The 55903-nt window shown below is 65.5% G+C and carries 52 protein-coding genes and 1 pseudogene (1 of these 53 only partly in view); 23 read left to right on the top strand and 30 right to left on the bottom strand.

Annotated features, from left to right (window positions below):
* Nucleotides 1-35 carry the start of a DUF2277 domain-containing protein gene (locus QX124_RS06545; RefSeq protein ID WP_315796915.1) on the bottom strand. It extends 238 nt beyond the left edge of the window, so 35 of the gene's 273 nt are visible here — the first part of the coding sequence; it begins with the start codon at nt 33-35; its stop codon lies beyond the left edge, outside the window.
* Between the two features lie 96 nt (nt 36-131).
* On the opposite strand from QX124_RS06545, the gene QX124_RS06540 reads away from it, so the two are divergent.
* The 5 genes from QX124_RS06540 to QX124_RS06520 all read left to right on the top strand — a co-directional run bounded on the left by QX124_RS06540 (nt 132) and on the right by QX124_RS06520 (nt 6236).
* Nucleotides 132-1193 (top strand): alpha/beta fold hydrolase, encoded by a 1062-nt coding sequence (locus QX124_RS06540; protein WP_315796700.1) that lies wholly within the window; start codon nt 132-134, stop codon nt 1191-1193.
* A gap of 21 nt (nt 1194-1214) precedes the next feature.
* A complete protein-coding gene (locus tag QX124_RS06535; RefSeq protein ID WP_315796699.1) occupies nt 1215-1568 on the top strand; it encodes a hypothetical protein in 354 nt (117 codons plus the stop codon).
* Between the two features lie 163 nt (nt 1569-1731).
* The gene (locus tag QX124_RS06530; RefSeq protein WP_315796698.1) at nt 1732-2853 is read left to right on the top strand and encodes an efflux RND transporter periplasmic adaptor subunit; all 1122 of its coding nucleotides are present in this window, start codon (nt 1732-1734) and stop codon (nt 2851-2853) included.
* The gene (locus tag QX124_RS06525; protein WP_315796697.1) at nt 2854-5928 is read left to right on the top strand and encodes a CusA/CzcA family heavy metal efflux RND transporter; all 3075 of its coding nucleotides are present in this window, start codon (nt 2854-2856) and stop codon (nt 5926-5928) included. It begins immediately after the preceding gene.
* Nucleotides 5925-6236 carry a DUF3240 family protein gene (locus QX124_RS06520; RefSeq protein ID WP_315796696.1) on the top strand — a complete coding sequence of 104 codons (312 nt, stop codon included), beginning with the start codon at nt 5925-5927 and terminating at the stop codon, nt 6234-6236. Before QX124_RS06525 ends, QX124_RS06520 begins: the two co-directional genes overlap by 4 nt.
* 109 nt (nt 6237-6345) lie before the next feature.
* Here QX124_RS06520 and bfr read toward each other — a convergent pair whose 3' ends face one another.
* The 3 genes from bfr to QX124_RS06505 form a co-directional block, all read right to left on the bottom strand.
* A complete protein-coding gene (gene bfr / locus QX124_RS06515) occupies nt 6346-6831 on the bottom strand; it encodes a bacterioferritin (protein WP_315717837.1) in 486 nt (161 codons plus the stop codon).
* A gap of 120 nt (nt 6832-6951) precedes the next feature.
* Complete coding sequence (locus tag QX124_RS06510) at nt 6952-7236, bottom strand: bacterioferritin-associated ferredoxin (RefSeq protein WP_315738584.1); 285 nt, start codon at nt 7234-7236, stop codon at nt 6952-6954.
* A gap of 188 nt (nt 7237-7424) precedes the next feature.
* A complete protein-coding gene (locus QX124_RS06505) occupies nt 7425-7682 on the bottom strand; it encodes a hypothetical protein (protein WP_315796695.1) in 258 nt (85 codons plus the stop codon).
* Between the two features lie 181 nt (nt 7683-7863).
* Here QX124_RS06505 and QX124_RS06500 point away from each other — a divergent pair, with 181 nt between their 5' ends.
* Both QX124_RS06500 and QX124_RS06495 read left to right on the top strand, forming a co-directional pair.
* Nucleotides 7864-8202 carry a hypothetical protein gene (locus QX124_RS06500; protein WP_315738586.1) on the top strand — a complete coding sequence of 113 codons (339 nt, stop codon included), beginning with the start codon at nt 7864-7866 and terminating at the stop codon, nt 8200-8202.
* A 215-nt stretch (nt 8203-8417) separates the two neighbouring features.
* Entirely contained in the window at nt 8418-8699 is a 282-nt protein-coding gene (locus QX124_RS06495) for a hypothetical protein (RefSeq protein WP_008964967.1), read from the top strand.
* A gap of 82 nt (nt 8700-8781) precedes the next feature.
* On the opposite strand, the gene QX124_RS06490 is transcribed toward QX124_RS06495, so the two are convergent.
* From QX124_RS06490 to ettA, 3 genes are all read right to left on the bottom strand, one after another.
* A complete protein-coding gene (locus tag QX124_RS06490; RefSeq protein WP_315796694.1) occupies nt 8782-9969 on the bottom strand; it encodes a lytic murein transglycosylase in 1188 nt (395 codons plus the stop codon).
* A gap of 132 nt (nt 9970-10101) precedes the next feature.
* Complete coding sequence (locus QX124_RS06485) at nt 10102-10680, bottom strand: TIGR00645 family protein (RefSeq protein WP_315738588.1); 579 nt, start codon at nt 10678-10680, stop codon at nt 10102-10104.
* A gap of 145 nt (nt 10681-10825) precedes the next feature.
* Nucleotides 10826-12475: an energy-dependent translational throttle protein EttA gene (ettA, locus tag QX124_RS06480; RefSeq protein WP_315755321.1), complete on the bottom strand. Its 1650-nt coding sequence runs from the start codon at nt 12473-12475 to the stop codon at nt 10826-10828.
* Between the two features lie 305 nt (nt 12476-12780).
* Between ettA and QX124_RS06475 the strand changes: the two genes are divergently transcribed.
* Nucleotides 12781-12999, top strand: a complete 219-nt coding sequence (locus tag QX124_RS06475; protein ID WP_315738590.1) for a hypothetical protein — start codon at nt 12781-12783, stop codon at nt 12997-12999.
* A 123-nt stretch (nt 13000-13122) separates the two neighbouring features.
* Entirely contained in the window at nt 13123-14085 is a 963-nt protein-coding gene (locus QX124_RS06470) for a D-2-hydroxyacid dehydrogenase family protein (protein WP_315796693.1), read from the top strand.
* A gap of 81 nt (nt 14086-14166) precedes the next feature.
* On the opposite strand, the gene QX124_RS06465 is transcribed toward QX124_RS06470, so the two are convergent.
* Complete coding sequence (locus QX124_RS06465; RefSeq protein ID WP_315796692.1) at nt 14167-15402, bottom strand: L,D-transpeptidase; 1236 nt, start codon at nt 15400-15402, stop codon at nt 14167-14169.
* 363 nt (nt 15403-15765) lie between these two features.
* Between QX124_RS06465 and QX124_RS06460 the strand changes: the two genes are divergently transcribed.
* On the top strand, nt 15766-16788 hold the full coding sequence (locus QX124_RS06460; RefSeq protein ID WP_315796691.1) for a hypothetical protein: 1023 nt from the start codon (nt 15766-15768) through the stop codon (nt 16786-16788).
* A 14-nt stretch (nt 16789-16802) separates the two neighbouring features.
* Here the strand turns inward: QX124_RS06460 and sseA are convergent, their stop codons facing one another.
* From sseA to QX124_RS06445, 3 genes are all read right to left on the bottom strand, one after another.
* Nucleotides 16803-17660, bottom strand: a complete 858-nt coding sequence (gene sseA, locus QX124_RS06455) for a 3-mercaptopyruvate sulfurtransferase (RefSeq protein WP_315796690.1) — start codon at nt 17658-17660, stop codon at nt 16803-16805.
* Nucleotides 17661-17767: 107 nt separating this feature from the next.
* Nucleotides 17768-18181 (bottom strand): rhodanese-like domain-containing protein, encoded by a 414-nt coding sequence (locus tag QX124_RS06450; protein ID WP_315796689.1) that lies wholly within the window; start codon nt 18179-18181, stop codon nt 17768-17770.
* A 120-nt stretch (nt 18182-18301) separates the two neighbouring features.
* The gene (locus QX124_RS06445) at nt 18302-19477 is read right to left on the bottom strand and encodes a VWA domain-containing protein (protein ID WP_315755313.1); all 1176 of its coding nucleotides are present in this window, start codon (nt 19475-19477) and stop codon (nt 18302-18304) included.
* A 115-nt stretch (nt 19478-19592) separates the two neighbouring features.
* On the opposite strand from QX124_RS06445, the gene QX124_RS06440 reads away from it, so the two are divergent.
* Together QX124_RS06440 and QX124_RS06435 are read left to right on the top strand one after the other, a co-directional pair.
* Entirely contained in the window at nt 19593-19838 is a 246-nt protein-coding gene (locus QX124_RS06440; RefSeq protein WP_315738597.1) for a GlsB/YeaQ/YmgE family stress response membrane protein, read from the top strand.
* A gap of 97 nt (nt 19839-19935) precedes the next feature.
* Nucleotides 19936-20778 carry a MoxR family ATPase gene (locus QX124_RS06435; protein ID WP_315717852.1) on the top strand — a complete coding sequence of 281 codons (843 nt, stop codon included), beginning with the start codon at nt 19936-19938 and terminating at the stop codon, nt 20776-20778.
* Nucleotides 20779-20810: 32 nt separating this feature from the next.
* On the opposite strand, the gene QX124_RS06430 is transcribed toward QX124_RS06435, so the two are convergent.
* Nucleotides 20811-21194, bottom strand: coding sequence for a response regulator (locus tag QX124_RS06430; protein ID WP_315738598.1), 384 nt, complete (start codon nt 21192-21194; stop codon nt 20811-20813).
* Nucleotides 21187-24885, bottom strand: a complete 3699-nt coding sequence (locus QX124_RS06425) for a PAS domain-containing protein (protein ID WP_315796688.1) — start codon at nt 24883-24885, stop codon at nt 21187-21189. Before QX124_RS06425 ends, QX124_RS06430 begins: the two co-directional genes overlap by 8 nt.
* Before the next feature lie 238 nt (nt 24886-25123).
* Here QX124_RS06425 and QX124_RS06420 point away from each other — a divergent pair, with 238 nt between their 5' ends.
* Nucleotides 25124-26635 (top strand): ATP-binding protein, encoded by a 1512-nt coding sequence (locus QX124_RS06420; protein ID WP_315738600.1) that lies wholly within the window; start codon nt 25124-25126, stop codon nt 26633-26635.
* 45 nt (nt 26636-26680) lie between these two features.
* On the opposite strand, the gene QX124_RS06415 is transcribed toward QX124_RS06420, so the two are convergent.
* Complete coding sequence (locus QX124_RS06415) at nt 26681-28810, bottom strand: phosphocholine-specific phospholipase C (RefSeq protein WP_315796687.1); 2130 nt, start codon at nt 28808-28810, stop codon at nt 26681-26683.
* A 277-nt stretch (nt 28811-29087) separates the two neighbouring features.
* Here QX124_RS06415 and QX124_RS06410 point away from each other — a divergent pair, with 277 nt between their 5' ends.
* The gene (locus QX124_RS06410) at nt 29088-30680 is read left to right on the top strand and encodes an ATP-binding protein (RefSeq protein ID WP_315738603.1); all 1593 of its coding nucleotides are present in this window, start codon (nt 29088-29090) and stop codon (nt 30678-30680) included.
* 850 nt (nt 30681-31530) lie between these two features.
* On the opposite strand, the gene QX124_RS06405 is transcribed toward QX124_RS06410, so the two are convergent.
* On the bottom strand, nt 31531-31935 hold the full coding sequence (locus QX124_RS06405; protein WP_315738604.1) for a VOC family protein: 405 nt from the start codon (nt 31933-31935) through the stop codon (nt 31531-31533).
* A gap of 103 nt (nt 31936-32038) precedes the next feature.
* Between QX124_RS06405 and QX124_RS06400 the strand changes: the two genes are divergently transcribed.
* On the top strand, nt 32039-32521 hold the full coding sequence (locus tag QX124_RS06400; RefSeq protein WP_315738605.1) for a MarR family transcriptional regulator: 483 nt from the start codon (nt 32039-32041) through the stop codon (nt 32519-32521).
* A gap of 182 nt (nt 32522-32703) precedes the next feature.
* On the opposite strand, the gene QX124_RS06395 is transcribed toward QX124_RS06400, so the two are convergent.
* Together QX124_RS06395 and QX124_RS06390 are read right to left on the bottom strand one after the other, a co-directional pair.
* Entirely contained in the window at nt 32704-33882 is a 1179-nt protein-coding gene (locus tag QX124_RS06395) for a cytochrome P450 (RefSeq protein WP_315796686.1), read from the bottom strand.
* Nucleotides 33883-33972: 90 nt separating this feature from the next.
* Nucleotides 33973-34764 (bottom strand): helix-turn-helix transcriptional regulator, encoded by a 792-nt coding sequence (locus QX124_RS06390; protein ID WP_315796685.1) that lies wholly within the window; start codon nt 34762-34764, stop codon nt 33973-33975.
* A gap of 177 nt (nt 34765-34941) precedes the next feature.
* On the opposite strand from QX124_RS06390, the gene QX124_RS06385 reads away from it, so the two are divergent.
* Nucleotides 34942-36087, top strand: a complete 1146-nt coding sequence (locus tag QX124_RS06385; protein WP_315796684.1) for an ABC transporter substrate-binding protein — start codon at nt 34942-34944, stop codon at nt 36085-36087.
* Nucleotides 36088-36462: 375 nt separating this feature from the next.
* Here QX124_RS06385 and QX124_RS06380 read toward each other — a convergent pair whose 3' ends face one another.
* The 5 genes from QX124_RS06380 to QX124_RS06360 form a co-directional block, all read right to left on the bottom strand.
* Nucleotides 36463-38097 (bottom strand): GMC family oxidoreductase, encoded by a 1635-nt coding sequence (locus QX124_RS06380; protein ID WP_315796683.1) that lies wholly within the window; start codon nt 38095-38097, stop codon nt 36463-36465.
* 63 nt (nt 38098-38160) lie between these two features.
* A complete protein-coding gene (locus QX124_RS06375) occupies nt 38161-38754 on the bottom strand; it encodes a GNAT family protein (protein ID WP_315796682.1) in 594 nt (197 codons plus the stop codon).
* 183 nt (nt 38755-38937) lie between these two features.
* Nucleotides 38938-39864 carry an SMP-30/gluconolactonase/LRE family protein gene (locus QX124_RS06370; RefSeq protein ID WP_315796681.1) on the bottom strand — a complete coding sequence of 309 codons (927 nt, stop codon included), beginning with the start codon at nt 39862-39864 and terminating at the stop codon, nt 38938-38940.
* 159 nt (nt 39865-40023) lie between these two features.
* Nucleotides 40024-40863 (bottom strand): AraC family transcriptional regulator, encoded by an 840-nt coding sequence (locus tag QX124_RS06365; RefSeq protein ID WP_315796680.1) that lies wholly within the window; start codon nt 40861-40863, stop codon nt 40024-40026.
* A 78-nt stretch (nt 40864-40941) separates the two neighbouring features.
* Nucleotides 40942-41319 (bottom strand): hypothetical protein, encoded by a 378-nt coding sequence (locus tag QX124_RS06360; RefSeq protein WP_315738614.1) that lies wholly within the window; start codon nt 41317-41319, stop codon nt 40942-40944.
* Nucleotides 41320-41453: 134 nt separating this feature from the next.
* On the opposite strand from QX124_RS06360, the gene QX124_RS06355 reads away from it, so the two are divergent.
* Nucleotides 41454-41726, top strand: a complete 273-nt coding sequence (locus QX124_RS06355; protein ID WP_315718054.1) for a hypothetical protein — start codon at nt 41454-41456, stop codon at nt 41724-41726.
* Nucleotides 41727-41749: 23 nt separating this feature from the next.
* Here the strand turns inward: QX124_RS06355 and QX124_RS06350 are convergent, their stop codons facing one another.
* From QX124_RS06350 to QX124_RS06340, 3 genes and pseudogenes are all read right to left on the bottom strand, one after another.
* Nucleotides 41750-42226, bottom strand: a complete 477-nt coding sequence (locus tag QX124_RS06350; RefSeq protein WP_315738615.1) for an HXXEE domain-containing protein — start codon at nt 42224-42226, stop codon at nt 41750-41752.
* Between the two features lie 308 nt (nt 42227-42534).
* Nucleotides 42535-42970: pseudogene (locus tag QX124_RS06345) on the bottom strand (cupin domain-containing protein).
* 350 nt (nt 42971-43320) lie between these two features.
* The gene (locus QX124_RS06340) at nt 43321-43974 is read right to left on the bottom strand and encodes a glutathione S-transferase family protein (protein ID WP_315775945.1); all 654 of its coding nucleotides are present in this window, start codon (nt 43972-43974) and stop codon (nt 43321-43323) included.
* 191 nt (nt 43975-44165) lie between these two features.
* On the opposite strand from QX124_RS06340, the gene QX124_RS06335 reads away from it, so the two are divergent.
* Nucleotides 44166-45386 (top strand): polyhydroxyalkanoate depolymerase, encoded by a 1221-nt coding sequence (locus QX124_RS06335; RefSeq protein WP_315796679.1) that lies wholly within the window; start codon nt 44166-44168, stop codon nt 45384-45386.
* Here QX124_RS06335 and QX124_RS06330 read toward each other — a convergent pair.
* On the bottom strand, nt 45376-46419 hold the full coding sequence (locus QX124_RS06330; protein WP_315796678.1) for an AraC family transcriptional regulator: 1044 nt from the start codon (nt 46417-46419) through the stop codon (nt 45376-45378). The genes QX124_RS06335 and QX124_RS06330 overlap by 11 nt on opposite strands.
* A gap of 131 nt (nt 46420-46550) precedes the next feature.
* On the opposite strand from QX124_RS06330, the gene QX124_RS06325 reads away from it, so the two are divergent.
* The 3 genes from QX124_RS06325 to QX124_RS06315 all read left to right on the top strand — a co-directional run bounded on the left by QX124_RS06325 (nt 46551) and on the right by QX124_RS06315 (nt 49720).
* Nucleotides 46551-47000, top strand: coding sequence for a cupin domain-containing protein (locus tag QX124_RS06325; RefSeq protein ID WP_315718048.1), 450 nt, complete (start codon nt 46551-46553; stop codon nt 46998-47000).
* Between the two features lie 276 nt (nt 47001-47276).
* Entirely contained in the window at nt 47277-48764 is a 1488-nt protein-coding gene (locus QX124_RS06320) for a flavin-containing monooxygenase (protein WP_315796677.1), read from the top strand.
* 161 nt (nt 48765-48925) lie between these two features.
* Nucleotides 48926-49720: a substrate-binding domain-containing protein gene (locus QX124_RS06315; protein ID WP_315796676.1), complete on the top strand. Its 795-nt coding sequence runs from the start codon at nt 48926-48928 to the stop codon at nt 49718-49720.
* Nucleotides 49721-49798: 78 nt separating this feature from the next.
* Here QX124_RS06315 and QX124_RS06310 read toward each other — a convergent pair whose 3' ends face one another.
* From QX124_RS06310 to QX124_RS06295, 4 genes are all read right to left on the bottom strand, one after another.
* Nucleotides 49799-50596 carry a transporter substrate-binding domain-containing protein gene (locus QX124_RS06310; RefSeq protein ID WP_315738623.1) on the bottom strand — a complete coding sequence of 266 codons (798 nt, stop codon included), beginning with the start codon at nt 50594-50596 and terminating at the stop codon, nt 49799-49801.
* Between the two features lie 165 nt (nt 50597-50761).
* The gene (locus QX124_RS06305) at nt 50762-50995 is read right to left on the bottom strand and encodes a hypothetical protein (RefSeq protein WP_315718042.1); all 234 of its coding nucleotides are present in this window, start codon (nt 50993-50995) and stop codon (nt 50762-50764) included.
* A 164-nt stretch (nt 50996-51159) separates the two neighbouring features.
* On the bottom strand, nt 51160-52083 hold the full coding sequence (locus QX124_RS06300; protein WP_315796675.1) for a hypothetical protein: 924 nt from the start codon (nt 52081-52083) through the stop codon (nt 51160-51162).
* Between the two features lie 161 nt (nt 52084-52244).
* Entirely contained in the window at nt 52245-53438 is a 1194-nt protein-coding gene (locus QX124_RS06295) for an MFS transporter (RefSeq protein ID WP_315796674.1), read from the bottom strand.
* Nucleotides 53439-53500: 62 nt separating this feature from the next.
* On the opposite strand from QX124_RS06295, the gene QX124_RS06290 reads away from it, so the two are divergent.
* Together QX124_RS06290 and QX124_RS06285 are read left to right on the top strand one after the other, a co-directional pair.
* On the top strand, nt 53501-54307 hold the full coding sequence (locus QX124_RS06290; protein WP_315796673.1) for a helix-turn-helix transcriptional regulator: 807 nt from the start codon (nt 53501-53503) through the stop codon (nt 54305-54307).
* Between the two features lie 126 nt (nt 54308-54433).
* Complete coding sequence (locus QX124_RS06285; protein WP_315775937.1) at nt 54434-55783, top strand: malonyl-CoA decarboxylase; 1350 nt, start codon at nt 54434-54436, stop codon at nt 55781-55783.
* Nucleotides 55784-55903 lie beyond the last annotated feature (120 nt).

The raw sequence follows: 55903 nt of genomic DNA, 5'->3' as shown, positions 1-55903 counted from the left end.
TCGAAATTGAACAGCGTCTTGATGTTGCGGCACATGATGAGTCCCATCAATCCGGTACTGAACCAAGTCGCAGACCGTGCTATCATGTCCCCGACGCGGCCGGAAGAGTCGCGCATGATCAGGGGGAGTCCATGGTTCGACCGCTTGCCGCCGTTTTTGCCGCCGTCGTCGTTTTTTGCGCGCCGGCCCGCGCCGCCGACTATCCCGCCCCGAAGCAGGGCGACTTCGTCGTCAAGGATTTCAAGTTTCACACCGGCGAGACGCTGCCGGAGCTGAGGCTGCACTATACGACCGTCGGCGAGCCGACCGGGCAGCCGGTGCTGGTGCTGCATGGCACCGGCGGCTCAGGCGGAAGCATGTTGGTGCCGACCTTCGCCGGCGAATTGTTCGGCAAGGGCCAGCCGCTCGATGCGACCAGGTACTACATCATCATTCCCGACAGCATCGGCCACGGCAAATCGTCGAAGCCCTCCGACGGGCTGAAGACCAGGTTTCCCGCCTATGACTATGCCGACATGGTCGATGCGCAGCACCGCCTGCTGACCGAGGGCCTCGGCATCAAGCACGTCCGGCTCGTGATCGGCAATTCCATGGGCGGGATGCACAGCTGGGTGTGGGCCACGCGCTATCCGGACTTCATGGACGCCGCGGTGCCGATGGCCTCGCAGCCGACCGAAATGGCGGCCCGCAACTGGATGCTGCGCCGGCTGATGCTGGAGACGATCCGCAACGATCCCGACTACAATGGCGGCAACTACACCACACAGCCGCGCATGATGAAATATGCCGTCACGGCCTATGCCACCGCCACGGCCGGCGGCACCATCGCCTATCAGCTCGCGGCACCGACCGCGGCCAAGGCCGACAAGCTGGTCGAGGAGCGGCTCGCCACGCCCATTCCCACCGACGCCAACGACTTCATCTATCAGTGGGACTCGTCGCACGACTACAATCCGTCTGCCGATCTCGACAAGATCAAGGCGACCGTGATGCTGATCAACTCGGCCGACGACGAGCGCAATCCGCCGGAGACCGGCGTCACGGTCGACGCGATGAAGCGCGTCGCCAACGGCAAGCTCCTGCTCATCCCGACCTCGGCCGAAACGCGCGGCCACCTGACCACCGGAAATGCGAAGTTCTACGCCGAGCCGCTGCGCGAATTGCTGGCGACGGCGCCGCAGCGCGGCATGTAGGTCCGCAGAAGGGAGCGTTGAATGCGCAGGATGGTGCTGGCCGGTCTCACGATGGGCTCGCTCGCCTGCGCGACCGTCGCCGCCGCCTTCGACAACGGGCAGTTCGACAACGTCCCGCCCGATATCCGCGCGTGGTTCAAGAGCGTGGTCGCCCCGAACGGCGTGCCATGCTGCGATGTCTCCGACGGCCACCGCACCACCTATGACGTGCGCGACGGCACCTATTGGGTACCGATCGAAGGCCGGTGGATGGCGGTGCCGGAACGCGCCATCATCCGCGACCGCGGCAACCCGATCGGCGAGGCCGTGGTGTGGTACGTCCATCACCGCGGCGACATCATCATCAGCTGTTTCGTTCCCGCCGATGCCGTATGAGGCGCTGGCGCGTGCGGCTACCACTCATGCGACTCATTGGCGGCACGAGAAGTGACCTCCGGTTTCGTGACTAGCTCCGATTGACCTAAGTCAACAGTCGCGGAAACCGGCCGAAATAGTGTACAGAATGTGTCATGCATGAACCTGAAGATTCTTGATCGAGATGCCCAAGCGATTGTTTCACTGGTCCGCAGGCCGTCTGGCCCGGGCGTCTCTCGGGCTGGCTCTCGTTGTGGCGCCCTGCGCCGCGTCGGCCGATGATGAGCTGAAGCTCACGCCAAGCCAGGCGCAGAACCTCGGCGTGCGCGTGACGCATCCGATCTCCAGCCGGATGGACAAAACGCTGCCCTATCCCGCGCAGATCGTCATTCCCACGCCTCAACTGTGGGTCGTCAGCGCGCCGGTCGCGGGGATGATCACCAACCTCGCCGTTGCCCGCGGCGATCGCGTGACCGTCGGACAACCGCTGCTCACGCTGGAGAGTCCGAGCTTCGTCTCGCTCCAGCGCGATTACCTGCATGCGCTGGCCCAGGAGGTTCTCGCGGTTCAGCAGTTGAAGCGCAATGCCGACCTGTTCGAAGGCAAGGCCATCCCGCAACGCGTGCTGGAGTCGAGCCAGACCGAAGCGCGCCAGGCCAGCATCGTCGTCGCCGAACGTCGGCAGATGCTGCACATCAGCGGGCTGTCCGACGAAGCCATCGCCCGGCTCAGCAGCGAGGCGGCGATCAGCGCGACGCTCACCGTGACGGCCCCGCGCACGGCGTCCGTGGTCGAGCTCGCGGTATCGCCGGGCCAGCGCCTGGAACAGGCCGCGTCACTGGTGAAGCTCGCCCGGCTGTCGCCGCTATGGGCCGAGATCGCGATTCCCGCAACCAACATCGGCGCCATCAAGACCGGCGCCAAGGTCGACATCGAAGGCTATGCGACACCGGGCCAGGTCATCCTGGTGTCCGAGACGACCGATGCCGCCACGCAGACAATTCTCGTCCGCGCCGAGATTCCCAACAACGGCGAACTGCATTCCGGACAAATGGCGGCGGCCCGCATCGGCTTTGTCTCGGCAGGAGAAAGCGCGTGGGAAATTCCCTATAGCGGCCTCGTCCGGCGCGGTGAGCAGACCGCGGTGTTCGTCGCGACCGACGGCGGCTTCCGGCTCGTTGCGGTCACCCTGCTCGCGGAGGATCAGGATCACGTCGTCATCGCAGGTCCCCTCACGGACAAGAACGAGATCGCCATCGGCGGCATCTCGGCGTTGCGCGGCATCCTCTCGCGACTGGGGCAGTAGATGCTGCAACGGCTGGTCGCATTCGCGCTGTCACAGCGGCTCTTCGTCATCCTCAGCACGCTGCTGGTGATCGGCGCAGGCGCCGTTGTCTTGCCGAGCCTGCCGATCGATGCCTTTCCAGACGTCTCGCCGGTCCAGGTGAAGATCATCATGAAGGCTCCCGGCCTGACGCCGGAAGAGGTCGAGCAGCGCATCACGGTACCGATCGAGCTGGAGCTGCTCGGGTTGCCGAACAAGAAGATCCTTCGCTCGACCACGAAATACGCGCTGGCCGACATCACCGTCGATTTCGAGGACGGCACCGACATCTACTGGGCCCGCAATCAGGTGTCGGAGCGGCTGTCCAACATCTCGCGCGACTTTCCCGAGGGCGTGAACGGGGGCCTCGCCCCGATCACGAGCCCTCTGGGCGAGATGTTCATGTTCACGATCGACAGTCCCGAACTGTCGCTGGCCGAACGCCGGACCTTGCTCGACTGGGTCATCCGCCCAGCGCTGCGCACGGTGCCCGGAGTAGCCGACGTCAACGCGCTCGGCGGCTATGTCCGGGCCTTCGAAATCGTGCCGAGGAACGACGCGCTGGCGGCGCGCGGCATCTCGTCCGAGCTGTTTCGCAAGGCCATCGAGGCCAACAGCCGCAACGACGGTGCCGGGCGGGTCAACCAGGGCGAAGACAGCGCGCTGGTCCGCATCGAAGGCAGCATCCGCGGCATCGACGACATCCGGGCGATCATCGTCGACACCCGCGACGGAATCCCGATCCGGGTCAGCGACGTCGCAAGGATCAAGATCGGCGCACTCACCCGCTATGGCGCCGTCACGACGGACGGCAAGGGCGAGACGGTCGAGGGGCTCGTGCTCGGTCTGCGCGGCGCCAACGCCGGACAATTGGTGCGCGACGTTCGGGCCCGGTTGGACGAACTGAAGCCGTCGCTGCCGAGCAGCGTCTCCATCAACGTGTTCTACGACCGCAGTCGGCTGGTCAACCGCGCCGTCGGCACGGTGGTCCGGGCGCTGGGCGAAGCCACGGTGCTCGTTGTCGTGCTGCTGCTGCTGTTCCTCGGCAATTGGCGCGCCTCGCTGGTGATCGCGCTCAGCCTGCCGCTGGCGATCGTGATGGCGCTGATCGTGATGCGGGCTGTCGGCATGTCCGCTAACCTGATGAGTCTGGGCGGCCTTGCGATCGCGATCGGCATGCTGATCGACGCGCTGGTCGTGGTGGTCGAGAACATCGTCGGCAATCTCGCCAAGCACGATCACGGAAGCGCCACGCCGCTGATCCACGTCGTCTACCGCTCGGTTTGCGAAGTCCTGCAGCCGGTCGCCTCGGGCGTCCTGATCATCATCATCGTGTTCGTTCCGCTGCTCACCTTGCAGGGGCTGGAGGGAAAGCTCTTCATTCCGGTCGCGCTGGCGATCATTTTCGCTCTGGCCGCATCGCTGCTGCTTGCGCTGACGGTGCTTCCGGTCGCGACGTCCTTCGTGCTCACATCCGCATCGCATGACGATCCAATGCTGATCCGGGCAGCGCAGCGCGTCTACGCGCCCGCGCTCGACTGGGCGCTCGGGAACGAGCGCAAGGTGATCATCGCGGCGCTGGTCAGCCTCGTTGCCGCGGGATACGGCTACACCCAGCTGGGCAAGACCTTCATGCCGACGATGGACGAAGGCGACGTCATCGTTAGCGTGGAAACGCTGCCGTCCGTCAATCTCGACGAGTCCCTCGCCATCAATGCCCGGCTGCAGACGGCGTTGATGAAGGTACCAGACGTCGCCGGCATCATCGCGCGCACCGGCTCGGACGAGCTCGGGCTCGATCCGATGGGACCCAATCAGACCGACACGTTCCTGGTGCTCAAGCCGGCAGACCAGCGGCAGACCAGCGACCGCGATGTCCTGCTCGAGAAGCTTCGCGAGGTCCTGACCGGCTTCCCCGGCGTCTCGCTCAGCTTCACGCAACCCATCGACATGCGCGTGCAGGAAATGATCAGCGGCGTGCGCGGCGACGTCGCGGTCAAGATCTTCGGCCCGGACATCACCAAGCTCAACGAGATCGCAGCGAAGCTGTCGGCGATCATGTCCGACATCGATGGGGCCCAAGACGTCTACACGACGCTCAACGAGGGCGCGCAATACTACACGATCGCCGTCAACCGGATGGAGGCGGGCCGCCTTGGGCTCACCGTGGACTCGATCTCGGCCGCCTTGCGCACGCAGATCGAAGGCCGAACGATCGGCACCGCGCTCGAGGAGGGACGCCGGACGCCGATCCTGGTCCGCGGCGGCGAGACCACGCGGCAGGCTCCGACGATGCTGGCGGCGCTGCCGCTGACGCTTGCGTCAGGCCAGCATGTTGCGCTCTCGCAGGTCGCCCGCATCCAGAGGGTCGACGGCCCAGTGAAGATCGATCGTGAGGACGGCAACCGCATGAGCGTGGTTCGCAGCAACGTCCGCGGCCGTGACATGGTCGGCTTCGTGCAGGCGGCCCAGCAAAGGGTCGCAGCCGAGCTGCCGCTGCCGTCCGGCTATCGGCTGACATGGGGCGGGCAGTTCGAGAACCAGCAGCGTGCAGCCGCGCGTCTGTCCGTCGTTGTGCCGGTCGCGATCGGCCTGATCTTCGTGCTGCTCTTCACGACGTTCGGCTCGGTGCGCCAGGCCCTGCTCGTCCTCGTCAACATTCCCTTTGCGCTGATCGGCGGCGTGTTCGCGCTGGTCTCGACCGGCGAATACCTCTCCGTCCCGGCCTCCGTCGGCTTCATCGCACTGCTTGGAATCGCCGTGCTCAACGGCGTCGTGCTGGTGTCTCATTTCAACCAGTTGCGCGCTCACGGGCTCTCCGAGCAGCGCATCGTGGTCGAAGGCGCAAAGCGCAGGCTGCGGCCGGTGCTGATGACGGCGAGCATCACGGCGCTCGGATTGATCCCACTGCTGTTTGCATCCGGACCTGGATCGGAGGTCCAGCGTCCGCTTGCGATCGTCGTGATCGGCGGCCTGATGTCGTCTACGCTGCTGACGCTGATCCTGTTGCCGATCCTGTATCGCCGCTACGGCGCCGCTGCGAAGGACGCGACATGACCAGCCAAGCCGTCTGCGTGACACTGATCGTGCCGGATGCGCTTCGTGGCGAGGTGCTCGACCATCTGAGCGAGCAGACCGATCTGGTGAGCGGCTTTACAGCCTCTGATGCGTCCGGACATGGCGTCCGCGTCCGGCTGCGCAGCGCGTCGGAGCGGGTCAAGGGACATGCCGACGAGGTCGTCGTGCGGGTCGTGCTGCAGGGACAGGATCTCGAGCACCTGCTGGACCGGCTCAGGAACGCATTTGCAGGGACGAAGCTCGTCTATTGGGTCGTGCCCGTGACGGACTTCGGCATTATCGACTGAGCACGACTCTGGGCGCCCCTCACGTCACGGGGGCGGTCGATTCAAGGCATGAAACACCAGCCCTGAATCAACCCTGTACCGAAAGCGGACGACCGCCTCACCGTCGACGTCAGTGCTCGCTCTCGAGGCCGCCGACGTGCTTCTGCGTGTAAAGTTCGAGACCGATCCGGTTGATCAGGTCGAGCTGGGTCTCGAGGAAATCGATGTGATGCTCCTCGTCCTTCATCAGTTGCTCGAACAGGTCGCGCGACACGTAGTCCTTCACGCCGTGACAATAGGTTGCGGCTTCCTGATACAGCGTCCGCGCGCCGATCTCGGCGGCGAGATCGCACTCGATGATCTCCTTGACGTTCTGGCCGATGCGCAGCGGATCGAGCACCTGCATGTTGGGGAAGCCGTCGAGGAAGAGAATGCGGTCGGTGAACTTGTCGGCGTGCTCCATCTCCTCGATGGATTCCTTGCGCCAGACCTTCGCCATGTCGAGAAGGCCCCAATTGTTCAACAGGCGATAGTGCAGCCAATATTGGTTGATGGCAGTCAGCTCGCTGCGCAATCCCTTGTTGAGATATTCAATGACCTTGGGGTCGCCCTGCATGGATAAGCTCCGAAAAAGTTAGAGGCCGCAGGCGCTCAATAACAGGTTCGAAGTGCGGAGACGACCCCCGTTCATGTGCATTTTTAGGGCGGAAAGCACGCGACCGAGGGCAAACGCCTGTCAGCAGGCGGCGAGCGCGAACCGGCTCTGAAGGTCGTCATCGATCGCCTGCACCGGCGCCGCCCCATGATGGTGGCCGTGCTGACAGCCAACCTGGCAGGAGCGGGCGCAGGGACCCAGCGCCTCGTCGATGATCGTCTTGATCGTGCGCGCACAGCGGCCGCATTCCGCGCTGCACCCCAGGCAACCGTAGACCTGCTTGGGGTTCCGCGGCAGTTCGTCCGCAGACTTCACCGCGTTGCGGATGTCGTGATCGCTGATGACGTTGCAGGAACAAACAATCATGAGAAACCGGCCAATCGTCCTTGGTCAGGTATCGATAGTCATCCGCAGCTACCCGCGCAAAGGGAAAACGGCGCTTTTGAAGCGATTCCAATTTCCAGATCAATCTAGAACGACTCCAACTATGCGAGCTTGCCGCAGATCAAAGTCGTCGCCGGACGACCATCGAGTGGCGATCGAGCAGCCGGAACTCAGTCGCCACCACCCCCGTCGCCTCCACCACTGTCGCCACCGTCACCCCCGCCATCGATCGGGTTTCCCATGACGTCTGACGAGGTATTGGAAAACCAACTCGCAAGTCCGATCCCCTGGCCGTCGTGCGATGAGCTGCCGGAATCGCTGATGGTGGTGTCGGTGGAAGAGCGGCGGCGGTTGGGCCCGCGGTCGGCGCGAACCAGCAGCGCGTAGCAGATGGCCGAGGTCAGTCCGATCGCCACGACGATCGTCATCGTGGGAGTCATGCCTGCTCCGAACCGAGGTCGAATTTTGTGCACTGCAACATTGAACGCATCCTGGAGATGGGTCGTCCAATGGAACGCGCCCGTTCATTGATCATTCAAGCGGGATATGTGAACCTGCCGTATCGCTTGATGCGCGATCCGCCGACTTGGAGTGAGAGAGGTTAAGGTCATGAAGAAGACTCTTGCGGCCCTGGCCGCCGTCGCGACGCTGTCGACCGCAGCGCTGGCCCCTGCTCCTGCTGAAGCGCGCAATGGTCGTGTCGCCGCCGGTGTCGCTGCCGGCCTGCTCGGCGGCGCCCTCATCGGTGGCGCCATCGCTGCGGGCAGCAATCCCTATTATTACGGGCCGGGCTACTCCTACTCGCCAGGATATTCTTACGGGCCGGGCTACTCCTATTACGGCGGGCCTGCCTACGTCGCCGATCCCGGCTATGCCTGCTATTGGCAACGCCAGCGCTTCTGGGACGGCTACGGCTGGCGGCTTCGCCGCGTCCGCGTTTGCGAGTGATCGTTCACCTTCATTAATTCCATGACCTTGCACCGGAATTTCGAGAACGGCGGCCTCCACGGCCAGAAAAAACCGTTTTTCCGTCGCATCAGGTCGGACAGAGTTTACGAAGGGTTGACGGATTGTCGTGTTTTCTCACGATGCTGACGGCCCCTGATCGTGCGTGAATCACCAACCTGGTGCCCGCGAGGGCGCCTTCCAGGAGATCTCGGAACATGAAGAAGATCCTGACCGCAGTGCTTGCGGTTGCGACCATCGCCGGGTCGCTGAGCGTGACGGCACCAGCCGCCAAGGCTGGCGACGTGGGTGCCGGCGTGGCTGCCGGCCTGATCGGCGGCGCCCTGATCGGCGGCGCGATCGCGTCCAGCCGCCCGGCCTATGGTGGTCCGGTCTATGTCGAAGCCCCTCCGCCGGGCCCGCCGCCGTGCGTGTGGCGCCGTGAGCGCTATTGGGACGGCTACGGCTGGGTGTCGCGCCCGGTTCGCGTCTGCTACTGATCCTGACGACGCATAGCGTTGCAGCAAGCCCGGCCCTGCGGCCGGGCTTTTTGCTGCCGGCCAACCCGCTGAATTCGGTCGATCAGCGCGCGGCGTCGATCGCCTGCAGCACCGACTCGCTCGGCCAGCAGTCGACCTTCAGGCCCGCCTTCTTCTGAAATGCGCCGAGCGCGGCGCGGGTCTGCATGCCGGCCTTGCCGTCCAGCTTGTCGCCGTAGAGACCGAGCCGCGTCAGGCCCTTCTGCATCGCCTCGACGTCCTTGCTCCGAAGCTGCTTCGACGCCGCCCACGGCGTCGCGAACGGGGCCGGGCTCGTCATGCGGTCCGCGAGGTGGCCGACGAACAGCACGTAGAGATCGGAGAAATTGTACTCCTTGATGACGAAGTAGTTCGCCGTCGCCAGGAAAGCCGGACCATAGATGCCCTCAGGCTGCAGCAGCGACGCCGGCTGCCGCTGCTCGGCGGCGCTCAGCCGCTGGCCACGCACCGGGACGAAGCCGGCCCGCAGCCATTCGCCGATCGGCTTCTTCACCTCCGGCACACCCATCGCGCAATCGACATTGGCAGGCGGCTTGACCTCGTAGGCCCAGCGCACGCCGCGCTGCCAGCCCTTGTTCGCAAGCTGCAGCGCCGCCGAGCCCAGCGCGTCCGGCACCGAATGCCAGAGATCGACCTTGCCGTCGCCATCGAGATCGACGCCGTGCTTGTAGTACTCCGACGGCAGGAACTGGGTGAGCCCGACCGCCCCGCCCCATGAGGCCCTGAGATCGCCGCGCGACACGACACCGTCGCTCAGCATCTTCAGCGCCATGATGAACTCGGTGCGGTACTGGTCCTTGCGCCGGCCGACATAGGCCTGCGTCGCCAGCACGCGCAGCGCATCGTAGGGCAGCGCATAGCGGCCGAAATCGGTTTCGCGGCCCCAGATCGCGAGCACAACCGGCCCCGGCACGCCGAAGCGGCGTTCGATCTCGGCGAGCGCCGAACGATATTTCTGGATCAGCTTCTCACCATGCGCGGCCAGCCGCGCGATCGACGCTTCCTTGATGTAGTCGGCTGGCACCTGCACGAACTCGGCCTGCGCCGGCGCCCCCGTCGCGGGCCGGCCGGGCAGCAGCAGATCGGGAAGCTTGTAGTCAGGCTCCAACCCGCGCGTCTCGGCCTCGAACGTCGCGCGGGAGACGCCCTGCTCCTTGGCTTCGGGCCAGAGCGAGTTGACGAACTCCGTGAAGGCGGCGTCGGTCGCGCTCGCTTGGCCATCGCCAAACATGCAGAGCACCAGACCGACGAGAACGAGCCTGCGCAAACGGATTAGCAGCTGCCGAGCCATCCGATAGGGCTAGCACAGCCCGCGGCCGTTGTGAACGTCAGCAGACCGCGCGGCGGAACTCGAGGCTGCCGCTCAATGCCCCGCCTGCTTCGCCTCTTCGATCGCGGCATTCGACAATTTGTCGACCACGGCGATGCCGATCGCGGAGAGGATGAAGACCGTGTGGATGATCGTCTGCCACATCACGCCGGTCTCGGTGTAGTTCGACTTGCCCGACGAGAGCGCGCCGGCCTCGATGAAGGTACGGAGCAGATGAATGGAAGAGATGCCGATGATGGCCATCGCCAGCTTGATCTTCAGCACGCTGGCATTGACGTGGCTGAGCCATTCGGGTTCGTCGGGATGGCCCTGCAGATTCAGCCGCGACACGAAGGTCTCGTAGCCGCCGACGATCACCATCACGAGCAGGTTCGAGATCATGACCACGTCGATCAGGCCGAGCACCGCGAGCATGATCTGCTGCTCGGAGAAATCGAAGGCGTGAGCGAACAGGTGCCAGAGCTCCTTCAGGAACAGCACGACATAGACGCCCTGTGCGATGATCAGCCCGACATAGAGCGGTAGCTGCAGCCAGCGCGAGCCGAAGATCAGCATTGGAATGGGGCGCAGCGCTCCGCCCTTGGAGGACAGGGTCGCGTCGGGGGAAGACATGATGGGATTTTCTCGCGGCTGGATGGGATTGCGGAACGACTATCTACGCAATCACGTCGCACATGGAAGCGACAACTGGCCGCAGCCTGGGCGCGACGCTTTGTCCCGGAACGAAGACAGCGTCGCGCCTTGCGATGTCCTGAGATCAGCGCGTCAGCTTCTTGTACTTGACCCGGTGCGGAATCACGCTGTCCTGGCCGAGCCGGCGCATCTTGTCCTTCTCATAGTCCTGGAAGTTTCCTTCGAACCATTCGACATGGCTGTCGCCCTCGAAGGCCAGCATGTGGGTCGCGATACGGTCGAGGAACCAGCGATCGTGGCTGATGATGACGGCGCAGCCGGCGAAGTCTTCCAGGGCCTCTTCGAGCGCACGCAGGGTATCGACGTCGAGATCGTTGGTCGGCTCGTCGAGCAGCAGCACGTTGGACCCGGACTTCAGCATCTTGGCGAGATGCACGCGATTGCGCTCACCACCCGACAGCGCGCCGACCTTCTTCTGCTGGTCGGCGCCCTTGAAGTTGAACGACGAGCAATAACCGCGCGAGTTGACTTCCTTCTTGCCGAGCAGGATCAGCTCGTTGCCGCCGGAGATCTCTTCCCACACTGTCTTGTTGCCATCGAGCGCGTCGCGCGACTGGTCGACATAGCCGAGATGCACGGTCTCGCCGATGGTGATGGTGCCGGCGTCCGGCTTCTCTTGTCCCGTGATCATGCGGAACAGCGTGGTCTTGCCGGCGCCGTTCGGGCCGATGACGCCGACGATGCCGCCGGGCGGCAGCTTGAAGGTGAGATTGTCGATCAGCAGGCGATCGCCGAAGCTCTTGGTCAGCCCCTCGAAATCGATGACGTTGTTACCGAGCCGCTCGGCCACGGGAATGATGATCTGCGCGGTCTGGGTCTGCTTCTCGCTCGCCTTCTTGAGCAGCTCCTCGTAGCGCTGATAGCGCGCCTTGGATTTCGCCTGGCGGGCCTTCGGCGACGCCGCGATCCACTCCTGCTCGCGCGCCAAAGTGCGCTGGTGCGCCGCGTCCTCGCGGCCTTCCTGCTCCAGCCGCTTCTGCTTCTGCTGCAGCCAGGACGAGTAGTTGCCCTCGTAGGGGATGCCCTTGCCGCGATCGAGCTCGAGGATCCAGCTGGTGACGTTGTCGAGGAAGTAGCGGTCGTGGGTGACGATCAGGATCGCGCCCGGATAGTTGCGCAGATGGCCTTCGAGCCACGACACCGATTCGGCGTCGAGATGGTTGGTCGGCTCGTCGAGCAGCAGCAGCTCGGGCTGGTCGAGCAGAAGCCGGCACAGCGCGACGCGGCGACGCTCGCCGCCGGACAGCTTGGCGACGTCGGCATCGTCGGGCGGACAGCGCAGCGCATCCATCGCCTGGTCGACCTTGCTGTCGAGATCCCACAGGCCCTGCGCCTCGATCTCGTCCTGCAGCTTGGTCATCTCGTCAGCGGTCTCTTCGGAGTAGTTCATCGCCAGCTCGTTGTAGCGATCGAGAATCGCCTTCTGCTTGCCGACGCCGAGCATGACATTCTCGCGCACCGTGAGCTTTGGATCGAGCTGCGGCTCTTGCTCGAGATAGCCGACGCGGGCGCCCTCGGCGACCCACGCCTCGCCGGTATAGTCCTTGTCAATGCCGGCCATGATCTTGAGCAGGGTGGACTTACCGGAGCCGTTGACGCCGAGTACACCGATCTTGGCGTCCGGGTAGAACGACAGATGGATGTTATCGAGCACCTTGCGTGTCGGGTAGGTCTTGGACAGACCCTGCATGAAGTAGACGAACTGGCGCGCCATCGCGTGTCCCTTGAAGCCTGCCGGAATTTTCGGAAAATGGTTGCCGCTGATGTAACCGCGCGGTCCCCAAAGGGCAACCGGCGAGCCGGTCCTGACCGGAACAAATGCCGGGAGAATCACGGTCGTTCCTGCGCCGGGACGGGCCTCCCGCCCACGGACGAATACGGGTCCGTCACCTTGTGTGTGGCGGATCACGACAATTGCAACCATCTTTTAATTAATTCGGCGGGACACTCGGTCTCGGCCCGCAAGACCCCGCGCGCCCAAGCGGCAAAAGCCGCGACCGACAACAGCGAGAGCCCGTCATGGCAGCCTTCACCTCAGCCTCCCTGCCCGCTCCGGCGGCCCACCGCAACGACCGATCCGGGATCGTCGACGAGATCCGCGGCTTCTGGCGCGACTTCGTCACGCGAGCGTTCAACCCGTACCGACCGGAGCTGCATTACATGCGTGGCCCCGGCCCCGCGTGGCGCGCCAAATACGGCCATGACGCCGCGTTCCGGCTGAAGACCCGCCTCGACTGATATCGCCTGGTTCCGCGTCACAGCGGACGACGCCTTGCGCACCCAGCCCTTTGCGCGCAAGCATGGCTCCATTCCCGACGGCATTCATGATTGCCGCCGTTTCCCGATGAATGGACCTTGCCGATGACACGGCTGCGCTGTGCGATCCTCGACGACTATTACGATACGGCCCTCTCATTGGCCGACTGGCCCCGGCTGGCCGACAGAGTGGATGTGACGGCTTTCACACAGCCATTCGGCAACGAGGAAGCGGCCGCCGGCGCGCTCACCGACGCCGACATCATCTGTGCGATGCGCGAGCGGACGCCATTGCCGCGCTCCCTGATCGAGCGGTTGCCGAAGCTGAAGCTCCTGATCACCTCGGGCATGCGCAACGCCGCCATCGACATGGAGGCCGCCAAGGCGCGCGGCATCATGGTCTGCGGCACGCAATATGGTCGTGACCCCACCGCACCGCTCACCATGGGCCTGATCCTGGAGCTGACCCGCAGGATCGGCCAGGAGAACGCCCGCATGCATGCCGGCGAGCCTTGGCAGGCGCTGGGCGGCGTGGAGATCGAGGGCAAGACGCTGGGCGTGATCGGGCTGGGCAAGCTCGGCACCAAGGTGGCGGAGCTCGGCAAGGCGTTCGGCATGAACGTGATCGCCTGGAGCCCCAACCTGACGCCAGACCGCTGCAACGCGGCGGGCGTCGGCTACGCCACCAAGGAGGAGCTGTTCGCGACCGCCGATGTCATCACCATCCATGTCGTGCTCAGCGACCGCTCACGCGGGCTGGTCGGCTCCGCCGACCTCGCGCGGATGAAGCCGACCGCCTACCTCGTCAACACCTCGCGCGCACCGATCGTCGACGAGGCCGCGCTGCTGCAGGCGCTGCGCGACAAGCGCATCGCCGGCGCCGGCCTCGACGTGTTCTCGGTCGAGCCGCTGCCGGTCGCCCATCCGCTGCGCGGGCTCGGCAACGTCGTGATCTCGCCGCATCTCGGCTACGTCACCGAGGAGAGCTTTCGCGCTCACTACGGCCAGATGGTCGACTGCATCGCCGCCTGGCTCGCCGGGTCCGAGCCGCCGCGCCGGCTGGCTTAAGGCAGGCGAGAGCGGCTCACAAAGCAAAACACCCTCCGCAAGGAGGGGGTTTCCAACGGGCTCAGCTCGGGCAAACGCGCCTCAGCGGATCGTCACCGGCGGCGGCAGCGGCTGCATGTTGGCCGGCTGGCTAGCCGGCACGGCCGCCTGCGCCTGGACAGGCGCCTGAGCCGGTGAGGCCGCGGCGGCAGCCATGTTCTTGCCGGAACCCGGAGGCGCACCGCCCGGCATCACGACCACGCGGGTGCCGACCTTGACCCGGTCGAACAGGTCGGCGACGTCGTCGTTCAGCATGCCGATGCAACCGGACGACACGAACTTGCCGATGGTCGACGGCTGGTTGGTGCCGTGGATGCGGTACACGGTCGAGCCCAGATACATCGCGCGGGCGCCGAGCGGATTGCCGGGACCGCCGGCCATGAAGCGCGGCAGATAGGGCTGGCGCTCGATCATCTCGCTCGGCGGATACCAGTCCGGCCACTCGGTCTTCTTGGTGATCTTCTGCACGCCGGTCCAGGTGAAGCCTTCGCGGCCGACACGTACGCCGTAGCGCATGGCCCGGCCGTTGCCGAGCACCAAATAGAGGTAGGTGTTGGGCGTATCGACGACGATCGTTCCCGGCGGCTCCTTGGTGACGAAGTCGACCTCCTGGCGGCGCAGGTTCGCCGGCAGCGGCGCCGGCGCCGCATCGGGTTGTTCCTCAGGCGGCAGAGCTGCCACCGTCATCGGCCGATCTCCGGCGACCGGAGCCTGTGCGGCGCCCGCGACGGCGGGAGCGCCACCGACGGCGCCGGGCGGCCGCGGCGCGCCGGAGTCGCCACCAGGCGCGCTGTTGCCGTAGGCGCCACCATAAGCCTGTTGGCCGGAGGCGGGACGATCACCGTAGATCACCGGGGGCGGACCAGCCGGACGGCCGTAACGCGGATCATTCGGGGACATCACCGGGCCATTCGGAGCGGCGCCATAGACCGCCGCTCCGGCCGGACGCCCATATCGGGGATCGTCGGGAGAAAGGATGGGGCCGGTCGGAGCAGCAGCGCCATAGACCGGCGCATTGGCTGGACGACCGTAGCGCGGATCGTCCGGCGAGATCACCGGGCCGGGCGGCGGCAGGGCCGCGGAATTGCCAGGCGCATCCTCGTCGTCGAGCGCGTCGAAATCCTGCCCCTGCCCGCGCGCATCGGCCGGGTAAGGCGTCGGCGCCGGTGAATACGCTCCAGGCGCGGTCTGATAGACCTGCTGTGCCTCGGCAAACGAAGCTGCCGTCACGCCCGCTGCCGCGACCGCGCAAACCGTCAGGATTTGTCTGATCATCATCGCCCTTGCAGTATCCCCAAGCCGCCGATTGGGACCTTTGCTGTGCCAGATGGCCGAAGATAGCGGCGCATTCAAGACAATTCCGGCCAGAGCGGCCCGACTTCGGCAATTTGTGATCATGTCTCCGTCGTTGCACGGAAGTCTCACGCCGCCGAAAAAGTGCAGCGAAGCCCCGGCAAGCCCTATCGATGCCGTGATTTGCCGAGCGGGCCGGAACACTTCCGGTATTCTGACTTGAGCCTGATTCGCGATGCACGGCAGAAGCCGGCCTCGTCGCGGACGCGGCTATTCCCTGTGATCACCGCGTTCCCTACTGGCTCGAATGTCTCGGCAGTCCCGCTGCCGTGGCGAGAGTTACCGTCAATGCTTCCCGGCTTTCGTTTTCTGGTCGCCGCGATCGTCTGTTCCATTTCTCTCACCATCTTCGGCATGGGCGCTGCGGCTCTGTTGCGCGCCGCCCATGAGCAGTTCGCCAGCAACGCGTCCTGGCGCACGACTCAGGCGTCGGGCTTCACGACGTTCCTACCGCCGGCCGAACCCACGCCGGTGCTCGCGGTGCTGCGGGTGGATTCGATTCCGACACCGCCGGTGACGCCGCCGCCGGTCGTGGCCGATGCTGCCCCGGCAACGTCCGAACAGCCGAGCGCGCCGTCGACGGCGGCGCCGCTCACAGAAGCGCCCGAAGTGACCCCCGTTGCGGTGGCCACCGATCTGCCGACGCCCTCGCTGCCGGCGGAAACGGTCGACACGTCCCGCACCTCCGCCATTGTCGCGACCGCGTCCGCGACGAATGACCGGATCGAGAGCATCAAGCCGGAGCGCCCCATTCCGGACACGACCGCTTCGATCGTCGTTCCGGTCGAAAAAGCGTTCGACAAGCCGAGCATGGACAGCTCGCCCGAGATTGCAGCGACCGCCCCGCCGCGGGCGTCGCGTGAAGCTGCGGCCGCCGTGGTGGCACCGCCGCCGCCAGCTCGTCAGATCCTCGCCAGCGCCGATCCGATGATGACGACCGCAGCCGCCGCTTCAACCGCGCTCGCGCCCGTTCCGGCGGTGCCCGACCCGATCGCCGCCAAGCTCGCCGCACTGGCCGAACAGCCGGCTCATCAGGAGCGGCCCGCCGCCAGCGAGCATCGTGCCTCGGTGAAGGTCGCGAGCATTCAGTTGCGCCGAAGCATCCTCAAGAAGCGCCAGGCCCGCGAGAAGCAGATCGCGGCGCGCCGCGCCAACCAGCGGCGCATCGCACAGCGGCTCCGGTCGGCACGCCAAGCTGCTGCTGCTGCTGCTCAGCAACAACAGGCCGCATTCCCCGATCCGTTCGGGCAGCAGCCGTTCGGTCAACCACAGGCGGTCAGCCAGCAGGCGGCCGGGCCGCGCACACGGTAAAGAGGAGCCGCCGATCAGGCTGGCCCGGTCGCAACCGGCGGTCCGTTCTCGATGCCCCACTCCGACCACGAGCCGTCGTAGAGCGCGGTGTCGCGGATGCCGAGACGATAGAGCGCCAGCGTGAGCACCGCCGCCGACACGCCGGAGCCGCAGGAGGTCACGATCGGCTTGGCGAGATCGACTCCAGCGGCGCCGAATGCCTCGCGCAACTGGTCGAGCGGCCTCATCACGCCGGTCGTCGCGTCGAACAACTCCGCATAGGGCAGATTGCGGCTGCCGGGGATATGGCCGGATCGGAGGCCGGGCCGCGGCTCGGCGACCTCGCCCGCGAAGCGCGGCGCCTGCCGTGCATCGATCACCTGCTCGGCATTGCCAGCGAGATTGGCAACCATCTGCTCGATCCGGCGCACGCGCGCGGCATCGAATTTCGCGCTGTAGGTGCCGAGCGCCGCCGTGACCTGTCCGCTCTCGACCGGGCGTCCCTCCGCCATCCACTTCTTCAGCCCGCCGTCGAGCACGCGCACATCCGTGTGGCCGAATGACAGGAACATCCACCAGGCGCGCGGCGCGGCGACCCAGCCGCCGGAATCATAGACCACTACCGTATCGCCATTGCTGACGCCGAGCCGGCCTGCGTCGCGGCCGAACTGCTCGGCGCTCGGATACATGTGCGGCAGCGGATTGGAATGGTCGGAGATCTCGTCGACGTCGAAGAACACCGCGCCGGGGATGTGCGCCTTCAGATAATCGTCCTTCGGCAGCGGCAGCACACCCGGCATCTTGAAGGTCGCGTCGAGCACCTTCACCGAGGGATCGCCCAGATGCGCAGCGAGCCAGTCGGTGGAGACGAGAGGGTCGTTGGGGGTGGTCATGCGTGGCTCCGCGGTCACTTTCGGTCCTCATGGCCGGACTTGATCCGGTCATCCATCTTCTTCAAGCGATGGACACGCGGGTCAAGCCCGCGCGTGATGGGCAGCGATCAATCCTTCTTCTTGGGCGCCCAGGCCTCGACCGGTCCGCCGGCGTCCCGCCACGCCGCGAAGCCGCCGCCGATATGGGCGACCGGTTTCAGGCCCATGTCCTGCGCGGTCTTGGCAGCGAGCGCAGAGCGCAGCCCGCCAGCGCAGTGGAAGATGAACGTCTTGTCCTCTTGGAAGATCGCCTTGGCATAGGGGCTCTGCGGATCGATCCAGAACTCCAGCATGCCGCGCGTACAGGAGAACGCGCCGGGGATCCTGCCCTCGCGCTCGATCTCGCGCGGATCGCGGATATCGACGATGACGACGTCATCGCGCTTGGCAGCCTCGATTGCCTCAGCCGCAGAGAGCGTGGCGATCTCGGCATTGGCTTCGTCGAGCAGCGCCTTGATGCCGCGGGTGATGGTCTGGGGCATTCTCTCGTTTCCTCTTGGCGTCATTCCGGGCCGATGCGAAGCATCGAACCCGGAATCTCGAAGTGGCAACGCAATGTCGGGATTCCGGGTTCGCCCTTCGGGCGCCCCGGAATGACAGCATCACCGCACCAGCTCCTTCATCGCCGCTTCCAGACCCTCGATCGTGATCGGATACATGCGCTCGGAGAAGATGCGGCGGATGAGGGTGGTGGACTCCGAATAGTCCCAGTGCTTCTGCGCCACCGGATTGAGCCACACCGCGTGTGGATAGGTGCGGATGACGCGGTCGAGCCACACCGACCCCGGCTCTTCGTTGACGTGCTCGACCGAGCCGCCGGGCACCATGATCTCATAGGGCGACATCGAGGCGTCGCCGACGAACACGACCTTGTAGTCGTGCGGGTACTTATGCAGCACGTCCCAGGTCGGCGTGCGATCGGTGAAACGCCGCTTGTTCTGCTTCCATACGCCCTCATAGAGGCAGTTGTGGAAGTAGAAATATTCCATGTGCTTGAATTCGCTCTTGGCGGCCGAGAACAGCTCCTCGACCTGCGCGACGTGGGAATCCATCGAGCCGCCGATGTCGAAGAACACCAGCACCTTCACCGCATTGCGCCGCTCAGGGCGCATATGCACGTCGAGATAGCCGTGGTTGGCGGTCTCGCGGATCGTGGTGTCCAAGTCGAGCTCGTCGGGCGCACCGGTGCGGGCGAACTTGCGCAGCCGGCGCAGCGCCACCTTGATGTTGCGGATGCCGAGCTCGACATTGCCGTCGAGATCCTTGAACTCGCGCCGGTCCCACACCTTCACCGCACGGTTGTTGCGGTTCTTCTCCTGGCCGATGCGGACGCCTTCGGGATTGTAGCCATAGGCGCCGAATGGCGAGGTGCCGGCGGTGCCGATCCACTTGCTGCCGCCCTGGTGACGGCCCTTCTGCTCTTCCAGACGCTTCTTCAAGGTCTCCATGAGCTTGTCCCAGCCCATGGCCTCGATCTCCTTTTTCTCCTCCTCGGTAAGGTATTTCTCGGCCAGCTTCTTCAGCCATTCCTCGGGGATTTCGGCCTTCTCCATCGCATCGAGCAGGTTCTCCAGCCCCTTGAATACGGTGCCGAACACGCGATCGAACTTGTCGAGATTACGCTCGTCCTTCACCAGCGCGGTGCGCGAGAGATAGTAGAAGTTCTCGACCGAATGCTCGGCGAGGTCGGCGTCGACGGCCTCCATCAGCGTGAGATATTCACGCAAGGAGACCGGGACCTGCGCGTCGCGCAGCGCTGTGAAGAATTGCAGGAACATGCCCATTAGATCGCGCGGCCGGGAGGGCACGTCAAGGGCCGCTCCACGCCCCGCGCTGGACCCGCCGGCATTTTGCTCTACAATCCCTGGAACAACAGGCGAAATGGGGGCTTTCATGGGTATCATTGCAGCGCTGATCATCGGCGCCATCGCGGGCTGGCTGGCAGGGCTGATCGTGCGCGGCGCCGGTTTCGGCCTGATCGGCAACATGGTCATCGGCATCATCGGCGCGCTGGTCGCAAGCTACGTGCTGCCGGCACTGCACATTGCGCTCGCCAGCGGCACGCTGGGGACGATCCTGGACGCCACGATCGGCGCCGTCATCGTGCTCGTGATCCTCTCATTGATCAGGCGCGCTTGATTATTTCTGCTTCCGATGGCAGCCATCATCTCAAGGCCGCAGCGGCGTTGCCGCTGCGTAGCCACTCAACACAAGTTCGAACGATGAGCGAGACGCGATGAAATTTACCGGCACCCAGGACTACGTCGCCACCGACGACCTCAAAGTGGCCGTCAATGCGGCGATCGTGCTCGAGCGCCCGCTGCTGGTGAAGGGCGAGCCGGGGACGGGCAAGACCGTGCTGGCCGAGGAAGTCGCAAAGGCCGTCAACGCGCCGCTGCTCACCTGGCACATCAAGTCGACCACCAAGGCGCAGCAGGGCCTTTACGAATACGACGCGGTGTCGCGGCTGCGCGACAGCCAGCTCGGCGACAGCAGGGTGTCCGACATCAAGAACTACATCAAGCGCGGCAAGCTGTGGGAGGCCTTCACGGCCGAGCAGCGGCCGGTGCTCTTGATCGACGAGATCGACAAGGCCGACATCGAGTTCCCGAACGACCTGCTGCTCGAGCTCGACCGGATGGAATTCCACGTCTACGAGACCAACGAGACCATCAAGGCGAAACTGCGCCCGATCGTCATCATCACCTCCAACAACGAGAAGGAGCTGCCGGACGCGTTCCTACGCCGCTGCTTCTTCCACTACATCAAGTTCCCCGATCCGGATACGATGGGCCGCATCGTCGACGTGCACTTCCCTAACATCAAGAAGCGTCTGGTCGAGGAGGCCCTGCGCATCTTCTTCGAGGTCCGCGACGTGCCCGGCCTGAAGAAGAAGCCGTCGACCTCCGAGCTGCTCGACTGGCTCAAGCTGCTGCTCAACGAGGACATCGGACCCGAGCAGTTGCGCGAGCGCGATCCGCGCAAGCTGATCCCGCCGCTGCACGGTGCGCTGCTCAAGAACGAGCAGGACGTGCACCTGTTCGAGCGGCTCGCCTTCCTCAGCCGGCGCGAGGTGTGAGGCGCCCGGCTCAATCCGACGGGCCGAACGCGTCATTGCGGCGCCGTCCTCTCGATCAGGCGTCCGAGCGCGCGCATGATCCCATCGACGGCAATCGGCTTCTCGCAGCGGAGGATCTTCGAGAAGCGGTCCGGAATGACCGATTCGTCGTAACCGGTGGTGAAGACGAAGGGCACGCCGCGCTCGACAAGCAGATCGGCGACCGGAAACGCCATGTCGCCGCGCAGGTTCACGTCGAGAACGGCGCCTTCGATCCGCCCCTCGCGTTTGATCAACGCGAGCGCGTCAGGGACGGTTCCGACCGGGCCCAGGATCGTGCCACCGGCGCCGCCGAAGGCGCAGCGCAGCTCGTCGGCAAGCATGTATTCGTCCTCGACGATGAGGATATGACGGTCGCGAAGCGAGCGTTCAGGCATGCTCATCGAGCTCCAGTGTGGTGAGCGAAACGGGAATCGATATCGTGCAACGGACACCGTCGGATTCGAAAGTGTATGAGGTCCTCGCGCTGAGCTGATAGGGCAAGGCCTGTTCGATCAGCTCGCGCCCTTGTCCGGTGCCGCTGGGCATCGTGGCTGGCGGCGGCATGTCGACGCCACTCTCGCGCCACTCGATGTGCAGCCAGGGTCGTCCCTCCGCGCCTTCGCACTCGAGCGACCAGCCCACGCAGAGCCGGCCGGACGGCTGCGCCAGCGCACCATACTTGACCGCGTTGGTGGCGAGCTCGTGCAGCGCCATGGCAAGGGTCTGAACCGTCGACGACCGCAGCCGAACGCCGGACGGCCCCGAAAGCTCGATGCGCTCGGAACCGCCGGCGACAGCAGACAGCTCGCTGCGGATCAGATCGTCGAAGGTGACGCGATCATGCTCCTTGAGCCGCGACAGCAGGCCCTGGGCGCGCGACAGCGTATCCAGCCTATCACCGAAGCGGGCGCGAAAATCGCCGAGATCGGTGCTCGCGCGCGCCGTCTTGTCGGCCATCGAGCGGACCACGCCGAGCAGGTTGCGGGTGCGATGCTGCAGTTCGGCGACCAGCACCTTCTGCCGCTCCTCCCATTCGCGCCGCTCGGTCACGTCGACCATGGCGCCGGTCATGCGGATCGGTCGTCCTGCATCGTCATAGAAGAAGCGCCCACGGCCGTACAGGCAGCGAATTGCGCCGCCCGGATGCACAACACGAAACTCGCTGACATATTCCTGGTGCGCCTCCATCGCGCGGTGAAGCGCGGCTTCGGCTGCGGGACGATCATCGGGATGGATGCGCGCGGCCCAGACCTCGTAGCTCGGGGTCAGTTCGCCAACACCATAGCCTTCCATGCGAAAGTGCTCGTCCGACCAATACACCTCGCCGGTCGCGACGTTCCAGTCCCACAGGCCGAGCCGCCCCACCTCGACCGCGCTGCGCAGGCGCTCCTCGCTCTTGCGCAACTCCCGTTCGGCCTTGTTCTGCTCGGAGATGTCGCGCGCCGTTCCGAACCACTCGATGATCTCGCCGTTGCGCCCGAGAATGGGAATGGCGCGCGAATGGATCCAACCGAGGCTGCCATCGATCCGGATGACACGGTGCTCCAGCTCGAACATGCTCTTCGTCGCAACGACCCTGCTGATCGCCGCCATCACCTGCGGCTGATCGTCCTGATGAATGTATTTCGCGAGCCAGCCCTGGCTCGGCTTCATCGTATCGGCAATGAAGTCCTTGCCCTGCAACTGGCGCATCTCCCGCCAGTCAGGACTCATGCGATAGACGACGTCGGAGCTCGCCGTCACGAAAGCGCGATAGCGCTCCTCGCTGGCACGCAGCCGCTCCGTCGCCTCGGCACGCAGCCGGGCCATCTTGAGATGCGCCTCGACGCGCGCCAGCAGTTCACGCGCACTGAACGGCTTGATGAGATAATCATCCGCACCGGCCTCCATGCCTTCGACGCGGCTCTCTTCTGCGGCCCGGGCCGACAGCAGGATCACCGGGATGGTGCCGACCTGTTCATCGGCGCGCAGCCGGGCGAGCAACTGCATGCCATCGATGCGCGGCATCATCACGTCCGACAAAACGAGGTCGGGTTTGTCGCGGGCGATGGCCGCGAGCGCGGCTTCACCATCGGCGACGGTCTCGACATCGTAGCGCGCTGCGAGCAGGCGGCGGACATAGTCGCGCATGTCGGCATTGTCGTCGGCCAGGAGGATGCGGGGGCGCGGCCCGGCCCTGTTGGCGGAGGGGGCGGGGACGTCGATGTCCCGAACGGCATGCGCATCGAGCGGCGGCGTATCCGGCAGCCAGCGCAACGCCTCCTCGATGAAGGGGCGCTCACCGCGGAGCATCGGCTCCTGCGCTGGCGCCGCGTCGACCTGGTCGGACGGCAGATGGCTTCGTCCCCTGGGAATTCTGACCACGAACGTGCTGCCCTGCCCGGCTTCGCTGGTCGCTGCGACGGATCCACCGTGCAGCTCGGCGAGCTCATGCACAAGCGCGAGCCCGATGCCCGAGCCTTCATGGGTGCGGCCGCGCGCGCCGGCGACGCGATGGAAACGGTCGAAAAGTCGCGGCAGCTCGTGCTGCGGGATGCCGGTTCCGGTGTCCTTCACGCTTAGCTCGAAATGACGATCGCAGGTGACGAGCCGGACCTCGATGTCGCCCGTGAAGGTGAACTTGAACGCGTTGGACAGCAGGTTGAGGACGATCTTCTCCCACATTTCGCGATCGACATAGGCCGGCTCCGGCAGCGGCGGGCAATCCACGATCAGCCTGAGGCCGGCGGCCTCGATCGCCGAGCGGAAGGTGCTGGCGATCTCCGCGGTCAGGCTCGCGAGGTCGACCGGCGCGTAGACCGCCTGCATCCTGCCGGCCTCGATCCGCGAGAAATCCAGCAGCGTGTTGACCAGCTTGAGCAGCCGCAAGGCATTGCGCTGGGCGATTTCCAACCGGTCGCGATCCGCCGGCGGCAAGCTCTGCGACCGCAGCAGGACATCTTCGAGCGGACCGAGCATCAGCGTCAGCGGCGTGCGGAACTCGTGGCTGACATTGGCGAAGAACGCGGTCTTGGCCCGATCGATCTCGGCGAGCGTCTCGGCGCGGCGCCGCTCCTGCTCATAGGCCAGCGTCTCGGCGAAGGCGCTGCCGAGTTGAGCGGCCATCAGATCGAAAAAGCCCTGGTGCTCGGCATCGAGGGCGCGGCGCGGATTGACGCCACAGATCAGGATCGCCGTCGCCTGCTCCCGGCCCGTGGCAACCGGCAGCGCAAGCGCCAGCTGTGGCGGCTCGGGCCATGCGCCGGTCGGCACGCCGGCAAATTTCGCACGATCCAGCACGACGCGAATCGGTGCCGCCGCACGCGCCGCCTCCCGGATCGGCCACAGCGCGCCTCCGTTGCCGTCGAGGGCAATCTGCGCCGGCGCGATCGCGCTGTCCGGCTGCACCCCCGCAGCGCTCAACAGCCGTGCCGATCGCTGGTCCTCGCTCAGCTGGTAGATCACCGCAAACGGGACGTCATGCGGATTCTCGGCGAGGACATCGGTGGCTTCGCGACAAGCATGGGCCAGACTGTCGGCACGGCCGCGCGCGGCGAGATCGCGCAAGGTCCGCATGCGGCGCTCGCCCACGACCCGGGCCGTCGTCTCGATGACGGGGGTGAATACGCCGCCGACGCCGCCGGTCTCATCGCGAATCGGCGAATAGGAGAACGAAAAATAGGTCTCTTCCAGGTAGCCATGGCGGTCGATGAACAGCGGCATGTCGCGTGAGCGGGTCGCTTCGCCAAGCCCAACGACCTGCCGCAACATCGGGCTGATGACCTCCCAGATCTCGGACCATACCGTGCGCCCCGGTGCCCCCAGCGCGGCGGGATGCTTCTGCGAGCCGAGGATCGGACGATACTCGTCATTGTAGAGCATGACGAGCTCCTGGCCCCACCAGATCAGGATCGGGAACGCGCAGTCCAGGCAGGTGCTGACCGACGTGCGCAACGACTGAGGCCAGCTCTCGGGCGGCCCCAACGGCGTCCGTGACCAATCATGGATGCGCATGAGCGCTCCCATCTCGCCGCCACCCTGCAGGAAGTCGGCCCCGCGCGCGAACGCCTGAAACGTTGCGCGACCGGCATCCGAATGCTGGTTCACTCCTGGTCCCTTTTGGCCCCTTTTTCGCCGCACAGTATCGCGAAATGCGCGCGGGCGCCAAGCACGGGCCTGAACGGGCGACAAGCGCATCGACGGGGAACTCGGCGGCGAGGCGGGTTCCATCTGTCCATCCACAGCCGATCTCGCAATTTGGGACAGTCCACCGCAAACGCTCGACGTGCGCGCCTGCGCTTGTTAAGCGCCAGCCTCTGCGTGAGGCGGGGTTGAGTCGGGGCACATGACGGTTGCGATCGAGATGGGGCAGACGGCGGCGGGATCGCCTGCAGCTCTCGACCTCGAGGAACTCCTGGCGACACGGCTCCTGGTGCAGGGCAATTCCGGCTCCGGCAAGTCGCATCTCTTGCGCCGCCTGCTGGAGCAGAGCGCGCCCTGGGTGCAGCAGACGATCATCGATCCGGAGGGCGACTTCGTCACGCTCGCCGAGCGATTCGGCCATCTCGTGATCGCGGCCGAGGATCACACCGAGCGCGCGCTGCAGGTCGCCGGCGAACGGGCGCGGATGCATCGCGTCTCGACGGTCCTCAACCTCGAAGGCCTCGATGCCGAGAATCAGATGCGGCGCGCGGCCGCCTTTCTCAACGGCCTGTTCGAGATCTCCCGCGACCACTGGTACCCGATGCTCGTCGTGGTCGACGAGGCCCAGCTGTTCGCACCAGCCGTCGCGGGCGAAGTCTCCGACGAGGCCCGCAAGGCTTCGCTCGGCGCGATGACCAACCTGATGTGCCGCGGCCGCAAGCGCGGGCTGGCGGGGGTGATCGCGACGCAACGACTGGCGAAGCTCGCCAAGAATGTCGCGGCCGAGGCCTCGAACTTCCTCATGGGCCGCACCTTCCTCGACATCGACATGGCCCGCGCCGCCGACCTGCTCGGCATGGAGCGGCGCCAGGCCGAGGCGTTCCGCGACCTCGAGCGCGGCCAGTTCATGGCGCTGGGCCCTGCGCTGTCGCGCCGGCCGCTGGGCCTGCGGATCGGCCCGACTGACACCAAGCCGCGCAACGCGACGCCGCGGCTGATGCCGCTGCCGGAGGCCTCGCTCGAGGACGCCCGCGCGGTGATTCTCGCCGCACCGCCGCCCGAGACGAACGCGAGGCCGCAGCGCAAGCCGCAGCCCGAGCTGCTCGACCAGTTGATGGCGGCGAAGTCCGCCGCGCTCGAGCTGCGCCCCGAACCGCCGGCGCCCGCCGTCAGCGAGGAGGAGCTCGCCGAGCGCCGCGCCCGCGTCGAGCGCGTGCTGCGCGCCGTGCTGGCCGAGCCCGACGCCGGCTTTCGCGCCGTCGGCGTGCTCTATCAGGAGTTCGTCGTCCGCTGCCGCATCGAGGGGCTGGGCACGGCGGTGCCAGACCTCAACGAGTTCCGCCGCATGCTGACGCGCGCCCGCGCGGGGCTCGGCGGCGACGAGACGGCCGACGACGCCGGCTGGCGGGACGTCACGCTGCGCGCCTCGCTGCTCCCTGAGGACATGCAGGGCGTGTTCATGATGATCGCCCGCGCCGCCAAGGACGGGCGCCCCTGCCCGAGCGATGCCGCGATCGCCCGCGCCTATGGCTCGCACTCGTTGCGCCGGGCGCAGCGCCTGCTGACCTATATCGAGGACCAGGGCCTCATCGTCTGCCAGCTCGATGGCGCCGGCCGCCGCATCGTCACTTTGGTCGAACTCGCCTGGGCGACCGCGCCGGGTGATCCCAATGCCGACGACGCCGAGCAGAGTCTCGTCACCTCATCATCTTGAGGATGCGCCCGGATCGCTCCGGGCGCATCCCGATATCGTTCGCGATCAGGTCGCGGCGATCCTGCCCATCGCCGGGTCGCTGATGCTGGGCCGGCCGTTCTCGACATGACCCGCGAGCTGCCAGTTGAAGTTGGCATCGGTATCAGTCGTGACCGTCAGATCGTACCAGCCATGGGTCTGCTGCAGGCGAACCCGCGTCTCGAGCCGCTGTCCGCGCTGCAGGCGGTGCCGCTCGCTGCGTCCCGTATAGTTGTCGGCCAGCGTCACGACGCAGCTCGCCCCCTTGTTGGTGAGCGCGATCGCAAGGCTGCGCGAATCGTCGCCATCGTCCCAATCGCAGAGATGGACGGTGTCGACATCGACCAGCGCGGCGGTGGTGGCGACGCCGCCCTTGAAGTGGCGGAAGAAGCCGTTCGGCCCGTACACCGACAGATCGTACTGGCCGGCGCTGGCCGCAAGGTCCCATGCGCCCCGCAGCGACTTGCCGGCCTCGACGGTGTAGCTCCACGGTCCGGCCGCGGTGTTGCCGGAGCGGACGTGGAAGCAGACGCCCGCCTGCCCCGGATTGACGAAGCGGATCGCAAACGTCCTGTGCGCGGCGTCGGCATCGCCGTCGACGCGGAGATCGTAGGGCAGCGCGCGCGCCGGGCGAATGCCAGGCTCCTGCTGCGGCATCACCTGCTTGGCCGGCGGAACCGGGTGATAGTCGTCGAAACGCGCACCGGAGGTGATGTCCGCGACCGGCGGCTTGAAGCCGGCCGTGCTCGGCAGCGGCGCCATGCCTTCGTTGGGCGAGGTGAAGTTGAACGCCGAGGTGAGATCGCCGCACACCGCGCGCCGCCAGGCCGGGATGTTGCTCTCGAACAAATCAGGCGCCTTGTGATGGAAGCGGCGCTCGATGAAGCGGATCACCGAGGTGTGATCGAACACTTCCGAGCACACGAAGCCGCCGCGCGACCACGGCGACACCACCAGCATCGGCACGCGCACGCCAAGGCCGTAGGGACCAGCCACGTGGCTGCCGTCGCCGGCGAAGAGGTCCGTGCTGACATCGACGGTCGACTGGCCCCAGGCCTGCGACATCGCCGGATACGGGCCGACGGCATGGTCGAAGAATCCGCCGCCCTCGTCGTAGTTGATGATCAGCGCGGTCTTGCTCCACAGTTCCGGATTCGACGTCAGGATGTCGAGCACCTTGGAGATGTACCAGGCGCCCGGCCCCGGCAGCCAGTTCGGATGCTCGCTGAACGCTTCGGGAGCTGCGATCCACGACACCTGCGGCAGCGTGCCGTTGCGCACGTCGTTGCGCAGCCCGTCGAACAGGTTCTCGAACGTGCCGCCCTTGGCGATGTTGCTGCCGCGCAGCGCCTTCTCGTACAGCGGACTGCCCGGCTGCGAGTTCTGATACTGGTGGAAATACAGCAGCGAGTTGTCGCCGTAATTGCCGATCCACGGATTCTGGGTCCAGCCCCAGAAGCCTTCCGCCGTCAGGCCGAGACCGATGTCCTGGTAGACCTTCCAGGAGATGCCCGCCTTCTCCAGCCGCTCCGGGAACGTGGTCCAGTCGTAGCCGGCTTCCGCATTGGTGATGACCGGGCCGCCGCCCTTGCCGTCGTTGCCGTCCCAGCCGGTCCACAAGTAGTAGCGGTTCGGATCGGTCGGGCCCATCACCGAGCAGAAATACGAATCGCACACCGTGAAGGCGTCCGCGAGCGCATAGTGCCAGGGCAGATCCTGCCGGTTCATGCAGGTCATCGTCGTGGTGCCCTTGTTGGCGATCCACTTGTCGTAATTGCCGTTGTTCCAGGCCTTCTGGCCGTCGTTCCAGCCATGCGCCACGTCCTCGACATAGACCTGGCCGGCATTGTCGACGCGGAACGGCATCACCGATCCTGTGCCGCTGGGCTGCTGCCACACCGGGTTGCCGTTCGGCAGCTTCACGGCGCGCGGATCGTTGAAGCCGCGCACGCCGCGCATCGCGCCGAAGTAATGATCGAAGGCGCGGTTCTCCTGCATCAGCACAACGATGTGCTTGACGTCCTCGATGCTGCCGTGACGGTTGAACGCCGGAATGGCATGCGCGCGCTCGATGCTCTGGCCGAGGGCCGCGGTCGCAGCCGACGCTCCGAGCAGCCGCAGGAACTCGCGCCGGTTGTGCGCGATCGTGTTCGACATCTCGTTCATTCCCCATGGTGATGACGGTGTCGAGCGACTTAGGTCGGCGCGTTAACAGCCGCGTGACCGGCCGGTAAAGGATGTGTGGCAGGCTTTTGACGCCGCGCGGCGGTGCGGCATTCGCGGCGGCGCGAAGGCGCCCTGCCGCGATCCGCGTCGAAGCCGCCATTGCCCTTGCGCCAGAGGCGAAAAGCTGAATGATCCGTTCGGGTTGAGACGACGACAGGCCGGGCCGCCCCCGGGTTTGGCGCGTTGCGTTTTTGAGGATGATTTGCATATGCCGACGTTGACGGTGCAAGCGGCGGGTCTGCAGGGAGCGCCGGTATGGATATGGCTGCAGGTCGTGTCCAACGGACTGGTCGCCAGCGCCTTCTTCACCATCGCCTTCGTGGTCGGCACGTTTCTGCGGCGGCGTTGGCGCGACGTGATGTTCCGCGGCATCGTCGGAGCGCTTGCGACCTTCGTGGCCGTCGTCGGGGTCACCCGCCTGCTGGCGATCGTCGATCTCTGGGTGCCGACCTCGACCATCACGGGCCTCATCAACATCTTTCTTGGCGTCACCTCGATCGGAATCATCGTCGTCATGATCAAGATGCTGCCGCAGCTTCTGGTGCTGCCGACGCGCATCACTTTGCAGAAGGCCTATGCGCAGCTCGAGGAGGAGATCCGCCAGCGCCGCGCCGCGGAGGCGATGGTGCGACGATTCCAGGAGATCGAGGCCAACGAGGCCCAGGTCCGTCAGGCACAGAAGATGGAGGCGATCGGCCAGCTCACCGGCGGCGTCGCGCACGACTTCAACAACATCCTGACCGTCATCACCGGGACGATCGAGATCCTCGCCGATGCGGTCAAGGACAAGCCCCAGCTCGCCGGCATCGCCGGCATGATCAGCGCCGCCGCCGAGCGCGGCGCCGATCTGACCCGGCACCTGCTTGCCTTCTCGCGCCGCCAGCCGCTGCAGCCCCGCGCCACCGACATCAATGCGCTCGTCGTCGAAGCCGGCCGTCTGCTGCGGCCGACGCTCGGCGAGCAGATCGAGATCGAATCGATGCTGGCCCATGACAGCGCGCCGGCGCTGATCGATCCGAGCCAATTGTCGACGGCGATCCTCAACCTCGCGCTCAACGCGCGCGACGCGATGCCGGACGGCGGCAAGCTGACCTTGGAGACCAAGAACGTCACGCTCGACGAGCACTACGCGCAACTGAACCGCGACGCCAAGCCCGGAAGCTACGTCATGATCGCGGTCAGCGACACCGGCCAGGGCATTCCCGCCCCGCTGCTCGACAAGGTGTTCGAGCCGTTCTTCACCACCAAGGACGTCGGCAAGGGCTCGGGTCTCGGCCTCAGCATGGTCTATGGCTTCGTCAAGCAGTCGAACGGCCACGTCAAGATCTACAGCGAGGAAGGCCACGGCACGACGGTCAAGCTCTATCTGCCGCGGGCAGCGAGCGCGCCGGAGCCGCCGGCGGCCGAGCCCGGCCGGCCGGCTGTCGCACAGGGCGACGAGACCATCCTGATCGTCGAGGACGATGCGCTGGTGCGCGACTACGTCGTGGCTCAGGTGCGCCGTCTCGGCTATCGCACGCTCGCCGCGAGCAACGCCGCCGAGGGCCTGGCGCTGATCGACAATCCGGAACGCATCGACCTGCTGTTCACCGACGTCATCATTCCAGGCGGCATGAACGGCCGCCAGCTCGCGATCGAGGCCGAGAAGCGCCGTCCCGGGCTGAAGGTGCTCTACACATCGGGCTACACGGAGAACGCGATCGTGCATCATGGGCGGCTCGATGCCGACGTGCTGCTGCTCGCCAAGCCCTACGTCAGCGCCGATCTTGCGCGCATGATCCGCACTGCGCTGGAGGCGTGAGGCTGACATCGGTCGTTGCGGTCGCGCATCCGACATCTGATCGACGTTTCCAACAGCCCATCCTCGCCATGTCTGTCATCACCCGCGAAGCCGGGCGTGACGGCGGAGCTTGTAGAGCTCATGCTGATCTCACATCCGCCCATTCTGCTCATGAGTACACGCTCTCGCAGCTGATGGGGCCCGAGTGATGCGGCAGTCACGTCCCTCCCCAACAACGAGAGGGCGCAGGGAAGGCCGGGAGCTCGCCGCCCCCATGGCCCCCGTGCGGAAAGAATGCACGGGGCAGGAACCACAGGTTCGGCCGAGACATCCCGGCCTTCCCTGCGCGATGGCTCTACGAATTATACGTGATCTCCCTGGGGATCGGCTGTCTTGCCCCCATCGTCCGCGCGTGCCGTCAAGCAACGACCGCGAACTTGACCTCAGCGTCGAGAGGCCAGGACCACACGACTTCTCCGTACGCGCCGACTGCGCTCGTCTGGCGCAGCCATCACGTCCATCGCCCCCCACCTCCACGTATCGTGACGACGCGTACGTCCCTCTGCACGAGGCGGGTTGGCAGGAGATAAGCACACTTTCCGAAAAAGCGAAAGGAAAATTTTGTTGCGTGCGCGGGATGCCGGACTGCCTGGAAGCTCACGTCAGGATGAAAGCAGCGCCGCTCACCCAGCAAGGCGTCGCTGCGGCTCCTCGGCGCCATCAGGCCTGTATTCGAGCAGGTCGCCCGGCGGGAGGCATCCTCGGCTCAGGGCCTATTGAATTGCGTGCGGGACAAGGGCGGCTCGATTCACAGGCACCCCGAGGAGACGCCGGCATGAGTGATCTGTGCTTATGGGGTAATCCTCCACGTTTAGGTGTTTGCTGACGAGTTCATCCACACGATTTCCCAAACGTAGCCATCCGGGTCTTCAATGTGGCGGTTGTACATGAAGCCGAGATCCTGAGCTGGGTTGGGATCGGCGCGTCCGCCCGCAGCAACAGCGCGAGTTAGGGTTGCATCAACGGCATCGCGGTCGGCGACCGTAAGGGCGAACATAGCCTGACTCTCGCGTCGAGCGTCGCCGATCGGGCGTTTGGTGAATTCGCGATATTGATCGTGGGTCAGCAGCATCACACCGATCGTGTTCGTGAACATGAGGGACGTCGAGCTTTCGCCGGAAAACTGTGAGTTCACCGCCCCACCAAGGGCAACGTAGAATGCTGTCGACGCGGCGAGATCTCTCACGGGGAAGTTCACCAAAATCATGTTGGGCATCGCTTTCCTTCCAAGACCTCTGAGGCCAAGCTGTCGTCTCGCCTCATAGCGGTAGTCCAAATGTATCTTAATATCAAGATACTTTATCGAAAGACACTTGCCCATGGATCGTGCCGAGATCGCTTCAAAACAATGGGCTCGCGAGCGCCCTGATCTTCCAACGCTGCCTGTAGAGCTCGTGGGGCGTTTGCTTGACGCCGCCGCACGGGTGATCCGCGACCACATGAACCCATTGCTCGCAGAAGCAGGGCTACAGGTTGGCGAGTTTGACGTCCTCACGCCCCTCAGGCGCGCCGGTGAGCCCTATATGCTTTCACCGACCCAGCTCTATGAAGCGGCAATGATCTCTTCAGGCGGCATGACGAACCGCCTCGATCGGTTGGAGCGCGCCGGATTGGTCGAACGATACCCCGATCCCAATGACCGACGTGGCAGGCAAATTGCTTTAACCCCTGCCGGCAAGCGCGCGATCGACGATCTGATTGGTCCAATGGTGGCCCTGGAGGCACGATTGATTTCCGTCCTGACACCGGCGGAACAGAAGACGCTCAACGCTCTTCTCAAGAAATTGCTCACCGGCCTCTAGGTCGTTTTGGCACCTCAGCCTTCACCTATCACCTGGGACGACTGCTTCACGCTGGCCGCGAGCTATGTGATCTCGTCCAACTACGCGGTTGCGGGTGCCGACACAATCTCGAGATTCCGGGTTCAAGGCCTACGGCCTTGCCCCGGAATGTCGATGGTCGCGACGCAAGAGGATTGCGTCCGTCAATTCGGCCCCGCGTCCCAGGTCACCGGCAGATTCAGCAGGCCGCGGAAGGCCCAGCCGCCGATGCGCACGGGCTCGGTGTTTCGGAGCCTCAGGTTCGGCAGTCGCGCAAACAGCGTCGGCAATGCGACCTCGGCAATCATCGCGCGCGAGGCCCAGGCGCCCGCACAGAAATGCGGGCCGGCGCCGAAGGCGATGCTCTTGGAGACGTCGCGGCGGACGTCGAAGCGATCGGGGTCGGTGAAATGCGCCTCGTCGCGATTGGCCGAGCCGAACATCAGGAACACGCGCTCCTCCGGTTCGAAGGCGACGTCGCGAATCGTCCAGGGCTTGGCGATGCGCCGGGGCGACATGCCGATCGGTGAGATCCAGCGGGCATATTCCTCGAACACCTGGAGCCAGCGCACCTCGCCTTTGATGGCCAGCGCGAGCTGCTCGGGATGCGTCAGCAGCGCCCAGACCGTGCCGGCGATCGCATCGCGCGGTTCGTTCTGGCCACCCGAGATGGCGAGCTTGATGTTGGCGCGGATGCTCTCCATCGGCATTTGCGTGGCGAGCATCACGCCAAGCAGGCTCTGGTTCGGGGTCTTCTCCAGCACCGGCAGCATGTCGTCGATTGCGGCGTCGATGCCGGCAGTCGCGGCGCTGCAACGCGCCTCGACCGCGGGATCGGCGGTGTAGTTGGCGATGCCGTCGATCATCGCCTGCGACCACGCATTCATGTCCTGAAAGCGCATGTTGGTGAGGCCGGTGATCAGCTTCAGGCACTCGGCCGAGAACGGCAATGCGAAGTCGCGGACGAGGTCCACGTCGGCGGTGGGATCGAGCGCGTCGATCAGCCGGTCGGCATGGGCCTGGAACTGCGCCAGCCAGTGCACCCGCACGGCCCGCGGCGACACCGCCGGCGCGATCGCCTGGCGCTCGGCCATGTGCGCCGCGCCATCCTTGCGCATCATGTTGTGGCCCATCAGCCGGTTCATCAGGCCCTGCGGCTGATGCGAGCTGAAGACGTCGATCTGCTTCTCGGACACGAAGATGTCGTCGCGACGGCACAACAGCGTACTGCCGAGCTGCGGCACGAAGGCGATCGGCGCCTCCTGGCGCATGCGCGCCAGCGCCGGATAGGGATCGGCCCAGAAGGTGGCGGTATCGATATCGAAGCGCGGTGCTGTGCTCACTCTCGGTCTCCGGTCTGACGGCGCAGGCTAGCTGCACGCTCCGGCAACGTCTGTCCCGGCGATGGGTGACAGCAGGCGAGCCCTCCTCGCTCAGTTCAGCGGCCGCGGTGTCGCCATCAGGCGGAGGGCGATCGCAAACAGCTCGTTCTGCGAGGCAATGCCGAGCCTTTCATAGGCGCGCTTGCGATAGGTGAAGACGGAGTTGAGGGCGATGCCAAGATCCCCGGCGATCGCCTCGGAGGTGAAGCCTTCGAGGATGCGACGGCAGACGTCTTTCTCCCGCGCGGTCAGCACCGACAGCGGTCCGTCGGCGGCAAACAACGAAGCAAATTTGTCGGCCGGGTCCATCGTGGCGGCGCGATCCTGGCAATGACGCGCGACGATGGCCCCCACGATCGGGGCGACCGCGGCGATGCGCTGGCGCTCGTGGGGCTCAAAACCGCCTTGCACAGCGGTGCGATAGAAGTTCACGTAGGTGCAGTGCTCGCCGACCCAGATCGCGGTGGCGGCCTTGTCGACGATCTCGGAATCTTCGAAGAACAGCTTGCGGTAGCCCTTCGGGTACATGCGGCGCGCGAAATTCGGCAGCAGGATGTGGCGCGCGTCCGCGCGCCTGCGGAAGATCGTGTCCCGGTTCGGATCGGCAGTGTGGAAATGCTCCGAATAGGCCGCGCCGAGATCAGGCCCGATCGCGATGTTCCCCGTGCTGAGCAGGCAGCGCGCCGAGCGCTGGTTCTCGAAGGTGAACACCATGCAGTGGCCGACATCGGCAACGGTGCGCAGCGTCTCGATCAGGACTTGCGGAAACTCGGGCTGTCCGATCGCGAGCACCATCGCGCCGACGGCGCCGGCCGCGTCGATACCAGGCCCCTGAGCCTCCATGCGTTCCTCCCGGATCTCTTTGTTCGCCGAAACCTAGCAGCAACCCGCCTCGGCTGGAAGCGTCGCCCCGCGTCACCAACCACGGGGACAGACACGGGGCCGCCAGTCCGGCTACGCTCATCGGCCAAAGTCTCGGCCAGTCAACGCGCCGAGCACGCTCAACGGGGAGGAACCACGATGAGAGCCGCGCTCACGGCGATCGGAATTGCTGCAACGATGGCTTTCGGCTCGCCCGCGCGCGCCGACATCAAGGTCGGTATCGTGGTGTCCGCAACCGGGCCCGGCTCGGCGCTCGGGCAGCCGCAGATCAAGGCGGTAGCTGCGCTGCCGAAGGAGATCGGCGGCGAGAAGATCGTCTATATCGCGCTCGACGACGAATCCGACAGCGTGAAGGGATTGCAGAACGCGCGCCGGCTGGTGATCCAGGATGGTGTCGACGTCATCATCGGCTCGTCGCTGACGCCGGTCACCATGCCGATGCTCGACGTCGCGCTCGAAAGCAGGACGCCGCTGCTGTCACTGGCGGCCTCGACCGCGATCGTGCAACCGATGGACGACAAGCGCAAATGGGCGTTCAAGGTCGTGCCCAATGACGACATCATGGCCGCGGCGATGCTCAAATACATCGCCAGGAGCGGGGTGAAGACGCTCGGCTTCATCGGCGTGTCCGACGGCTATGGCGAAGGCTACTATCAGGAGGTGACGAAGCTGGCGCCGAAGCTCGGGCTCACGGTGACCACCCACGAGGTCTATGCCCGCGGCGACACCAGCGTCACCGGCCAGGCGCTCAAGGTGATCGCCACCAATCCGGACGCGGTGTTCATCGCCTCGGCCGGCACGCCGGCCGTGCTGCCGCAACAGGCGCTGCGCGAGCGCGGCTATGCGGGGAGGATCTTCCAGACCCACGGCGTGGCGACGCAGGAGTTCATCAAGCTCGGCAAGGAGAATGTCGAAGGAGCGATCTTCGCCGGCGAGGCCTTTTCGATCGCCGACGATCTCGCCGCTGAGGATCCGTTCCGCCGTGCCAATGACGAATTCGTGTCAGCCTATCAGGCCGCCAATGGCGACAAGCCGAACATCTTCGCCGCACATCTGTGGGACACCGCCACGCTGCTCAAGCGCGCCATCCCCGGCGCGTTGAAGGCGGCCAAGCCGGGCACCGCAGAGTTTCGCGCCGCGCTGCGCGACGAGCTGGAGCGCGGCAAGGACGTCTATCTCAACAACGGCCTCTCCAACATGAGCCCGACCGACCACAACGGCTACGACGAGCGCTCGGCGTTCCTGATCAAGGTCGAGGGAGGGAAGTTCAGGCTGGTGAAGTAGTTTGTGCACGTCGCGCGTGACCGCCGCCTGCCGCACGGGCGGTGAGCTCCCCTCCCCCTTGCGGGGAGGGGTCGGGGGTGGGGGGTCCGCGAGTCCTGCTCTAAATGATGAGCGATCGAGAGCTCCGAACCGTGTCCACATCGTTAGCTCGCCGGGCCACCCTCGGCTTGCTTTGACTCGTGCGATAGATCACGACTTGCAGATATCGTGGTTCGCTCTTGCGAAACAACAGCGCCCTGCCGACAGCGCGCCCACAGCGGAGTTCAGCGCCCGTGGACCCCCACCCCCGACCCCTCCCCGCAAGGGGGAGGGGAGCTCACCTCCGCTGGGGTGATTGCCCGACCTCCAAGCAAGTGCCGAGTGTGGGGCGCCCCACTACGCCGACAAACTCTCCCCCACCGGCGCCTTGCCCAAAATCAGATCCGCCGCCTTGTCGCCGATCATCAAGGTCGCAGCGTTGAGGTTGGCGGAGATCATGCGCGGCATGATCGAGGCATCGGCGACGCGCAGGCCCTGAAGGCCGTGGACGCGGAGCTGGTCGTCGACCGTGGCCCAGGTCGACTCCGCCGGGCCCATGCGGCAGGAGCAGCCGGGGTGGAAGGTGGTGGTGGCGCGCTGCGTCGCCGCGGCCAGGAGCTCATCGTCGCTCTGCACCTTCGGGCCGGGGAAATCCTCGTAAGCGTAGTATGGCGCGAGCGGCGCCGAGGCCAGCAGGCGACGCGCCAGCTTCATGCCGGCGACGACGACGCGGCGATCGAGCTCGGCGGTGAGATAGTTGGTCTGGATCAGCGGCTGATCGAACGGATCGGCCGAGCGCAGCCGCACGTAGCCGCGGCTCTCCGGGCGCTGCTGCCACGACGCGACCGTCATGCCGGGCTCGTCCTCGAGCTGGCCCTGCACACCCTCCTTGTAGCTCGCCGGCGTGAAGGTGAGCTGCAGATCGGAGCTTTCGGCGGTCTCGCCGGAATGCCAGAAGCAGTAGACCATGGTCGGCGACAGCGACAGGATGCCGCGCCGCGTCACCGCCCATTTCAGCGCCTCGCCCCACAAATTGAGGCCGCGCGCGAGCTCGTTGACGGTCTTGATGTTCTTGACGCGCGCGACGGTGCGCGGCGCGTAGTGGTCCTGCAGGCCCTCGCCGACGCTTCGGAGTGCATGACACACCTCGATGCCGTGCTCCTGCAGCAGCTCGGGCGCGCCGATGCCGGACAGCTGCAGCAGCTGCGGCGAGTTATAGGCGCCGCCGGACAGGATCACCTCCTTGCGCGCGCGCACCTCGACCGGCACGCCGCCGCGCCCGCCGCGGTGATAGCGCACGCCGACCGCGCGCTTGCCTTCCAGCACAACGCCGGTGGCGTGGGCGTGGGTGCGAACCTCGACGTTCGGCCGCTTGCTAGCCGGACGCAGGAACGCGGTTGCCGACGACACGCGGCGGCCGTTCTGGATGGTGCGCTGGACGTAGGACACGCCTTCCTGGATCGCGCCGTTGTAGTCGGGGTTGCGCGGGATGCCGAGCGAGACGGCGCTATCCATGAAGGCCTCGCACAGCGTATCCTTCCACTCCATGGTGGTCACGATGAGCTTGCCGTCGCGGCCGCGATATTGATCCTCGCCGGCGCCGATGCGCTTCTCCATGCGCTTGAAGTGCGGCAGCACGTCGGAATAGCTCCAGCCGCGATTGCCCATCTGCGCCCAGGTGTCGAAATCCTGGCGCTGGCCGCGATTGTAGACATGGCCATTGATCGAGGAGGAGCCGCCGAGCGTCTTGCCGCGCGGCGCGTAGATGCTTCGCCCAGCGGTGTAGGGTCCCGGCTCCTGCTGATAGCCCCAGTTGATGCTCTTCATGTAGAAGGTCTTGATGAAGCCGGCCGGCAGATGGATGTAGGGGTGCCAGTCGCGTGGCCCCGCCTCCAGCACGCACACCGTGACCTGGGGGTCCTCGCTGAGGCGGCTCGCCAGCACGCAGCCGGCGGAGCCGGCGCCCACGATCACATAGTCGAAGATATCCATCTGGTCGTTCGTCCCGGTCTCGTCATCGTCCGCCGCGCCAGGCGGCAAGCGGCCATAGCGCGATCAGCGCGGCTTGTCATTCAATTGGTAGTCGAGATGCGCCTTCACGGTCGGCCATTCGGCCGCGGTGATGCTGTAGACGACGGTATCCCGCAGCGTGCCGTTCGGCGCGATCTGGTGGCTGCGCAAAATGCCGTCCTGCTTGGCGCCGAGCCGCTCGATGGCGCGACGGCTCTGGTGGTTGAAGAAATGCGTTCGGAACTCGACCGCGATGCAGTTCATCGCCTCGAAGGCGTGCGCCAGCAGCAGCCGCTTGCACTGGGTGTTGAGCGCGCTGCGCTGCACCCGCTTCGCATACCACGTCGAGCCGATCTCGACGCGACGGTTGGCGGCATCGACGTTCATGTAGGTGGTCATGCCGGCGACGCGGCCGTCGGGGTCGAGCACCGTGAACGGCAGCATGCTGTCGGCCGCGAGCAGGCCGAGCCGGCGCTCGATCTCCTTGGCCATGGTCTCGGGTTTCGGAACTGCGGTGTACCACAGCTTCCACAATTCGCCGTCGCTGACGGCCTCGACCAGCGCGTCGTGATGGTCTGATGACAGCGGCACGAGGCTGGCGTGCGCGCCGCGGAGGGTGACTGGTTCGAGAAAGGGCATTTGACACTCCTTCCCCTCATCCTGAGGAGCAGCGCGCAGCGCTGCGTCTCGAAGGATGAGGCCGAGGTCGGGCCTCATGGTTCGAGACGCGCCTACGGCGCTCCTCACCATGAGGAGCAATTCCGAGAACGTTCTACGTTGCTCGTTATCATCCGCGCAGCGTCATGACGATGCCCAGCTGTCCTACTTGTTCAGAAAATTCAGCGGCAGGCCCGGCCGCGGCCAGTCCATCGCCACCAGCTCACCCCTGCCCGACAGCGTGATGTAGGCTGTCTTCAGCTCGGGACCGCCGAAGGCAATGTTGGTCGTGACGCGGTCACCGGTCGGCACCTGCTCGACCAGCGTGCCGTCGGGCGCGATCACGCTGATGCAGCCGGTCACCAGCGTGGCGACGCAGACATTGCCGTTCGCCTCGACCGCGAGCGAATCGAACATCTGGTAGCCGCCGAGGCCCGCGATCGGCCGGCCGCGCTCGCCGCGATAGATCACCTCGCGCGGCTTCACGGTGCCGGGCTCGGCGAGATCGTAGGCCCAGAGACGCGCGGTCGGCGTCTCCGCGATGTAGACGGTCTTCTCATCCGGCGACAGCCCGATGCCATTGGCCGGCAGGATGCCGTGGACGGCCTCGACGATCTCGCTCATGCCGGGCTTGAGATAATAGAACGCGCCGACATCCATGTCGCGGGCGCGGCGCTTGCCGAGATCGGAGAACCACAGGCCGCCATGGCGGTCGAATACGAGGTCATTCGGCCCGCGCAGCTCATGCTCGCCGCAGCGGCTGACCACGGTCTCGATCTTGCCGCTCTGCAGATCGACGCGCTGGATCGAGCCGCCGAGATAGTCCTCGGGCTGCGGGCCCGGCATGATCATCTTGCCGGTCGGAATCCAGGAGAAGCCGCCATTGTTGCAGATGTAGATCTTGCCGTCGGGCCCGAGGGCTGCGCCGTTCGGCCCGCCCGGAATCTGCGCCACGACCTCCTTGCGGCCGTCGGGAAACACCCGCGTCAGGCGCTTGCCGCGGATCTCGACCAGCACCACCGAGCCGTCGGGCATCACCACGGGCCCTTCCGGAAATTCCAGATCGGTGGCGAGCACGCGCATGTCGGACATCGGACGACCTCCCGCTTTCGTCGCCGCGCTGCGGCGCATTGTTGTTAGGCGTGAGGTTATCGCAAACGTGCCGCTGCTTGCCAAGCAATCGGCGGGGTCCGGCGCCGCAGGGCTGGCCTGCAGCGTCTCGACACAAATCCGGGACGCCTCCGGCGGGGGTCAGCGAATCACCGGAACCCAGATCTCGAACCCGCCATCACCGGTCCTCGGATCGAAGCGCTGATCGTAGCGTTCGAAGCTCGGTGCGTCGGCGACCGTGCAGCCCGATTGCGGCAGCCAGTGATTCCAGATCGTGTTGACGGTGCGGCGGATGGTCGAGACGTGGTCCGGATGGGCGAACACGGCAAAGGTCGCGGCGGGAATCCGAACCTTGGCGAAGCTGCGCGGCAGGTCGGAGAAGTCGGTCACCGCGACTCCTGCCACGTAGTCGAAATTTCCGGCATCGTCGCCGTTGCAGCAGACACCGTAGGCGACATCTCCGATGCGCGCCGGGATCTCGTGCACCGCCTGGTGGAAGCGCTGCCACAGCGCCGGGATACCGGCCCCATTGTCGTGGCTGAAGCGTTCGGAGACGCCCGCCACGAGCAGGGGCTTGGCCGTCACGAAGCGCGGGGCGGCGAGATCGTCGAGCGGGGTCTGGTCCATCATGATCGGCTCCTGAAGCGGCAGGCCATCGAGGCATGGGTTGGCGCGCACCGATTCCGGCGTGACGCCAAACTGGTCGCGGAACGCGCGCGTGAACGCTTCGTGGGAGCCGTAGTCAGCCTCAAGCGCGAGACTGAGAATGTCGGGTGCGCCAGAGGCCAGAGCCCGTGCCGCCTCGCTGAGACGGCGCAGCCTGACATAGCGCATCACCGAGACGCCGGTCGCCGCCGCGAACGCGCGCACGATGTGGAAGCGCGACACGCCGGCGATGGCCGCCACGTCATCCAACGTCAACGGCGCCGACAGATGACTCTCGATGAACCAGAGTGCCTTCTGGGCCGGGTTGGTGGACACGCTTCTCTCCTATCGAAGCGCCCGATCCTGCGCGCGGAGATCCACGTGCGCTTGATCGTTATTGCGCTGCGGACCGTGCTATTTGCTGGTCGGCTTCGCCGGCGCCGCGTCCTTGGCAGCCGGCGCATCGGCCTTCTTCCTCAGCTCGTCCGCGAGCTTCGCCTGGGACGCCTTCAGCTCGTCGATCAGGCCCTGCTGCGAGATCAGCGCGGCCTTCAGCGCCTGGATCTGGCGATTCGCCGCATCGAGCTTCTGCTGCTGATCGAGCGATTGCTTGGTCATCGTCTTCTGCAGGAAATCGATATTGCTCTGCAGACATGATGTCCGTCGATCCATCGCCTTTTCTGCAGTGCAGATTTCGATGCCCGGAATATCCTGCGCATGTCCGGCAGAACTCACACATATCGCGAGCACGCTCGCGGCAAAGATGATTCGCGCGGCAACGAATTTTCGCATCACAATTTTCTCATTGGCTTGCCCAACACATGATTTTGCGTGGAACTGACGGAGTTTCCTGATTGATACCATACTGAGACCTCAATCGCGCATTGAAGTTCCGGCCGGGACCCGTTTTTAGGGAGATGGACAGAATGGCTACGCGCGAAAAACGGCTGGCGCAATTCGACGGCAGCGGTGAGCCACCGCCGGGGCAGACGGTCGAGGTGCTGTGCGAGGATCACAGCGGCACCTATCAACTTCCTTTCCCCTGTTTCTACATTGATGGCAAATGGCACAACAAGGAATCCGGCGGCGCGCTCGAAGCCACTGTCATCGGCTGGCGCTTCCCGCGCGCGCGATTTGATGAGCGCAATGGACGCCGTCCGCAGCCGAGCTTCGTTGCCGATCGCGCTTCGTCTTATTGATCACACCGGGCCCTGAGTTCTGCTCAGGGCCGGTCTTGCCGAAAATACGGTTTCGAACGCAGATTGAGCATCACGACCGGATAGGCCATCAGCAGCGCGCCGGTGACGACCGCAAGGACAGCCGTTCCAACGTCGAGCACACCGTCACCCCACGCCCGCCGCCACATCGCAATTGCGATCGGAAAGAACAGAATCAGCGCCGTCGCCAGCCCCGGCGAGAATCTGCCTCCACTGCGCAGGAACGGCAGAATGTGGAAGAAGATGGCGTTGATGATCATCAGCGCTGCGTAGGCGAGCGCGGCCGGCGGCCATGTCTCGGCAAGTTCTGCCTGCACCGCGCCGAGCACGACCACCAGCGCGTTCGTCACGTAGAAGTCGCTCCACTCGACCGGCAGCTTCATCACCGCACGCGCCCAATTGCGCCAATCGAACGTGTATTCCTCAAGAATATGCGCGCCATAGGCCGCGAGCGCGAGCCAAGCCAATGTGGTCAAGGTCATGATCGATGCTCCCCTCGCGGGTGATGGACCGGCGCCAGATCGGTCGCAAGGGGCAATGTAGAGCACCAAGGCGCGAGACAGGCAGCGCGCGTGCCGTGTTTCAAAATGCGACGGCGCTGCCTTGCCGTCTTAATCCTTGGAACGCTGCTGGAACGAATCGCGTCCGAATCGGATGCCGCATCTGGTGCGCGACCTGTTCACGCTAGATATCGGACACGTCGGAGACGACCCACCACATCATGAGGAGAAGCATCGTGCCGCATGCCGCAACCGGATGCTAAAGATTAACGGAGAAGGAGCTCAGGCGCTCAGGTCCACGGCGTGACCGGCGGCACGTTGTCGGTCGCCGGCGGCATCTCGATCGTCTTGAAGTCGGCCGGGCTGACGATCTCCATATATTCCATGTCAGGGGAATAATCGTAGAGGTAGTGCACGATGCCGGGACGGCTGGTGCACAACGTCGCCGGCGTTCACCAGGGTCGGCTTGTCCTCGTACATGAAGCGGGCCCAGCCCTTCATCATGATGACGATCTGGAAATCGCAATCATGGCGATGCCAGCCGGTGCCATCCACCGGCGGACAATCCGGATTGGCCTTGACGAGGTGGCAGATCACCTGCCCGCCGGTGGCGTCGGCGATGCCCAGATCGCGATACAGGAAGAAGTCGCGCAACCCGCCGCCCGTGTAGGCGGTGTCGTCGGGCTTCACGTGCGAGAACTTGGTCACCACTGCATGCTGATTCATGACGGCCTCCACCGGTTGATCCCGACATCGGCGACCGTTGCGGCCCATCGATCGGCCACAGAGGCCACCACGTCCGAAAGCGGATTGTGCCATGCGAAAACCACGCCACGCCCCGTTTGCAACGCAAAGATCGGCAGGCCAGGCGCGCCATCGCGGGCCGAACCGATTGCCAACAACCGGGTTTTGGCCGACGCCACACGGCAATGGTGACGTGCTGACAGCTCACGCCACGCGCCGCGAAGACGCAGATCCGGCTTCAAATTGAGCAGCACCTGCCCGTGGCATGAGCCGTTCTCGCCGGAGCCGGCGGCTGCAAAGGGCCGCGGGCACGGGCCGCTGACGGCAGGACCCTAGTACTCGACCTCCAGCTCCTCGATCTCCTCTGGCTCGGCCTTGGCGGCCTCGATCCATTGCTGCATCTCCGGCAGCGCCATGATCAGGTCGGCATAGGCCCTGAGCTGCGGCTCGAGCTTCACGTCATAAGTCACGAAGCGCGTCACCACCGGCGCATACATCGCATCCGCCATGCCGCGCCCGCCGAACAGAAATGGGCCGCCGGATCTGTCCAGGCAGTCGCGCCAGATCGCCCAGATGCGGTCGATGTCGGCCTGCGCCCGCGTCCAGACCTTGAAGCCCGGGAAGTGGCCCTTGAGATTGACCGGCAGCGACGCCCGCAGGGTCGTGAAGCCGGAATGGATCTCGCCCGAAATCGAGCGACAATGCGCGCGCTGAATGCGGTCGGCAGGCAGTAGGCCCGCCTCCGGAAAGGTCTCGTTGAGATACTCGCCGATCGCCAGCGTATCCCAGATCGTCGCACCATCGTGGCGCAGGCACGGCACCAGGATCGAGGACGACAGCAGCAGGATCTCGGCGCGCGCCGATGCGTCGTCCGGACCGACCACGACCTCGTCGAAATCGAGCCCGGAAAATTTTGCGAGCAGCCAGCCGCGCAGCGACCACGACGAGTAATTCTTGCTGCTGATGGTCAACGTCGCTTTGGCCATGTCGCCCCTACCCTCTTGCCGCTTTGCCGCTTGTCGTTCGCCCACCGTGCCGCTCGTGCGAGCGGCATCATGCGCGGAGCCGGATACGTCAGAGATTTCAGCGAGCAAGCGACATGCCAGTTTTTCAGGCAAGCCTCGGCCACTCTGGCTCCGATATTGCATACAGCAATGCATGTAATGGATCGGACGCGATGGCGCTACTGTACCAAGCCTATCAGAACCACATGGACCTGACCGAGCCTTGGCGCCAGAGCGCGGCAGCCGCCATGCGCTATCTCAACCTGATCCCATCAGGGCTATCCAGCCGCGCCATGCGGCGTCTGTCCGCCGCGCTCGAGCTGATCTCCCGCGCGGCCTTGACCTACGCTCGCCCGGCGTATGGCATCGACAGCGTGACGGTCGGCAACCGCGAGCTCGCCGTCACCGAAGAGGTCACGTTCGAGACGCCGTTCGGCTCGCTCCTGCACTTCAAGAAGGACGCTGCGCCGGATCAGCCCAAGGTGCTGCTGGTCGCGCCGATGTCCGGCCATTTCGCCACCCTGCTGCGCGGCACCGTGAAGACGCTACTGCAGGATCACGACGTCTACATCACAGACTGGCACAATCCGCGCGACATCCCGCGCGATCATGGCCGCTTCGGTCTGGAAGATTACACCGATCATCTCATCAGTTTTCTCAGCCAGCTCGGTCCGCGGCCGCACATGGTGGCGATCTGCCAACCGTCGGTCTCCGCGCTCGCGGCCACCGCCGTGATGTGCGAGGACAACCATCCGTCGCGCCCCGCCACCTTGACCTTGATGGCCGGACCGATCGACACGCGGATCCAGCCGACCAAGGTCAACGAGTTCGCCAAGAGCAAGCCGATCGACTGGTTCGAGGACAACCTGATCCACTACGTGCCCTTCCAGTGCAGGGGCGCGTTCCGCAAGGTCTATCCCGGCTTCGTGCAGCTCACGGCCTTCGTATCGATGAATCTCGAGCGCCATGTGAAACAGCACATGGATCTCGCCAATCATCTCGCCAAGGGTGAGGTCGAGAAGGCGGAGACCATCAAGACGTTCTACGACGAGTATTTCGCGGTCATGGACCTTCCCGCCGAGTTCTACATCGAGACCGTGCGCGACGTGTTCCAGGAGCATCTGCTGCCGCAGGGCAAGCTGATGCATCGCGGCCGTCCCGTCGATCCGAAAGCGGTCCGGCGTATCGGCCTGATGACGGTGGAAGGCGAGCGCGACGACATCTGCTCGATCGGACAGACGCTCTCGGCGCAGGACATCTGCACCAATGTACGTGCCTATCGCCGCGTCCATCACATGCAGGCCGGCGTCGGCCATTACGGCGTGTTCAGTGGCAAGAAGTGGAATAACGAGATCTATCCGCTGCTGCGGGATTTCGTTCACGTCAATTCGTGAAGCGGCCGCGCTGCACGCGTTGCAGTGTCGCCGACGGCGCCTCCCCGAACTTGTCGCGATAGGCACCCGCCATCCGCCCGAGATGGGTGAAGCCGAGGTCGAAGGCGATGTCGATGATCCGCGCCCCCGGCGGAGCCGCCATCAATTGCGCATTGAGCCGCGCCAGCCGGATGTCGAGCAGCATGTCGGAGATCGACATGCCGAAATGGCGGCGGAAGCCGCCCTGCAGCGCCCGGATCCCCACGCCTGACGACGCCGCGAGTTGCGCCAGATCGAGCGGTTCGGCTGCGTGCGCCGCCAGGAGATCTCGCGCCCGGCGGACGGCCTGCGGCAGCGTCTCGACCCGGCCGGAATGCAGCCTGATCGCCTCCGCCAGGCCATTGCCCGGCTGCTCGAACAGAATATCCAGCAGCGTCTCGCGCCAATTGGCTGCCGCAACCGATGGCAGGCCGCCCCCACCGCCGAGACGCTCGGCGAGGTCGGCGAGCCCAAGCATGTGAGCCCGGAGCCGCGAGCCATGACATCCCGACAGCGCGATCGCGGGATCGAATTCGATCGGTTGCACCGCGCGCCCGGACAGCGCGGCGGCGCGCTGTTCCACGAGACGGCGGTCGAGCAACAGGATCAACTGAGCGCAAGCGTCCCAGACCATGCGCGTGGGCAATGTCGGCGACAGCAGTGATGCTGCATGGTCTGGCGCCGTGGCGACCTCGCCGGCCCCGGCAAAGACCCGCGCGGTCCCCGCCAGCGGAAGCTGCAGCAGGAAGAAGCGGTCGAGACAGCCGGGATCGATGGTTACCGCACCGCCATAGGCGACGTAGTTGATGGAAAAGCCATCGAATGCCGCACAATTATGCAGAGCGAGGAAATCGCGCGCAGTATCCGCCTCCGGTTGCAGCCCATGCGGACAGAAGATGCGGCCTATTTGTTCAGCGGCCTCATCGACATCGTGCGTTGCAACACGGCCATAGGCTGTAAGCCGCGGCACAGCCGGTGACTTCCAACTACGATCAGCGGCTGCATCTGCAGTCATGGCCCACGTCGTCCGTCGAGATCGTTTGAAACCTATAATAATTAGCAACTGACGTCGAGGGATTCGTTTTCTGGATAGACTTGGCGTCGCCCTGGCTTGATCCTCCCATGCGTGCAGCAAGGAGATCCGCCATGATCACACTGGAAAAAGGCATCACGCGCGCAGGTACCGGCTATGCCGGCAAGACCTGGAATATCCTGGGTCAGCTCTATTATCCCAAGGCCGTCACCGACTCCACGTTCGCCTTCGAGACCAACAGCGAGCCCGGGCAGTTCGTGCCGGTTCACGTTCATCCCACCCAGGACGAGTTCATCCTGGTGCAGGAAGGCGTCCTCGACCTCAAGCTCGACGGCGTCTGGGTCAAGGCGAATGCCGGCGACCTCGTGCGCATGCCGCGCGGCATTCCGCATGGCTACTTCAACAAATCCGACAAGCCGGCGCGCGCGCTGTTCTGGGTCTCCCCGATGCAGAAGCTGGAGGCGCTGTTCAACATGCTGGACAATCTCGCCGACCCGGCCGAAGTGGTGCGGATCTCGGCGGAGCACGAGGTCGACTTCCTGCCGCCGGAGGCCAACGACTAGGCGGCAGCGCCGGACCTGGCGAGCGCTCCTCAATTGTTGCGGTACGGACGGCGCGCGATCATCGCTATCGGCCCGGTGCGCCTGCAGCATGAGCAACGGCTGCGCCTGAACGACATGCGATCGGAGAGATCCTTCTCGCCCTGATTTCGAAGCTGGCTTGTCCGTCGGCATCGCACATCTCGGTCGCGCCGGGCGACCTTCGTCACCATCAAACTCTTGCGGGCTCTTGCGGCGCGGCGGGTGCGCGGCCGCGCCGCCCGACAACAAGGAGGTCCCATGATCAATCGAAAGAATGTCTGTGTGATCGGCGCCGGCGTCTCCGGCCTGGCTGCAGCCAAAGCATTCGCCGCCCGCGGGCACGACGTCACCATCGTCGAGCGGAGCGCCGATCTCGGCGGCGTCTGGGAGCCCGCGCGATCCTATCCCGACGTGCAGACGCAGAGCCCCAAGGAGCTCTATCGCTACACCGACAAGGCGATGCCGGATCACTACCCCGAATGGCCGAAGGGACCGCAGGTCTATGCCTATCTTGCCGACTACGCGAAGTCCCACGACCTCATCCGCCTGATGCGGTTGAACACGACCGTCCTTGCGATGCAGCGCCGCAGTGACGGCAAGCCTGGATGGAGCCTCGACCTCAAGACCGGAGACCGAACGAGCCGGGAGGATTTCGATTTCGTCGCCGTCTGCACCGGTCAGTTCAACGAGCCGCAGACGTTGTCGCTTGCCGGCGAAGATCAGTTCGCGGCCGCCGGCGGCTTGATCCTGCATTCCTCGAAATACAACGATGCCGCGCTCACGAGGGGGCGCGACGTGGTGGTCCTCGGCGGCTCGAAATCGGCAACCGACATCGCGGTCAACGCCGTGCGCTCCGGCGCGCGCTCGGTCACGATCGTGCTTCGTGAAGCGGTGTGGCGCATTCCCTACTTCATCGGCGGTCTGATCAACTTCAAGCGCATCCTCTATATCCGCGCCCAGGAGCAGATGTTCCCAAGCTGGGGCATCGGCCCGCTCTCGCGCCTTGCCCATCTGCTGGCCAAGCCGCTCGTCTGGGCCAATTGGCGCGGCCTGGAGAGCCTGCTCAAGACGCAGTTGAAGCTCGCCAAATGCAACATGGTGCCGAACGGCAGGATCGAGGACGGCGTGAACTGCTCCGTCCCGATCGCGACGCCCGACTTCTTCCCGATGGTCGCAGACGGCCGGATCAAGGCTGTCTACGGCACCTTCGGCCACTACGAGCCGAACACCATCGTGACCAGCGACGGTGAACGAATTCCGGCCGACGTCGCGATCCTCGCCATCGGCTACAAGCTCGGGGTCCCGTTCCTGTCGGCAGCCGACCGCGCCAGACTGGTCGATCCGGACGGGCAGTACCGGCTCTATCGGCTGATCGCCAATCCCGATCTTCCCGACATGGGGTTCGTCGGCTTCAATTCGAGCTTCTGCACCGTGCTCTGCGCGGACATGGCCGCCAACTGGCTGGTGCGGTATGCCGACAAACAGCTGGCGCATCAACCGAGCGAGCGCGAGATGCGCGACAACATCGAGATGATGCTGCATTTCAAGCGGATCGAGCGCCCTGCCGCGGGCGTCTATGGCGGACTTTGCGTCGCGCCCTATCACTTCAAGCATTTCGACGAACTGCTTGCAGACATCGGCGCCCAGCGCCGACGGCGCAACCCGTTGGCCGAGATGTTCACGCCGCCCGATGCGGACGCGTATAACGACTTTCTCGCATCCGCGCCGGCCTATCAGGCCGGCTGAGGTGGCGGCGAGCAGCCTCGCCACACTACTAACACAGTGACGCCGCAAGCGAGACGCATTGCAGGGACGGCCGTATGCGCCGACGCCGGCGCTGGCCTTCCTGGCAAGGCCGGGCTATCCAAAGCGCCCCCGGCCTCCAGCCGTTCGCCTCGGAGCCTGCCATGATACTCTCGCCCCATCTCCGCATCATCGGTCTCGCCGCTTCGGCCGCGTTCCTCCTGACCACCGCGGCCCAAGCTGCAGAAGTCCACGTCATGATCTCCGGCGGCATGACCGCTGCGTTCAAATCCCTGGTGCCGGAGTTCGAGCGGCGCTCGGGTCACAAGGTCACGATTGCCTACGGCCCGTCGATGGGAACGACCACGAATGCGATTCCCGTTCGCCTCGAGCGCGGCGAACCTGCCGATGTCCTCATCATGGTGGGCTACGCGCTCAGCGATCTCACCACCAAGGGCAAGGTGATGCCGGATAGCCGTGCGGACCTCGCCAATTCGCCGATCGGCGTCGCGGTCAAGTCGGGGATGCCGCATCCCGATATTTCGAACGCGGAAGCCGTGAAGCGCATGCTGATCGCCGCCAAGACCATCGCCTATTCGGACAGCGCCAGCGGCGTCTACGTCTCGACCGAGATGTTCGACAAGCTTGGCGTCAAGGACGAGATGAAAGGCAAGGCGCGGATGATTCCGGCCACTCCCGTCGGCGAGATCGTCGCCCAGGGCGAAGCGGAGATCGGCTTTCAGCAGATCAGCGAGCTCAAGCCGGTGAAGGGCATCGACATCGTCGGGCCGCTGCCGGCCGGACTGCAGAAGATCACCGTGTTCTCCGCCGGCATTGCCACGGACGCCAAGGAGCCGGAGGCCGGCAAGGCGCTCATCAAGTTCCTGGAATCACCGGACGCGCGTCATGTCATCACGGAAAGCGGCCTCGATCCGATCGTGAGGCGGGCGCCGAACTGACGCCGAAGGGTGCCGGCTGAGACGATGGTTCTCCCCCGCCTGTGGCGTGGGAGAGTTCGGCAGGCAGCGTCGGTGCGCCTACTGGGTGAGCAAAGTCGATTCGCTCAGATTGTTGGCGCCGTAGGCTTTCTTGAGCAGGCCGTTCGCCTTGGAATCCGTCATGAACTTGGTGACGAAGGCCAGCGACTGCGGATGCTTCAGCGGCACCGCAACCGCGGTATCCGTCTTCTTGAAGGTCTCGGCGAGCACCTTGGTGCCGGAAATCTGCTTGGTGATGAGATTCAGTTGATCGCGCGCCAGCGCGAGCGCGTCGATCTCGCCGGCGCTGAGCAACGCGTAGACTTCCTCGTAGGACTTGAAGCCGGTGACGGTCGCCTTCTTCAGGAAGGCCTTGGCACCGCGCAGCACGGTCGTGTCGTTGATGGCCGCAACCTCGGTGCCTGCCTGGTCCAGCGCCGCGATGTTGGCAACGTCGAGACCGGCGCGGATGATGAAGGTGGTCTCGACCGAATCGTAGACCGGACCGAAGGAGACCTTGGTTTCGCGCTCCGCGTCCTTCGGCATGAAGGCCACATCCCAGACGCCCCGAGCAGCTTCATCGGTGATCGCATTGGAATTCGGATGCTCGACGAACTCGACGGGCACACCGACCTGCGCGGCCATCGCCTTGCCCAGTTCGACCGGAACGCCTGAATAGCCGCTGTCCGACTTGACGCACCAGAACGCACCGCCGGCGGGGCCAACGGCAATGGCGACGCGAAGCTTGCCCGTCGGCGCGATTTCTTCCTTCAAGCCGGCTGCGCCCGCGGCGTGGCCGGCAAACGTGACTACCGCAGCTACCAGGGCTGCGTCACGCAGCCAGCGCCAAAACGCCATGGCCCTCTCCCATTGGATTGCAAGTTGGATACGAGCCGCACCTTGCCGGGAGCACCGTTAAATACAGCTTACCTCGCTTACGCAAAGCAGCATGCGACGCGCAAAACTTGCGCGTCGCAATTGCGGTTTCAAATAACTCGATACCGAAAACCGACTAAGCGTCGCTTAAACGCAGCGGCGAACCGCGACGCCATTGACGATCACCGTGCGGCACGCCGCGGCCGCCACCGGCGGCTTGCGAACCACCACGGCGCCCGCCGCACCGGCGCAGCCGGCCCGCACGACGCCGCGTGCGCAGACCACGGCATTGGCATCCGACATCGACACGAACGGCATCGCCGCCAGGATGAACAATCCGCACAGCGTGGAAATAATGGCACGTGAAACAATGGCGCTCATCTTCAAACTCCTGATCATGATCTGATTGGTCAAATATCCACCCCGTCGCGACCTTGCCTGGGACCTCCCCGCCCGACAACTGGGACAATTTGGGTGGATTCGCTTTCGTGTGCGTCCTCGCGGGCACGGCGGTGGTAACTGTGAACGGCGGCAGCCGCCCTGCATCAGCGATTGGCCGCAAACTGCGCGAGCATGCCCTTGCAGCCAGGTGTCAGCGCGCCGGCATTGGCCGCGAGGCACTGCGCAATCCGGCCGCCGCCCGGCTCGATGCCGCTGCACAACGCCCGCGCGTCCGCGCCGCACGCGGCCCTCACGATGCGCAACTCCTCGAGCGGCCGCAGCGGTCGCAACACCAGCGCCGGCGCCGCTGGTCCAGGGGTGGTTGTCGCCGCGGGCGAGGCAACAGCCGCAGTCGCCGTCGATGTCCCGGTCGACGCGGCACCACCGCTCGAAGCCGCCATGGCCTGAGCGCAGGGAGCGGACACCTTGGCCTTGTTCTGCTCCAGGCATTGCAGCGCCGCCGCGCCGCCCGGCGGCACGCTGCTGCACACCTTGCGGTAATCGGAGCCGCAGGCACTTCGGATCGCGGCAACCTGCGCCTCGCTCGGCTTGACCGCAGGCACCGACGCAGCCGGCTTGGCCGCAGCCGTGGCGGACTGGGCAGGCACGGCCGGGACGGACGCGGCCGGCTGCGCCGCAACCTTCGGAGGCTCGGCGGGAGGCTTGCTCGCCTCGGCCGCGGCCGGCCTGCTCTCGGCCGGTGGCGCCGAATCCGGCTTGGCTTGCACGACCGGCTTGGCCTCTGCCGCAGGTTTGGCTTCTGCCGCGGGCTTGGTCTCCGCGGCAGGCTCGAGCGCCTTGACCGCCGTCTGACAAGATGAGGACAGGCTCGCGATGTTCTTCTGCAGGCATTGGAACGCCGCCGTGCCGCCGGGCGGCACGCTCGCGCATTTCGACATGTAGTCCGACCGGCATGCCGACTTGATCGCGTTGCGCTGCGCATCGCTCTGCGCCAGCGCCTCCGTTGCAGCAAGGCCGGCCGCCGCGACCATCCCGAGCACCAGCATTCTCCTGAAGCGATTGATCATCGATCGATCCTCAATGGTGTCGTGCTTCAATCTCTCGTCGCCACCGCGGTCGCCTGCATGGTGGCCAATCAGATCTCATCAGTATCAGCACGCGCATATCGGCCCAGGCTGCGCCGGCAGCGCGTGCCTGGCAATTGGGAAAATTTGGGTGGATCGCATTCTCACTCCGCCGGCGCCTCCCGCAGCGCCGGCTGCGCCGCCGGAAGCTCCGGCGGCAGGATCAGCGCGGCGATGATCGCAACCAGGCAGAGCACGGCGAAGGCCTGCAGCATGGTGACGAAGCCGCCGCGCTCATACAGCCAGGCGACCAGGCCGACCGAGGCGCCTGCCGCGGTGAAGCCGACGAAGTAGCGCACCGCATAGGCGCGCGAGCGCCATTCCTCGGCGGTGTACTTGCCGACCATCGCGTCGTTGACCGTGACCTGCCCGAACGCGCCCATGACGATGCCGATCGAGGCCACGATCAGCGCCCAGTCGCGCGCATCGGCGGCGAGATAGAGCAGCGGCGCCAGCACCAGCGACAGCGGCAGCGCGATCGTCTTCAGCGCGTGGCGATCGAGCAGCCGGCCGATCGTATACTGCGTCATCGCGCCGAACACGTAGACGCCGGCCGCGATCACGCCGAGCAGCGCCGGGCTCTGCGTCAACCCGGCCAGCCGCTCCGCGAACAGCTTTGGCAGCGCCACGGTGATCGCGTTGAACGTCGTGGAGATCGCGATCACCACCAGCAGCAGCGCGAGCACCACGCGCCACATCTGGTCGCGCGCGACACGGGCCTGCGCCGCGGCCTGCTTCGATCCGCGGCGGTCCTCATGCACGACCGACAGCGCGAACACCACGCCGATCGCCACCGTGATCACCCCGGGTACGATGAAGGCGAAGCGCCAGCCGAGATATTGCCCGACCACGCCGGTGACCAGCACCGACGAGGCGACGCCGAGATTTCCGAACACGCCGTTCAGCCCCATGTCGCGACCGAGCCGGTCGGCGTAGGACACCAGCATCGCGGTTCCCACCGGGTGATAGATCGAGGCGAACAGACCGATCGAAAGCAGCGCCGCGCCGAGCTGCCACGGCGTCTGCACCAGGCCGACCGAGATCATCGACAGGCCGATGCCGAGATAGAAGATCAGCATCATGTGCCGCCGGCTCCAGCGGTCGCCGAGCCAGCCGGTCAGGAGCGACCCGGCGCCGAAGGCGATGAAGCCCGGCGTCGCATAGGGCAAGAGGTCCGCATAGGCCATGCCGAGCGCCGGGCCCATGATGATGACCGCGGCTGCGAAGATCAGCATCGCATAATGGTCGATGAAATGGGCCGCGTTGACGAAGCCGATGACGCGGCGGGCGCTGTTCATGGGAGCTGTCCTCGATTCCTGACGGATCGGTTATAGTCGACGCGACCAACGAGAAGCCGCCAATGACCATCGTGGACACGCCATTGAAGCCGCTCGGCGCCGACCGGGTGACGACCGAGCCCGGCGTCCATCTGATCGCGCGCCTCTATCACAAGGGCGCGCGGCTCGATCCGCACATGCACCGCGAATCCCAGTTGATCTACGCCTCGCGCGGCACGATGCAGGTGACGACGCCGCGGGGACGCTGGCTGGTGCCACCGGACCGCGCGGTCTGGGTGCCCGCGCGCCATGGCCACGCCATCGACATGCTGGCCGACAGCCAGATGCGGACGCTGTATTTCGAGCTGGACTGGCTGAAGCGGGAGACGCGGGGCGCGCGGCTCGACCGCGAGTTCGTGGTGCAGGTCTCGCCGCTGCTGCACCAGGCGATCCTGGCGCTGTTCGCGGCGGACGGCGGGCCCGAGCGCACGGCGCTGCTGGTGCGGCTCGCTCTGCTCGAGTTGCGCCGCGCCGAGGATTCCTCGACCTTCATCCCCTTGCCGCAGGATCCGCGCGCACGCCGTGCCGCCCAGCTCGTCCTCGCCTCTCCCGCGAGCGAGCAAGACCTGGCGACCCTGGCGGGCAAGGTCGGCAGCTCGGCCCGCACCCTGTCGCGGCTGTTCGCGGCGGAGACGCGGCTGAGCTTCAAGGCGTGGTGCCAGCGTGCCCGGATCGCCGCCGCGATCGAGCGGCTGTCCACCGACCGTCACCTCTCCGTCAAGCAGCTCGCCGCCGATCTCGGCTATGCCAGCGTGCCGGCGTTTTCGCATGCCTTCAGGCAGGTCACCGGCCGCACTCCGACCGAATTCGCGGAGCAGACAGGTGCATGACACGCCGGCCGCATATGCGCGCCGCGACGGCGGCGTTGACGATTTGTTATGTTTGAATGTGACCAGCTTTGCCATAAATCCATGTAACATCGCCCTCATCACGCTCTGGGATTCGACCGACATCAGATGGCCAATGCCTTTTTCACCGACCTGATCACCACAATTTCCGAGCGAGGCCGGACGCTGCTGCGCGGCGGCGGCGCTCCTGTCGAGAAGCACGATGCGACGAGCCTGGCCGAGCTGTGCGAGGCGCTGGTGTCCGGCGCCGGCGAAGCCTCGGGCACGGCGATGGCCCGCGACGTGCTCGACGGCTATCACGATCTCGACCCCGAGGGGCGCAAGGCGTTCTTCACCGCGCTGGTCCATGATTTCGGGCCCGACAAGGCCAGGCTCGCCAAGGCGATCGACGACTGGCGTGCGGCGCCATCGGACGAAGGCGCGAGCGCGCTGCATTTCGCCTCCGAGCCGCGCCGGCAGGAGCTGATCCGCCGGCTCAACCGCGCGCCGGGCGGCACGCCCGAGCTGGTGGCGATGCGCACCGATCTCCTGGATCTGTTGAAGGCCAATCCGGAACTCGCCGCGCTCGATCGTGACGTGGTGCATCTCTTGAGCTCGTGGTTCAATAGGGGGTTTCTCGTGCTGCGTAAGATCGACTGGTCGACGCCGGCGAACATTCTGGAGCAGATCATCCGCTACGAGGCGGTGCATGAGATCCACGACTGGGACGATCTGCGCCGCCGCATCGATCCGGTCGATCGCCGCTGCTACGCCTTCTTCCATCCGGCGATGCCCGACGCGCCCTTGATCTTCGTCGAGATCGCGCTGACCGAGACGATCCCCGGCGCCATCGCGCCGCTGCTCGCGGTCGACCGTCCGCCGGTGCCGGCCGACCGCGCCCGCACCGCCGTGTTCTATTCGATCTCCAACACCCAGCGCGGGCTCGGCGGCATCTCGTTCGGCAACTTCCTGATCAAGCAAGTGGTGGAGGAGTTGAGGCGCGAGCTGCCGAAGCTCGACACCTTCGTGACCTTGTCGCCGGTGCCGGGCTTCATGAATTGGCTGAAGTCGACGGCCGATGCGACCGAAGAGGATCGCAACGTGCTCAAGCTCCTGAACGAGCCGCGCTGGGTCGAGGACGCCGAGATGTCCGCCGAGCTGCGCCCCGTGATCGAGCCGCTCGCCGCGCACTACTTCCTGAGGGCGCGCACGTCGAAGGGAAAGGTGATCGATCCCGTCGCGCGCTTCCACCTCGGCAACGGCGCGAGGCTCGAGCGCATCAACTGGCTCGGCGACCTCTCGTCCAAGGGACAGCGCGAATCCGCGACCGTGATGGTGAACTACCTGTATCGGCTCGAGGACATCGAGAAGAACCACGAAGCCTATGCCAATGACGGCGAGGTCGTCGCCTCCAGCGCGGTCAAGAAGCTGCTGCGCGCCGAGGGCCGGCGGCTGCTGGATATGCGGCTGTCGTCGTAATTGGTCCCCTATACGGCGCATGGGACGAACCACGCGAACCACAAAGTCAGTGTCATCCCGGCGAACGCCGGGATCCATAACCCCAGGACGTGATTTGGGGCGGACTCGTCGTTAGACCTC

Origin of the sequence: Bradyrhizobium sp. SZCCHNRI3043, assembly GCF_032377735.1 — a bacterium.
Classification (GTDB): Bacteria; Pseudomonadota; Alphaproteobacteria; order Rhizobiales; family Xanthobacteraceae; genus Bradyrhizobium.
This window is presented reverse-complemented; position numbering and strand designations above follow the sequence as displayed.

Coding starts and splice junctions, on each gene's coding strand:
- QX124_RS06540 (WP_315796700.1), top strand. CDS start 132: ATGGTTCGACCGCTTGCCGCCGTTTTTGCCGCCGTCGTCGTTTTTTGC.
- QX124_RS06535 (WP_315796699.1), top strand. CDS start 1,215: ATGCGCAGGATGGTGCTGGCCGGTCTCACGATGGGCTCGCTCGCCTGC.
- QX124_RS06530 (WP_315796698.1), top strand. CDS start 1,732: ATGCCCAAGCGATTGTTTCACTGGTCCGCAGGCCGTCTGGCCCGGGCG.
- QX124_RS06525 (WP_315796697.1), top strand. CDS start 2,854: ATGCTGCAACGGCTGGTCGCATTCGCGCTGTCACAGCGGCTCTTCGTC.
- QX124_RS06520 (WP_315796696.1), top strand. CDS start 5,925: ATGACCAGCCAAGCCGTCTGCGTGACACTGATCGTGCCGGATGCGCTT.
- bfr (WP_315717837.1), bottom strand. CDS start 6,831: ATGCAGGGCGACCCCAAGGTCATTGAATATCTCAACAAGGGATTGCGC.
- QX124_RS06510 (WP_315738584.1), bottom strand. CDS start 7,236: ATGATTGTTTGTTCCTGCAACGTCATCAGCGATCACGACATCCGCAAC.
- QX124_RS06505 (WP_315796695.1), bottom strand. CDS start 7,682: ATGACGATCGTCGTGGCGATCGGACTGACCTCGGCCATCTGCTACGCG.
- QX124_RS06500 (WP_315738586.1), top strand. CDS start 7,864: ATGAAGAAGACTCTTGCGGCCCTGGCCGCCGTCGCGACGCTGTCGACC.
- QX124_RS06495 (WP_008964967.1), top strand. CDS start 8,418: ATGAAGAAGATCCTGACCGCAGTGCTTGCGGTTGCGACCATCGCCGGG.
- QX124_RS06490 (WP_315796694.1), bottom strand. CDS start 9,969: ATGTTTGGCGATGGCCAAGCGAGCGCGACCGACGCCGCCTTCACGGAG.
- QX124_RS06485 (WP_315738588.1), bottom strand. CDS start 10,680: ATGTCTTCCCCCGACGCGACCCTGTCCTCCAAGGGCGGAGCGCTGCGC.
- ettA (WP_315755321.1), bottom strand. CDS start 12,475: ATGGCGCGCCAGTTCGTCTACTTCATGCAGGGTCTGTCCAAGACCTAC.
- QX124_RS06475 (WP_315738590.1), top strand. CDS start 12,781: ATGGCAGCCTTCACCTCAGCCTCCCTGCCCGCTCCGGCGGCCCACCGC.
- QX124_RS06470 (WP_315796693.1), top strand. CDS start 13,123: ATGACACGGCTGCGCTGTGCGATCCTCGACGACTATTACGATACGGCC.
- QX124_RS06465 (WP_315796692.1), bottom strand. CDS start 15,402: ATGATGATCAGACAAATCCTGACGGTTTGCGCGGTCGCGGCAGCGGGC.
- QX124_RS06460 (WP_315796691.1), top strand. CDS start 15,766: ATGCTTCCCGGCTTTCGTTTTCTGGTCGCCGCGATCGTCTGTTCCATT.
- sseA (WP_315796690.1), bottom strand. CDS start 17,660: ATGACCACCCCCAACGACCCTCTCGTCTCCACCGACTGGCTCGCTGCG.
- QX124_RS06450 (WP_315796689.1), bottom strand. CDS start 18,181: ATGCCCCAGACCATCACCCGCGGCATCAAGGCGCTGCTCGACGAAGCC.
- QX124_RS06445 (WP_315755313.1), bottom strand. CDS start 19,477: ATGTTCCTGCAATTCTTCACAGCGCTGCGCGACGCGCAGGTCCCGGTC.
- QX124_RS06440 (WP_315738597.1), top strand. CDS start 19,593: ATGGGTATCATTGCAGCGCTGATCATCGGCGCCATCGCGGGCTGGCTG.
- QX124_RS06435 (WP_315717852.1), top strand. CDS start 19,936: ATGAAATTTACCGGCACCCAGGACTACGTCGCCACCGACGACCTCAAA.
- QX124_RS06430 (WP_315738598.1), bottom strand. CDS start 21,194: ATGCCTGAACGCTCGCTTCGCGACCGTCATATCCTCATCGTCGAGGAC.
- QX124_RS06420 (WP_315738600.1), top strand. CDS start 25,124: ATGACGGTTGCGATCGAGATGGGGCAGACGGCGGCGGGATCGCCTGCA.
- QX124_RS06415 (WP_315796687.1), bottom strand. CDS start 28,810: ATGTCGAACACGATCGCGCACAACCGGCGCGAGTTCCTGCGGCTGCTC.
- QX124_RS06410 (WP_315738603.1), top strand. CDS start 29,088: ATGCCGACGTTGACGGTGCAAGCGGCGGGTCTGCAGGGAGCGCCGGTA.
- QX124_RS06405 (WP_315738604.1), bottom strand. CDS start 31,935: ATGCCCAACATGATTTTGGTGAACTTCCCCGTGAGAGATCTCGCCGCG.
- QX124_RS06400 (WP_315738605.1), top strand. CDS start 32,039: ATGGATCGTGCCGAGATCGCTTCAAAACAATGGGCTCGCGAGCGCCCT.
- QX124_RS06390 (WP_315796685.1), bottom strand. CDS start 34,764: ATGGAGGCTCAGGGGCCTGGTATCGACGCGGCCGGCGCCGTCGGCGCG.
- QX124_RS06385 (WP_315796684.1), top strand. CDS start 34,942: ATGAGAGCCGCGCTCACGGCGATCGGAATTGCTGCAACGATGGCTTTC.
- QX124_RS06380 (WP_315796683.1), bottom strand. CDS start 38,097: ATGGATATCTTCGACTATGTGATCGTGGGCGCCGGCTCCGCCGGCTGC.
- QX124_RS06375 (WP_315796682.1), bottom strand. CDS start 38,754: ATGCCCTTTCTCGAACCAGTCACCCTCCGCGGCGCGCACGCCAGCCTC.
- QX124_RS06370 (WP_315796681.1), bottom strand. CDS start 39,864: ATGTCCGACATGCGCGTGCTCGCCACCGATCTGGAATTTCCGGAAGGG.
- QX124_RS06360 (WP_315738614.1), bottom strand. CDS start 41,319: ATGCGAAAATTCGTTGCCGCGCGAATCATCTTTGCCGCGAGCGTGCTC.
- QX124_RS06355 (WP_315718054.1), top strand. CDS start 41,454: ATGGCTACGCGCGAAAAACGGCTGGCGCAATTCGACGGCAGCGGTGAG.
- QX124_RS06350 (WP_315738615.1), bottom strand. CDS start 42,226: ATGACCTTGACCACATTGGCTTGGCTCGCGCTCGCGGCCTATGGCGCG.
- QX124_RS06340 (WP_315775945.1), bottom strand. CDS start 43,974: ATGGCCAAAGCGACGTTGACCATCAGCAGCAAGAATTACTCGTCGTGG.
- QX124_RS06335 (WP_315796679.1), top strand. CDS start 44,166: ATGGCGCTACTGTACCAAGCCTATCAGAACCACATGGACCTGACCGAG.
- QX124_RS06330 (WP_315796678.1), bottom strand. CDS start 46,419: ATGACTGCAGATGCAGCCGCTGATCGTAGTTGGAAGTCACCGGCTGTG.
- QX124_RS06325 (WP_315718048.1), top strand. CDS start 46,551: ATGATCACACTGGAAAAAGGCATCACGCGCGCAGGTACCGGCTATGCC.
- QX124_RS06320 (WP_315796677.1), top strand. CDS start 47,277: ATGATCAATCGAAAGAATGTCTGTGTGATCGGCGCCGGCGTCTCCGGC.
- QX124_RS06315 (WP_315796676.1), top strand. CDS start 48,926: ATGATACTCTCGCCCCATCTCCGCATCATCGGTCTCGCCGCTTCGGCC.
- QX124_RS06310 (WP_315738623.1), bottom strand. CDS start 50,596: ATGGCGTTTTGGCGCTGGCTGCGTGACGCAGCCCTGGTAGCTGCGGTA.
- QX124_RS06305 (WP_315718042.1), bottom strand. CDS start 50,995: ATGAGCGCCATTGTTTCACGTGCCATTATTTCCACGCTGTGCGGATTG.
- QX124_RS06300 (WP_315796675.1), bottom strand. CDS start 52,083: ATGATCAATCGCTTCAGGAGAATGCTGGTGCTCGGGATGGTCGCGGCG.
- QX124_RS06295 (WP_315796674.1), bottom strand. CDS start 53,438: ATGAACAGCGCCCGCCGCGTCATCGGCTTCGTCAACGCGGCCCATTTC.
- QX124_RS06290 (WP_315796673.1), top strand. CDS start 53,501: ATGACCATCGTGGACACGCCATTGAAGCCGCTCGGCGCCGACCGGGTG.
- QX124_RS06285 (WP_315775937.1), top strand. CDS start 54,434: ATGGCCAATGCCTTTTTCACCGACCTGATCACCACAATTTCCGAGCGA.